Source organism: Streptomyces sp. NPDC002779 (genome assembly GCF_042888685.1).
Classification (GTDB): Bacteria; Actinomycetota; Actinomycetes; order Streptomycetales; family Streptomycetaceae; genus Streptomyces.
Genome location: NZ_JBIAQC010000017.1, coordinates 1 through 56,689 on the forward strand (window position 1 = coordinate 1; position 56,689 = coordinate 56,689).

Below are 56,689 nucleotides of genomic sequence, written 5' to 3' on the forward strand. Positions count from 1 at the left end.
GCCACGAGCTGGCAGCAGCCTGATAGCCACACCCGGCACCCCTGGGCGATCCAACCCTACGAATGGCTCGATCAACCCGATCAAGAAGGTAGAGCGGCCTGAGCTTCTCGCGGTCACGTTCCGGCAGGGTGGGCGCACTCTGCGTTCCGCCGGAAAACTCCCCGTAGCCTCCCCGTAACACGACTGGTGTTGCCTACGGACCGGAGTGTTCCGGTCTGGCGGGAGTTCAGCATGGCTGTGGAACAACTCCCGGCTCAGGTGCGGGAGTTCGCGAACTACCTGAACGGTCTGATGGCGCGCCTCGATCAGGGCGGCGGCTGGTGCGGGGTGTTCTGGCAGCGCGATCCGGACGGCATGCGCGCCTGCCTCGACGGCCGTGAAATGCCGCCGTGGGACGTGGTGGAGGCGCTCCTCCAGGACCTCGCCTCGGAGTACGGCCCCGAAGCCGCCCGCGCCGAGGCAGACGGAGCGCGCACGCGGCACGCCGCCGCGCTCCTCGCCCACGACGCCCGCCCCGGCGGCCGGGACGCCCTCGGTGACCGGCTCGACGTGATGCTCCGCGAGCAGCGGTACGCCGCGGAACGGCAGGCGGAGCTGGGTCGTTCGCTGGCCGCGGCCACCACGCAGGATCACGCGGACGCACTGCGCCTCGACCTCGCCTGGGCCCGCGACGACCACGCACGAGCCACGGCCCGTTGCGCTGAACTCCGTTCGAGAATGGCCGAGTTGGACCGCCGCTCGGCGCACGCCCCCGCCCCCGGCTCTCAGGCACCCAACGCGCACGCCCCCGCCCCCGGCCCTCACGCGCCCAACACACACGCCCGCGCCCCCCGCCCCCAAGCCCCCGGCACGAATCCCGCGCAACCCCCTGGCCAGGCGTCCCCCTCCTGGGGCGCCGGCAGCTCGACCGGGGCTCCCGCCCCCGCCCCCGTCCCCAAGCAGCGCAAGCGGCGTCGGGGCGGTGCTCGTTTCGCCGGGATGGGGGAGGAGGCCGCCGCCCCCGTCGTCGTACCGCCCACCGCCGTACCGTCCCTCCCCGAGCCCTCCGACGCCCCGGGCCGTCGCACCCCCAGGGGTGCCCGCTTCGCCGGGGCCGCCGAGGTCGTGGAAGCAGCCGCGCAGCCGCTGGTCGAGCCGGTGGACGGCGCGGACCGGCGCGAGGTCGCGGGGGCCGTCGAGAGGCTGCTGCGGCTGCGGCGCGAGGGCCGTAGCGGTGAGGCGCACGCGCTGCTCGCCGAGATCACGTACTCGTCGCCCGGCCGGTACCCCCTGCTCGCCGTCGAGCTCCAGCGGGCCGGGCTCGGCGCGGACTGGGCCACCCTGCTGTGGGAGGCCGCCTCGCTGCCCGCCGACCGGCTGGTCGCGGCGGCGGACGCGCTGGTCGCCGCGGGCCGCGAGGGCGACGCGGAGCAGATCATGCGGCAGGGAGTCGTCCGGTCCGCCGACGAGATGGGACAGGTCGTGCTGGGGCTCGCCGGGGAGGGGCGCCGGCGCGAGATCGGCGCCCTGCTGGACGCCTACGTACGGGTCCGCACGCCCGCGGAGGCCGCCCGCAGCGTGGCCGCGGACCCGGGAACCCTCGTACCGTTGCTGCTGGAGGCCGCACGGGGTGTGTCGGACGAGCGGCACTGGGATCTCGTCCACGCGCTGCGGGTCGCCGGCTTCGCCGCCTGACGGGCCGCGGGACTCACCCACAGGAGTGTGAAACCGGATCGCCGCAGCGGGTTGCCGACGATGGTCTTGGCAAGCCCGTCCAGGAGGCTTACGTTCGTGCCTCTACGGCCTGCATCTACGGGCGTAGAGGCTCTGACGTCCCGTCGAAGGAGCAGCTCATGGCCAACGTCGTACGCGCCGCTCTGGTCCAGGCCACCTGGACCGGCGACACCGAGTCCATGGTGGCGAAACACGAGGAGCACGCACACGAGGCGACCCGCCGGGGCGCCCAGGTGATCGGGTTCCAGGAAGTCTTCAACGCCCCCTACTTCTGCCAGGTGCAGGATCCGGAGCACTACCGCTGGGCCGAGCCCGTCCCCGACGGGCCGACCGTGCGCCGGATGCGCGAACTCGCCCGCGAGACCGGCATGGTGATCGTCGTGCCGGTCTTCGAGATCGAGCAGTCCGGCTTCTACTACAACACCGCGGCCGTGATCGACGCCGACGGCTCCTACCTGGGCAAGTACCGCAAGCACCACATCCCGCAGGTCAAGGGCTTCTGGGAGAAGTACTACTTCAAACCCGGAAACGCCGGCTGGCCGGTTTTCGAGACCGCCGTCGGCAAGGTCGGCGTCTACATCTGCTACGACCGCCACTTCCCGGAGGGCTGGCGGCAACTGGGTCTGAACGGCGCCCAGTTGGTCTACAACCCGTCCGCCACCCACCGCGGGCTCTCCTCCCACCTGTGGCGTCTGGAGCAGCCCGCGGCGGCCGTCGCCAACGAGTACTTCGTCGCCGCGATCAACCGCGTCGGCGTCGAGGAGTACGGCGACAACGACTTCTACGGGACGAGCTACTTCGTCGATCCGCGCGGACAGTTCGTGGGGGAGGTCGCCAGCGACAGCAAGGAGGAACTCCTCGTCCGCGACCTCGACTTCGACGTCATCGAACAGGTGCGGCAGCAGTGGGCGTTCTACCGTGACCGCCGCCCCGACGCCTACGAAGGGCTGGTGCAGCCGTGACGGCCGACGATCTGCTGGGACGCCACCGCCGGGTGCTGCCCGACTGGCTCGCCCTCTACTACGAGGAGCCGCTGGAGATCACCCACGGCGAGGGCCGCCATGTCTGGGACGCCGAGGGCAACAAGTACCTCGACTTCTTCGGCGGCATCCTCACCACGATGACCGCGCACGCGCTGCCCGAGGTGACCAAGGCGGTGAGCGAACAGGCCGGGCGGATCATCCACTCCTCGACCCTGTACCTGAACCGCCCGATGGTCGAACTCGCGGAGCGGGTGGCCCAGTTGTCGGGCATCCCGGACGCCCGGGTCTTCTTCACCACCTCCGGCACCGAGGCCAACGACACCGCCCTGCTGCTCGCCACCGCCCACCGGCGCAGCAACACGCTCCTGGCGATGCGCAACAGCTATCACGGCCGCTCCTTCAGCGCGGTCGGCATCACCGGCAACCGCGGCTGGTCCCCGACCTCCCTGTCCCCGCTGCAGACGCTGTACGTCCACGGCGGGGTCCGCACGCGCGGCCCGTACGCCTCGCTGAGCGACGAGGACTTCATCGCGGCCTGCGTCGAGGACCTGAGGGACCTGCTCGGCCACACCCGGGCGCCCGCCGCCCTGATCGCCGAGCCCGTCCAGGGCGTCGGCGGCTTCACCTCCCCGCCGGACGGCCTGTACGCGGCCTTCCGCGAGGTGCTCGCCGAGCGCGGCATCCTCTGGATCGCCGACGAGGTGCAGACCGGCTGGGGCCGCACCGGCGACCACTTCTGGGGCTGGCAGGCGCACGGCAGGAACGGTCCGCCGGACATCGTCACCTTCGCCAAGGGCATCGGCAACGGGATGTCCATCGGCGGGGTGATCGCCCGCGCCGAGATCATGAACTGCCTGGACGCCAACAGTATCTCGACGTTCGGCGGCACCCAGATCACCATGGCGGCCGGGCTCGCCAACCTGACGTACCTCCTGGAGCACGACCTCCAGGGCAACGCCCGGCGGGTCGGCGGACTGCTCATCGAGCGGCTGCGGGCGGTCGGCGCGCAGGTGCCGTACGTACGAGAGGTGCGCGGGCGCGGCCTGATGATCGGCATCGAGCTGGCCGAGCCCGGGACGGACCGGGCGGCTCCCGAGGCGGCCGCCGCCGTCCTGGAGGCGGCCCGCGCGGACGGGCTCCTGATCGGCAAGGGCGGCGGTCATGACACCAGTGCGCTGCGAATCGCCCCGCCGCTGTCGCTGTCCGTCGCGGAGGCCGAGGAGGGTGCCGCGATCCTCGAACGCGCTCTGCGGAGCCTTCAGTAACGCGCTCCGCGGAGCCTTCAGCAAGGGACACCGCCATGACCACCACCCTGGAACCCGCCCTGTCGGTCCGTCAGGTCCTCGCCCTGGAGCGGGTGCTGGCCGGGGAACCCGAGGTGGTGGCCGGCGCCGGCCAGCTCGACCGGCCGGTGCGCTGGGTGCACGTGGCCGAGGCCGCCGACGTCGGCGTGATGCTCAGGGGCGGCGAGATGGTGCTGACCACCGGGGTGCTGCTGGCCGGTGACGACGGCGCCCAGGCCGAGTACATCCGGTCCCTGCACCGCGCGGAGGCCGCGGCCGTGGTCCTCGGACTCGGCCGCGCCTTCCCTGCCGCCCCGGACGCGATGCGCCGGGCGGCCGAGCGGTGCGGGCTGCCGATGGTGGTCCTGCACCGGCCCTTCCCCTTCGCCGAGCTGACCGAGGAGGTCCAGTCCCGGCTGGTGCGGCGGAAGTTCGCCGCCGTCAGCCTCTCGGAGTCGGTACGGACCGCGCTCACCGCCCTGATCACCTCGGGCGCCCCGCTCCAGCGGCTGCTCGACGAGATCGCCCTGCACAGCGCCTGCCCGGTCGTCGTCACCAACCTCGCCCACCGGGTGCTGGCCACCGCGGGCGAGCGGTCGGCTGTGGACGACGTGCTGCGCGACTGGGACCGCATCGCCCGGCAGGCATGGGGGCACCACCCAGGCCTTTCAGGCACTGGGGGAGGCAGTGCGGGCGACGGCTGGATCCGGGCCGAACTCGGCGGCCGGGGCGAACGCTGGGGCCGGATCGTGCTGTGCGGCCACCGCGGCGACACCGCCACCGGACGGCTGCTCGCCGACCGCGCCGCCGAGGCCCTGGTGCTGCACCGCATGCTCGGCGGCACCTCCGCCCGCACCTGGGAGGAGCAGTCCGCGCAGGGCCTGCTCACCGACCTGGTCAGCGGGATCGTACCGGCCAGGCAGCTGCTGCCGCGGGCGCGGGCGGCCGGACTGCCCGTCAACCGGCGCACCTTCGTGCCGCTGGTCGTCCGGGGCGGCGACCCCGTCCACCTCGACCGGGTGCTGCGGACGCTGGGACTCCCCGGCATCGTCGCGGAGCTGGCCGACCCGGTCACCGCCGTCCTGCTGAGCCTCGCCCGGGACCAGGACGCGGGCGTGCTCACCGCCAACTTCGCGACCCGGCTGCGCGCGGAGGCACCCGGCACCGTCGTGGCCGCCGCCGACCCCCGCGCCGCCTGGGACGACGTGCCCGCGGGACTGCGCGAGGCGCGGCATGTCGCCGACGCCGTGACCGACGTCCTCGACGTCCCCGCGGTGGTGCGCCTCAGGGACGTCCATCTGCGCGGCCTGATCCGGCTGTTGAGGGACGACCCGCAGGTGCAGTCCTTCGCGGAACGGGAGCTGGACGGACTGCTCGGCGGCCCGGAGGAGGACCTGCTGGCGGTGCTGCGCACCTACCTCGCCACCGGCCGCAACAAGTCCCGCACCGCCCAGCTCCACCATGTCTCCCGGCCCGCGCTCTACCGCCGGCTGGAAGCCATACAGGGCCGCCTCGGAGTGGACCTCGACGACTTCGAGCAGGCCGCCTCGGTGCACATCGCCCTGCTCGCCCACGATGCGCAACAGAGCTGAAACATGCCACGACCTGGGAAAACGGCGGTGAAACATGGGCCTGAGACAGGGTGACACCGTGGCACGCCGGATGCCCGCAGACGTGACACCGTGCCAATCGAAGCACGCGCCCGGACTTCCTAGTCTCGCTGCACACCGAGCGACCGGAGGTCCCGATGAGCCGAGTGATCCGTGCCGCCCTCTTCCAGACCGCGTGGACGGGCGACAAGGAGTCGATGATCCAGGTGCACGAGCAGGCGGCCCGCGACGCCGCCGCCCAGGGCGCACAGGTGCTGTGCTTCCAGGAACTGTTCTACGGACCGTACTTCTGCCAGGTGCAGGACAAGGCGTTCTACGAGTACGCCGAACAGATCCCCGAGGGCCCGATCGTCCGGCGGTTCCAGGCGCTCGCCAGGGAGCTGGGCATCGTGCTGATCCTGCCGATGTACGAGGAGGAGCAGCCCGGCGTGCTGTACAACACCGCCGCCGTGCTCGACGCGGACGGCTCGTACCTCGGCAAGTACCGCAAGCACCACATCCCCCAAGTGCCCGGGTTCTGGGAGAAGTTCTACTTCCGGCCCGGCAACCTCGGCTGGCCCGTCTTCGACACCCGGGTCGGCCGGATCGGCGTCTACATCTGCTACGACCGCCACTTCCCCGAGGGCTGGCGGGCACTGGGCCTCGCGGGCGCCGAGATCGTCTTCAACCCCTCGGCCACCTCGCGCGGCCTGTCCGCCTACCTGTGGCAGCTGGAGCAGCCGGCGGCGGCCGTCGCCAACGAGTACTTCGTCGGGGCGATCAACCGGGTCGGCGTCGAGGAGCTGGGCGACAACGACTTCTACGGGACGACGTACTTCGTCGACCCCGAGGCCCGGTTCGTGGGCGAGGTGGCCTCCGACAAGGAGACCGAACTCGTGGTCCGCGACCTGGACATGGCCAAGCTGCGCGAGGTCCGCGACCGCTGGCAGTTCTACCGGGACCGCCGCCCCGACGCCTACCCCCCGCTGACCGCACCCTGAGCACACCGCCCACCCCGGGAGGAGAGGGACCATGAGCAGCCGTACCGTCATCCGTGGCGGTCTCGTCATCACCGCGTCCGACGAGGTCCACGCCGACGTCCTGATCGAGGACGGCCGCGTCGCCGCCCTCGCCGTGCCCGGTACGCAGAGCTGGAGCGCGGACCGCACGATCGACGCCACCGGGAAGTACGTCATCCCGGGCGGCGTCGACGCCCACACCCACATGGAGCTGCCCTTCGGCGGCACCTTCGCCTCCGACACCTTCGAGACCGGCACCCGGGCCGCCGCCTGGGGCGGTACGACCACCATCGTGGACTTCGCCGTGCAGAGCGTCGGACACAGCCTGCGCGAGGGCCTGGACGCCTGGCACGCCAAGGCCGAGGGCAACTGCGCGATCGACTACGGCTTCCACATGATCGTCTCCGACGTGAACCAGGACACGCTCAAGGAGATGGACCTGCTGGTGGAGGAGGGCGTCACCTCCTTCAAGCAGTTCATGGCCTACCCGGGCGTCTTCTACAGCGACGACGGCCAGATCCTGCGCGCCATGCAGCGCTCCGCCGAGAACGGCGGCCTGATCATGATGCACGCCGAGAACGGCATCGCCATCGACGTGCTGGTGGAGCAGGCCCTGGCGCGCGGGGAGACCGATCCTCGCTACCACGGGGAGGTGCGCAAGGCGCTGCTGGAAGCCGAGGCCACGCACCGCGCCATCCGGCTCGCGCAGGTCGCGGGCGCGCCGCTGTACGTCGTGCACGTCTCGGCGATGGAGGCGGTCGCCGAGCTGGCGCGAGCGCGCGACGACGGGCTCAACGTCTTCGGCGAGACCTGCCCGCAGTACCTGTTCCTGTCCACCGACAACCTCGCCGAGCCGGGCTTCGAGGGCGCCAAGTACGTCTGCTCCACTCCGCTGCGCCCCAAGGAGCACCAGTCCAGGCTCTGGCAGGGGCTGCGCACCAATGACCTCCAGGTCGTCTCCACCGACCACTGCCCGTTCTGCTTCGTGGGCCAGAAGGAGCTCGGCCGGGGCGACTTCTCCAAGATCCCCAACGGTCTGCCGGGCGTGGAGAACCGTATGGACCTCCTCCACCAGGCCGTCGTCGACGGGCACATCTCGCGCCGCCGGTGGATCGAGATCGCCTGCGCCACCCCGGCCCGGATGTTCGGCATGTACCCGAAGAAGGGCACCCTGGCGCCCGGCTCCGACGCCGACGTCGTCATCTACGACCCGGGCGCCGAGCAGGTCATCTCGGCGCAGACCCACCACATGAACGTCGACTACTCGGCCTACGAGGGCAGGCGCGTCACCGGCCGGGTGGAGACGGTCCTCTCGCGCGGCGAAGTCGTCATCAGCGAGCGGGAGTACACCGGCCGCGCCGGGCACGGGGTCTACACGCCCCGCTCCACCTGTCAGTACCTCATCTAGGAGTGGCGCACATGGACTTCGGACTCGTCCTGCAGACCGACCCGCCCGCCTCGAAGGTCGTCAGCCTGATGAAGCGGGCCGAGCGCAACGGCTTCACCCACGGCTGGACCTTCGACTCCGCCGTGCTGTGGCAGGAACCGTTCGTGATCTACAGCCAGATCCTCGCCCACACCACCAAGCTGACGGTCGGGCCGATGGTCACCAACCCGGGCACCCGCACCTGGGAGGTCACCGCCTCCACCTTCGCCACCCTCAACGACATGTTCGGCAACCGCACGATCTGCGGCATCGGCCGCGGCGATTCCGCGATGCGGGTGGCCGGCCGCAAGCCCAACACCCTCGCCCGGATCAGCGAGGCCATGAAGGTCATCCGCGCCCTCGGCAGCGGCGAGGAGGCCGACCTCGGCGGCACCGTGATCAGGTTCCCGTGGATCAAACCGGGCGCCGAACTCCCCGTCTGGATGGCCGCGTACGGCCCGAAGGCGCTGAAGATGACCGGCGAGGAGGCGGACGGCTTCATCCTCCAACTAGCCGACCTGTACCTCACCGAGTACATGGTCAAAGCGGTCAAGGACGCGGCCGTCGCCGCTGGACGTCCGGCCGACGACGTCAAGATCTGCGTCGCCGCCCCCGCCTACGTCACCGAGGACGACTCGCCCGCGGCCCTCGCCCACGCGCGCGAGCAGTGCCGCTGGTTCGGCGGGATGGTCGGCAACCATGTGGCCGACCTGGTGTCCAAGTACGGCGAGCACTCCGCCGCCGTACCCGATGAACTCACCGACTACATCAAGGCCCGCGAGGGGTACGACTACTCCCACCACGGACGGGCCGACAACCCCGACACCGCCTTCGTGCCGGACGAGATCGTCGACCGGTTCTGTCTCATCGGACCCGTCGACAAGCACATCGAGAAGCTGACCGCCCTGCGCGAGCTGGGCGTCGACCAGTTCGCCGTCTACGACATGCACGACGCCCAGGAAGCCGTCATCGACGCGTACGGGGCCCACGTCATCCCCGCCCTCCGCGGCTGACCTTCCTCCCCCGAGACCCCCCTCCCCGCCGTCCCGGGGAGGGGGCCCAGGGCGCATTCCCTCAGCGCACCCCCATCGGCGCCACCCGCACGGCCTTTCCCGTCCCACCGTCCCTGATTGGCCTGCCCATGACCGACACCGCTCCCACGGCGATACCGCCGTCCTCCCAAGTCACCCTGGCCGACGGCCGGGTGGAGCTCGCCCCGGGGTCCCCGCCGCCCAGCGGCCGTTACGCCAACGACGACCTGCTCCCGGTTCCGGTGGAGAAGCGGACCTGGACCACGTACAACTTCTCCGCCCTGTGGGTCGGCATGGCCCACAACACCGCCTCCTGGACCCTGGCCTCCGGGCTCATCGCCGTCGGCATGGACTGGAAGCAGGCGGTGTTCACCATCGCGCTGGCCAATGTGATCGTGCTGGTGCCGATGCTGCTCACCGGGCACGCCGGACCCAAGTACGGCATCCCCTTCCCGGTGTTCGCGCGCGCCTCCTTCGGCATCCGCGGCGCCAACCTGCCCGCCGTCGTACGGGCGTTGGTGGCCTGCGGCTGGTTCGGCATCCAGACCTGGATCGGTGGCGAGGCGATCTTCTTCCTGGCCGGGAAGCTGATCGGGGACGGCTGGGCCGACGCGGGGAGGATCGGCGGGTACGCCTGGACCATGTGGCTGTCCTTCGCGATCTTCTGGGCGATCCAGGTCGCGATCATCTACCGGGGCATGGAGACGATCCGCCGGTTCGAGAACTGGGCGGCGCCCTTCGTGCTGGTCGGCGCCTTCGTGATGCTGTGGTGGATGAGCGAGAAGGCCGGCGGCTTCGGTCCGCTGCTGGACCAGCCCTCCAAGCTCGGCTGGGGCGGTGACTTCTGGAAGCTGTTCTGGCCCTCCCTCATGGGCATGATCGGCTTCTGGTCCACGCTCTCCCTGAACATCCCGGACTTCACCCGGTACGGGAAGAGCCAGAAGGCCCAGACCTGGGGACAGGCTCTCGGACTCCCTACGACCATGACGCTGTTCGCGTTCCTGTCGGTGATGGTCACCTCCGGCTCGGCGGCGGTCTACGGCGAACCGATCTGGGACCCGGTGCAGTTGGCCGCCAAGACCGACAACGTGGTCGGACTGCTCTTCGCCCTGGTGACCGTGCTGGTGGCGACCCTGTCGGTGAACATCGCCGCCAACCTGGTCTCCCCGGCCTTCGACTTCTCCAACATCGCGCCCCGGAAGATCAGTTTCCGCGCCGGCGCGCTCGCCACCTGTGTCCTCGGCGTGCTGATCTTTCCCTGGAAGCTGTACTCCGACCCGCAGGGCTACATCTTCACCTGGCTCGGCCTGGTCGGCGGACTGCTCGGCACGGTCGCCGGCATCCTCATCGCCGACTACTGGATCCTGCGCCGCGCCCGGCTCGACCTGGCCGACCTGTACCGCACCGGCGGGCGCTACTGGTACGAGGGCGGCTGGAACTGGCGGGCCGTCGTGGCCTTCCTGGCCGGGGGTGTGCTGGCCATCGGCGGCGCGGACTTCGACCCGCTGATCGACGGCACGCCCGTCCCGGCGCTCTCCCCGCTCGCCGACTACGGCTGGGCGGTGGGTCTGGGCACCTCGATGGTGCTGTATCTCGCGCTGATGCTGCCGCGCCGGCGCAGCGCCTAGCGGACCCGCGGGAGGACGGTCACCCCTTCCGACCGTCCTCCAGCGCCGCCACCGCCTCCTTGGCGGCCTTGATGGCACCCTTGTTGATCTCGTCCGAGCCGGGCGCCTGCTTCGTCTCGAAGTCGCTGCCGTTGTAGGTGACGACGACCAGCGCGTTGGACACCTGGGCCAGCACCACGCCCTCGCGGGTCTGCTGCTTGTCCTCGGTGGTCAGGTTCACCACCGAATACCCCGCGTCCCCGAGGCCCGGAACATCCCCTCCGCCGCTCTTGTCCTCGACTCGCTGCTGGTACGACTTCTGTGCCGCTTCGTCCGAGTCCATGATCTCGAAGGAGACGTCGAGCCAGCGGTAGTCGTACCCCTGGAGCGCGTTCCAGGAGCAGGTGCGGCGCAGCTCGGTGTCCGTGGACGGGATCTCCTTGCCGGCGGCCTTGGCGCCCGGAACCAGCGACTTGACCGTGGCCGAGGAGACGCTGTCGCAGGGCGCGGGGGCCCCGGTGTACGTCTTCGACGCGGCCGAGGCCGAGGGTGCCGAGGCCGACTTGTGCTCCGTCCTCTCCTGCGCCTGCGGCGCGGCGGCCTCCGGTTCCGCGGCGAACGGGCCGGACGTCAGCGCCCAGCCCGCCACGGCGAGCACCACGACGGGGGACAGACGGGCGGTGAGGGCGAGCGGGAGGGGGTAGGAACGCACGGCGCACTTTTCGTGGGGGACGGTGCGGAGGGGGTCCGCACTGCGGACGGGACGGCAGTTTCGCACGGCTGACTGTGGGGCGGAAGTGTCAACTCGCTCCGTGCACGGGCGGTGACGCAGGCCCACCGCCCGTGCGCCGTCTGCCCTGTTATGTCCGTGCGATGGATCGGCTCAGCGCGGACGCGATCCGGTCCACCGCCGTGAACGCCCCGTAGGCCACGAGGTGCACCAGACAGTGGTCGGTGTGCTCGGGCCGCCGCCAGGCCGCCACGTCCTCGTCGGTGATCCGGTACGGCGCGAGGGCCGCCAGCAGCGCCAGCCGCGCCCCCGGCCGCTCCCGGCGGTCCGGGAACCCCTCGAGCACCGGTCCCGGATGCCGCCCGTCCCAGTGCCACAGCCGCTCCCGTACGACGGCCTGCTCGTCGGCGCCGAGCAGCTCGGCGCCCGCCATGGCCGCCCGCAGCAGCGCCGCGTAGGCCGGTCCCACGGCACGGTCGCCCGCCCACGCGGGAGCCTCGCCGGGCTCGGGGCCGTCCAGCAGCGCGAGCGACGCGCCGGGCACGGCCGTGCGGCGCACGGTCCGGGAGAGCGAACGGCCGGCCAGGCTGCGCACCACCCTCAGCCGCTGGGCGTTCGCCGGCATCAGGCCCCCGCTCACCAGGGCCGACACCATCCGGTTGATGAAGTGGAAGGCGAGCGCCGTGCCGACGTACCCGGGAGCGTGCTCACGGGGGAAGGGGTACGGCTGCGACGCGGGGCTCGGCACTCGGGTCCGCCTGCCCCACTCCAGCACGCGCGCGTGCTCCTCGTTCGCCGGGCGCTCTCCCCGCACCAGGCGCTCGGCGAGGGCGTGGTCGCCGGTGGCGTGCAGCAGCACGGTGTGGGCGTCCACGCAGAACGGGCACTGGTTGGCCTGGGACACCCCGAGCGCCGCGAGCTCCTTGCCGGTCCGGCTGCCGGGGCCCGCGATCAGCGACTCGCGCAGCAACGCCCAGGTGCCGGTGAGGATGTCCGGTGCCGAGGAGAGCACCACGAAGGTGGCCGGTTCGTCGATGCCGAAGTCATGGGAGAGCTGCCGGTAGACCTCGGCGACACGACCGGTGGCCGCCTTGGGCGGCACGGGCCGGGTGTAACGGAAGGGTGTGGTCATGGGCAGCAGCGTGCTCCGGGCGGGGGCCCGCGGTCGTCGTACGGCCGAAGGGAGTTGACGCTGCTCCGGCCGGGCCGCCGGGGAGCGGGAACTACTGCGGGGGGAGTAGTGCCGGAGTTGTCCACAGGGCTGACGCCGGTGTCGGCGCGGGCGTCTACTGTGCCGTCATGAGCGGGATCACGGTCACACGCGCGCAGCTCGCCGACGCGGCCCTGGCGGTCGTCGTCGGCGCCCTGGTGCTGGCCACCGCCGCCGGTGCGGCCCTCGTGGACTACGCGCTCGCCGCCGCGGGCTGTGCGGCGCTCGCGTTCCACCGGGCGGCGCCCCGGGCCGTGCTGGCGGTCGCCACCGTGAGCGGCGCCGCCTACGTGCTGCACGCCCAGCCCGGAACCCTGGCCGCCCTGCCCGTCATCGGCGCCGTGCACACGGCGGCCCGGGTCGGGCACCGGGCCCTCGCGGGGGCGGCGGCCGGGGGCTTCCTCGCCGCGCACCTCGCCACCGGACCCGGCACCCAGGAGGTGCTGGAGAAGTCCGCGCTGCTCGCGGGCTGGTTCCTGTGCGCGGTGGTGACCGGGCTCGCCGACCGCAACTGGCAGGCCTACCTGCGCCAGACCGAACAGCGCGCCGTGGAGGCCGAGCGCACCCGAGAGGAGGCCGCCCTGCGCCGGGCCGGTGAGGAACGCCTGCGGATAGCGAGAGAGTTGCACGACTCGCTCACCCACAGCATCTCCATCGTGAAGCTGCAGGCCGGCGTCGCCGTGCACCTCGCCCGCAAGCGCGGCGAGGAGGTGCCGCCCGCGCTGCTCGCCATCCAGGAGGCGAGCGGGGAGGCCATGCGCGAACTGCGGGCCACCCTGGAGGTGCTGCGCACCGACGAGCCGGGCGGCGACCCGGCGCTGCTGGTGGAACGGGCCCGGGCGGCGGGCCTCGCGGCCGAGCTGGCGGTGACCGGGGACGCCCGCCCGCTGCCCGCGACCGTGGACCGGGCCGTCTACCGCATCGTCCAGGAGGCGCTCACCAACGCCGCACGGCACGCGGGACAGGCACAGGTCAGCGTGGAACTCGCCTACGGCCGGCAGGACGTGACGATCCGGGTGGACGACGACGGCAACGCCGTCCCGGACCGCCCGCCGGTGCCCGGCATCGGGCTCACCGGCATGCGGGAGCGCGTCACCGCCCTCGGCGGCACGCTGCACGCGGGCCCGCGCGCGGAGGGCGGCTTCTCGGTGCGGGCGCAGCTGCCGCTGGGGGAGGCGGGATGATCAGGGTGGCGCTGGTCGACGACCAGGCGCTGATGCGGGCCGGGTTCCGGGCCCTGCTGGACGCCGAGGACGGCATCGAGGTGGTCGGCGAGGCGGCCGACGGGGAGCGGGGCGTGGCCCTCGTCCGCGCGCAAGCCCCCGACATCGCCCTGATCGACGTACAGATGCCGGTGATGACGGGTATCGAGGCGACCCGCCTGATCGCCGCCGACCCCGCCCTCGCGGACGTCCGCGTGGTGATGCTCACCAACTACGGCCACGACGAGTACGTCTTCGAGGCGCTGCGCGCGGGCGCGAGCGGCTTTCTGCTGAAGGACACCGAACCGGCCGACCTGCTCCAGGCGATCGCGGTCGTGGCGCGCGGCGAGGCACTGCTGTCCCCGTCGGTGACCCGCACGTTGATCGGCGAGTTCGTCGCCCGCCCCCCGGACCGGGCCACCGCTCCCGGCCTGGAGGGCCTCACCCGCCGCGAACGCGAGGTGACGGCGCTGGCCGCCCGCGGCCTGAGCAACGAGGAGATCGCCGAGCACATGGTCATCAGCCCCTTCACGGCCAAGACCCACGTCAGCCGCGCCATGACCAAACTGGGCGCCCGCGACCGCGCCCAACTGGTCGTATTCGCCTACGAGTCGGGACTGGTGACGGCGCGTGGCGGGAACTGAGTCGGGGCCGGCGACAGCGCGCGGCGAGACATGAGTCAGGGGCCGGCGGCAGCGCGCGCCGGGAAGTGACCCGCGTACGATCGCCCGACCGGCAGCCGCGCAGTGAGGAGCCCGCCCGTGTTCACCTCCCGCCCCACGCTCCAGGGCACCTTCGGCATGGTGTCCACCACCCACTGGCTGGCCTCCCAGTCGGCGATGGCGGTGCTGGAGGACGACGGCAACGCCTACGACGCCGCCGTGGCGGGGGCGTTCGTCCTGCACGTCGTCGAGCCGCACCTGAACGGCCCGGCCGGCGAGGTCCCGATCCTGCTCGCCCCGGCGGGCGGCGAGGTGCGGGTGCTGTGCGGCCAGGGCGTCACCCCGGCCGGCGCGACCGTCGCGCACTACCGGGGACTCGGCCTGGACCTGGTCCCGGGCACCGGCCCGCTCGCCGCCGCGGTGCCCGGCGCCTTCGACGCCTGGATGCTCCTGCTGCGGGACCACGGCACCAAGTCCCTCGCCGACGTGCTCAAGTACGCCGTCGGATACGCCGAACACGGACACGCGCCCGTGGAGAACGTCGGCGCCACCGTCGAGGCCGTACGGGAACTGTTCGAGACGGAGTGGACGTCGTCGGCCCGCGTGTACCTGCCGGACGGCACGCCGCCGCGCCCCGGAAGGCTGTTCCGCAACCCCGCCCTCGCCGCCACCTGGAAGCGGCTGCTCGCCGAGGTGGAAGGGGCCGGCGACCGGGAGGCGCGGATCGAGGCGGCCCGCCAGGTGTGGCGCACCGGATTCATCGCCGAGGCGCTCGTCCGGCAGGCCCGGCGGCCCACCCTGGACACCAGCGGCGAGCGCCACACCGGCACCCTCACCGCCGACGACCTGGCCGCCTGGTCCGCGACATACGAGGCGCCGGTGACGTACGACTGGAACGGCTGGACGCTGTGCAAGGCCGGCCCCTGGAGCCAGGGCCCGGTGCTGCTCCAGCAGCTCGCGCTGCTCCCCGCCGAGCTGCCGCCCTACGGCTCCGCCGACTACGTCCACCTGCTGATCGAGGGCTGCAAGCTCGCCATGGCCGACCGGGAGGCCTGGTACGGGGACGCGGGCGAGGTACCGGTCGGGGAGCTGCTGTCCGCGCGGTACAACGCGCACCGGCGGGCGCTCGTGGGCGCCGGCGCCTCCCACGAACTGCGGCCCGGCAGTCCCGGCGGTCGGGAGCCCAGGCTGGCGGCGCACGCGCGCGTGGTGCTCGACGACGCCTCCCTCCCGGCACCCGGCGCAGGTGAGCCCACGGTCGCCCGGCACTCGGCCTCACCCGTACCCGGCGAGCCCCAGGTGGGCGGGGACGGGGCCACCCGGGGCGACACCTGCCACCTGGACGTCGTCGACCGCTGGGGCAACATGGTCTCGGCCACGCCCAGCGGCGGCTGGCTCCAGTCCAACCCCGTCGTGCCCGAACTGGGTTTCCCGCTCGGCAGCCGGCTCCAGATGACCTGGCTGGAGGAGGGACTGCCCGCCTCGCTGACCCCGGGGCGTCGCCCGCGCACCACGCTCTCGCCCTCGCTCGCCCTGCGCGACGGGGAGGCGGTCCTGGCCTTCGGTACGCCCGGCGGCGATCAGCAGGACCAGTGGCAGCTGCACTTCTTCCTGGCGGTGGCGCTGCGCGGGCCGGTGCGCGGCGGCCTCGACCTCCAGGGCGCGATCGACGCCCCGAACTGGCACAACGACAGCTTCCCCGGCTCCTTCTTCCCGCGCGGGATGCGGCCGGGCAGCGTGACCGTCGAGTCGCGCATGGCTGCGGACGTGATCGAGGACCTGATCGGGCGGGGACACCGGGTGACGGTCGGCGAGCCCTGGTCGGAGGGGCGGCTGTGCGCGGTCGCACGGGATCCGCATACGGGGGTGCTGTCGGCGGCGGCCAATCCGCGGGGGATGCAGGGGTACGCCGTGGGACGGTGACGGCCGGGGGAGGCCCGTCATCAACCGACGTATTCACGCCGATTCGGGATGCCCCGTGCGAATCTGCCTGTTCACGCTGATTCCACCCGGTTTTTACTGGCGGGGCGGGGATTGTCAGTGGGGCGTGCTCTCATGGAGACATGATCGTAGACACGGAAACCATCGACGAGTTTCTCGCTCGGCACGCCTCTGACGTGGAGGAAGCAGTCCGCCAGGCCGCCGCTCGGGAGATAGTGCCGCGCTGGCGGAAGCTCGCCGCGCACGAAGTCGACCAGAAGAGCGGACCGCACGACCTGGTGACGGACGCCGACCGCAGGGCCGAGCAGTACCTCACCGAGGCGCTCGGCACGCTGCTGCCCGGCTCCGTCGTGGTCGGCGAGGAGGCGGTGCACGCCAACCCCGCGACCTACGAGGCGATACAGGGCGAGGCGCCCGTCTGGATCGTCGACCCCGTCGACGGCACCCGCCAGTTCGTCCACGGCGACCCCGGATTCTGCACCCTCGTCGCGCTGGCCCAGGGCGGCGAGCTGCTCGCCTCCTGGACCTACGCGCCGGCCCGCGACCAGCTGGCCACCGCGATACGCGGCCGGGGCGCCTGGCTCGACGGCGAGCGGCTGCACTCCGGTGCGCCGGATGCGGGCCGCGATCTGCGGGTGGCGACATCCCACCCGGACTACACCACCGACGAGCAGAAGCACGCCCTGCTCGGCCTGTGGAGCGAGGGTGTGGCGCCGCGTGCCTGCGGCTCGGCGGGCCTGGAGTACCTGGCCGTCGCGCGGGGCGAGTCGGACGCGGTCGCGTTCAGCTGGGAAGCGGCCTGGGACCACGCGGCGGGCCTGCTGCTCGTGGAGGAGGCGGGTGGCGCCCATCTCACCCTGACCGGCGAGCCGTTCCGCATCACCGGCGGCAACGCCCTGCCGTTCACGGCGGCGCGGGACGCGGCCACGGCGAGGCAGGTGCGGGAGCTTCTGGGGCGAGCGGCGCCCTGACCACCGAGCGGCGCGATCCGGTGGGCCCGGCCCTGCCCGTGGGCGGGCCCGGCATATCCTGACCTCGCATGGCCATCGGCTGACAAAGGAGTCCGAAGGTGCCGTCGATGCTCGACGCGGTAGTGGTGGGTGCGGGGCCGAACGGACTGACCGCTGCCGTGGAGCTGGCCCGCCGCGGCTTCTCCGTCGCCCTGTTCGAGGCGCGTGACACCGTCGGCGGGGGAGCCCGCACCGAGGAGCTCACCCTCCCCGGGTTCCGCCACGACCCGTGCTCGGCGGTGCATCCGCTCGGCGCCAACTCCCCGGCGTTCCGGGCCCTTCCCCTGGAGCGGTACGGCCTGCGGTGGCTGGACGCCGACCTGCCCATGGCGCACCCGTTCCCCGACGGCACCGCCGCCGTGCTCTCCCGCTCGGTCGGGGAGACGGCCGCCTCGTTCGGCGCGCGGGACGCGGGGGCGTACCGCAGGCTGGTCCAGCCGTTCCTGCCGCGCTGGGACACCCTGCTCCGGGACTTCATGTCCCTGCCGCTGACCGCGCTGCCCCGCGATCCGGTCACGCTCGCCCGCTTCGGCCTCGCGGGCCTGCCGCCGTCGACCTGGCAGACCCGCCGCTTCCAGGGGGAGCGCGCCAAGACCCTGTTCGCCGGTCTGGTCGCCCATGTGATGGCCCCGCTGAACGGCTTCGCCACCAGCGCCGTGGGCCTGGTCTTCGCCCTGGCCGCGCACGCCCGCGGCTGGCCGGTGGCCCGGGGCGGCTCCCAGTCGATCTCGGACGCGCTGGCCGCGTATCTGCGGGACCTCGGCGGCGCGATCCACACCGACTACGAGGTCAAGCGGCTCGACGACCTGCCGCCCGCGCGCGCGTACGTCTTCGACACCTCGCCCACCGCCCTGGCCCGGATCGCGGGGCTCGGCCGCTACTACGACACCTACCGGTACGGCGCGGGCGTCTTCAAGATCGACTATGCGCTGGACGGACCGGTCCCATGGACCGCGCCGGAGGCCCGCCGCGCGGGGACCGTGCAGATCGGCGCCGACAGCGCGGAGATCGGCGCCGCGCTGCGCGCCGCCTCCCGGGAGGGCCGGGCGCCCGAGCGGCCGTTCATGATCACGGCCCAGCCGAGTCTCGTGGACCCGAGCCGGGCCCCGGAGGGCAAGCAGGTGTTCTGGGCGTACGCCCATGTGCCCAACGGCTGGACCGGCGACCTCACGGACGTGATGGAACGCCAACTGGAGCGCTACGCCCCGGGTTTCCGCGACCGTGTCCTCGCCCGCGCCACGGCAGGACCCCCCGAGCTCGCCGCGCGCAACGCCAACTACGTGGGCGGCGACATCGGTTCCGGCGCGGCCTCCGGACTCCAACTCGTGCTGCGGCCCAAGATCTCCCTGTTCCCCTACGGCACTCCGCATCCGGCGGTCTTCATCTGTTCCTCCGCCACCCCGCCCGGACCCGGGGTGCACGGGATGTCGGGACACAACGCGGCGAAGGCCGTGTGGAGGAGGCTGAGGCAGACATGACCACCCTCACGCTGGTCCAGGGCGACATCACCCGCCAGAGCGCCGACGCGATCGTCAACGCCGCCAACTCCTCCCTGCTCGGCGGGGGCGGAGTGGACGGCGCGATCCACCGCCGGGGCGGACCCGCGATCCTGGAGGAGTGCCGCAAGCTGCGCGCCTCCCGGTACGGCAGGGGCCTGCCCACGGGCCGGGCGGTCGCCACCACGGCCGGGGACCTGGACGCCCGCTGGGTGATCCACACCGTCGGCCCCGTCTTCAGCGCCACGGAGGACCGCTCCGGCCTCCTCGCCTCCTGCTACCGCGCATCCCTGGCCGTGGCCGACGAACTGGGCGCCCGCACCGTCGCCTTCCCGGCCATCTCCACCGGCGTCTACCGCTGGCCCATGGCGGACGCGGCCCGGATCGCGGTCGAGACGGTCCGGACGACGCCGACGGAGGTCGAGGAGGTGACGTTCGTCCTGTTCGACGAACGGGCCTACGAGGCGTTCACCGCCCAACTCCCCTGACCACCTGGCCCTCCCGGAGCACGGCGCCCACCCTCCCGGAACACCTCTACCGGCCTGACACCCCTGACCCTCCGGGCGCACCGCGCGATCAACGCCCACCCGGAACAGGCAGCCCGAGTCCAGCCGGTATCACCGGCCCGCCCCTCCCGCCTCACCCGGACGGCGTGCCACGGTCGCCGCCCTCCCGCCCCCCGGGGTCTGCTGACCCCAGGGCAGAGGAGGGAGACCGGTATGGCGGGCGACGGGGAGCTGCCGCTGGAGCCTGAGGCGGAGCTGGAGCGGCTGCGGGCGCGAGTCGAGGCGCTGGAGGCCGAGCGCGCCGTGCGTCCGCGACGGCACCGCGTCAAGTCGCTGCTCGCCGCCCTGCTCGTCGTCCTGGGCTGCATCCTCACCCCGCTGGGCGCCCTCGCGGCGTGGACCGCCGACATCACGCGGGACAGCGACCGCTACGTCGACACGGTCGAACCCCTCGCGCGTGACCGGGACGTCCAGAACGCCGTGGCGGGGCGGGTCAGCGATGCCGTGATGGCCCACCTCGACCTGAAGGCGCTGCTGTCGCAGACCCCGGTCGCGGACCGGCCGCTGGTGGAGAAGGCCCTGGGAAAGCTGGGCGGTTCGCTGGAGGACGCGGTCCGCAGCTTTGTGCACGACAAGGCACAGGCGGTCATCGCCTCGGACACCTTCGACCGCATCTGGGCCGAGTCCAACCGCCGGGTCCACAAGGCCGTCGTCAAGGCGCTGACCGGCGAGGGCGGCGGCGCGGTGAAGGTGGAGGGCGACGCGGTGACCATCGACCTCGGTCCGGTCGTCGAAGAGGTCAAGAAGCGACTCGTCGACGACGGCCTGACGGTCGCGGGGAAGATCCCCGAGATCCACACCGACTTCACGGTCATCACGTCGGAGGACATCGGCCAGGCCCGTACCGGGTTCCGGCTGCTGCAGCTCACCGGATTCTGGCTCCCGATCGTCTCCGCGCTGCTGATCGCGGGCGGGGTCCTGTTGGCCACGCACCGCCGCCGGGCCCTGATCGCGGGCGCGCTCGGCTTCGCCGTCGCGGCGGGCCTGCTCGGCATCGCCCTGACCGTCTTCCGCATCGTGTACCTCGACGCCCTGCCCTCCGGCATCTCGCAGCCCGCCGCCGAGGCCGTGTACAACACCATGGTCCGCTACCTGCGCACCGCCATCCGCGTGGCGCTCGCCCTCGGCGTGGTCGTCGCCCTCGCCGCCTGGCTCACCGGCCCCGGCCGCCGCGCCCGGTTCCTGCGGCAGATGTGGCACGCGGGCATCGGCGCCGCCCGCGCCACCGCCGACCGGGCGGGTCTGCGCACCGGCCGGGCGGGCCGTTACGTCCACCGGCACCGCGCCTGGATCTCCTGGCTGCTGGTGGCCGCGGCGGTGCTGGCGTTCGTGCTGTGGCCCTATCCGACCGGCTGGGTCGTCGTCGGCCTGGCGCTCACCCTGCTCTTCGCGCTCGCGATCGTCGACTTCGTGGCCGAGGACATCGTCGACGTCGTGGCCGAGGACGAGGCCACGACGTGACCCTCACTCCGTGGCGTCACTGATCCCCAGCCGCAGATGCTCCACGTGATAGACGGCCTGGTCGAGGAGTTCGGCGACATGGTGGTCGTGCAGCGCGTACACGACCGACCGGCCGCGCCGCTCACCCACCACCAGGCCCAGATTGCGCAACAGCCGCAGCTGGTGCGAGCAGGCGGACTGCTCCATGCCCACCTCCGCGGCCAACTCGGTGGCCGGCAGCGGTCCTTCGCGCAGCCGCGCCAGGATCAGCAGGCGGGAGGGGGTGGACAGGGCCTGGAGGGTGGTCGCCACCTTCGCGACATTGTCCGCGTCCAGGCGTACGCGCTCATCCGCGGTGGTGGTGACGGCTCCATGACCCATGGGCGTATCCTACTCACCACACATGAACAGATGAATGAGTCTTCATGTGTTCCTGTATGGTGGCCCGCGTGTCCACCGCACTCGCCCCCGCCCACGCCCCCGCATCCGCCCCGGCGGCCCCCCGCCGCCGTACCCGGATCCTCGCCCTGCCCGAGGCCCGCTGGGCGCTCGCCGCGACCGTCGCCTTCCTGCTCGGCCTCGCCCTCGACCTGACCGGCGCCCCCGCCTGGGCCTACGGCCCGCTGTACTCCGTCGCCTACGTCACCGGCGGCTGGGAGCCCGCGCTCGAAGGGCTCCGAGCGCTGCGCGAGAAGACCCTCGACGTCGATCTGCTGATGATCGTCGCGGCCCTCGGCGCCGCCGCGATCGGGCAGGTCCTCGACGGCGCCCTGCTGATCGTCATCTTCGCCACCTCCGGCGCCCTGGAGGCCCTGGCCACCGCCCGCACCGCCGACTCCGTGCGCGGCCTGCTCGACCTCGCGCCGACCACCGCGACCCGGGTCACCGAGGCGGGCGAGGAGACCGTACCGACCGCCGAACTCGGCGTCGGTGACGTGCTGTTGATCCGCCCCGGCGAACGCATCGGCGCCGACGGCCGGGTCCTCGACGGCACCAGCGAGGCCGACGAGGCCACCATCACCGGCGAGCCCCTCCCGGTCCTCAAGCGCCCCGGCGACGACGTCTTCGCGGGCACCCTCAACGGCGCCGGCGCCCTGCGCGTCCGGGTCGAGCGTGACCCCGCCGACTCGGTGATCGCCCGGATCGTCACCCTCGTCGAGGAGGCGTCCCGCACCAAGGCGCCGACCCAGCTGTTCATCGAGAAGATCGAGCAGCGCTATGCCGTGGGCATGGTGCTCGCCACCCTCGCGGTCTTCGGCGTCCCCCTCGCCTTCGGGGCCGAACTCACCGACGCCCTGCTGCGCGCGATGACCTTCATGATCGTCGCCTCGCCGTGCGCGGTGGTCCTGGCGACCATGCCGCCGCTGCTGTCCGCCATCGCCAACGCGGGCCGGCACGGCGTCCTGGTCAAGTCGGCCGTCGCGATGGAACGCCTCGGCGAGATCGACACCACCGCCCTCGACAAGACCGGCACCCTCACCGAAGGCGCCCCCGAGGTGACCGGGGTCCGTCCGCTGCCGGAGTCCGGCCTGGACGAGGACGCCCTGCTCGCGCTCGCCGCCTCCGCCGAGCACCCCAGCGAGCATCCGCTGGCCCGCGCGATCGTCGCCGCCGCCCGCGGCCGGGGCCTCTCCCTCGCGCCCGCCGAGGACTTCACCGCGATCCCCGGACAGGGCGTCACCGCCACCGTCGACGGGCGCCAGGTGAGCGTGGGCCGCGCCGAGGCCGACAGCGACGCGACCGTCGTCCAGGTGCACCGCGACGGTCAGCCGGTCGGCACCCTCGCGCTCACCGACCGCCTGCGCGCCGAGGCCCCCGCCACCACGGCCGCCCTCACCGCCCTGACCGGCACCGCCCCCGTCCTGCTCACCGGCGACCACGCCGGTGCCGCCGCCCGGGTCGCCGAGGCCACCGGCCTCACCGACGTCCGTGCGGGACTGCTCCCCGAGGACAAGGTCGACGCCGTACGCGAGCTGCAGCGGAAGGGCCGCAAGGTGCTCTTCGTCGGCGACGGCGTCAACGACGCCCCCGCCCTCGCCGCCGCCCACTCCGGCATCGCCATGGGCCGCGCGGGCTCCGACCTGGCCCTGGAGACCGCGGACGCGGTGATCGTGCGCGACGAGCTGACGACCGTGCCCGCGGTGGTACGGCTGTCCCGGGCCGCCCGGCGGCTGGTGGTGCAGAATCTGGTCATCGCGGGGGTCTTCATCACCGGCCTGGTCCTGTGGGACCTGATCGGACACCTTCCGCTGCCGCTCGGCGTGGCCGGCCACGAGGGCTCGACCGTGCTGGTCGGCCTCAACGGACTGCGGCTCCTGCGTGAATCGGCATGGACCCAGGACCGCCGAGGTTGATGTCGGATTCTCGCCAGCCTTCCCCCGGCGCGTGCTCGATGCTGGACGCATGCAGAAGGGGATGCACACCGAGACCGAGCACTGCGTACGGGCCGTCCAGGCCAAGGACGCGCGCTTCGACGGATGGTTCTACACCGCGGTCCTGACCACCGGGATCTACTGCCGGCCCAGCTGTCCGGTGGTCGCGCCCAAGCCGGAGAACATGGTGTTCCACCCGAGCGCGGCCGCCTGTCAGCAGGCCGGCTTCCGGGCCTGCAAGCGGTGCCGCCCGGACGCCAGCCCCGGCTCCCCGGAGTGGAACCGGCGCGCCGACCTGGTGGCCCGCGCCATGCGGCTGATCGCCGACGGCGTGGTGGACCGTGAGGGCGTGCCTGGCCTCGCCGCCCGGCTCGGCTACAGCACCCGGCAGGTCGAACGCCAGCTCCTCGCCGAACTGGGCGCGGGCCCCCTCGCCCTGGCCCGCGCCCAACGCGCCCAGACCGCCCGCCTGTTGATCGAGACGACGCCGCTGCCGATGGCGCAGATCGCCTTCGCCGCCGGGTTCTCCTCGATCCGTACCTTCAACGACACCGTGCGCGAGGTCTTCGCCCTCGCCCCGGGCGACCTGCGCGCCCGCGCACCCCGCAGCACCCCGGGGCACACCCCGGGCGTCCTCGGCCTCCGGCTGCCGTTCCGCGCGCCCCTCAACCCCGACAACCTCTTCGGCCACCTCGCCGCGACCGCCGTACCGGGCGTGGAGGAGTGGCGTGACGGCGCCTACCGGCGCACCCTGCGCCTGCCCTACGGCCACGGCATCGTCTCCCTCACCCCGAAGCCCGACCACATCGGCTGCCGGCTCACCCTCAGCGATCTGCGCGACCTGCCCGTCGCCATCAGCCGCTGCCGCCGCCTGCTCGACCTGGACGCCGATCCGGTCGCCGTCGACGAGCAGCTCGGCAGGGACGACCTGCTCGCGCCGCTGGTCGCCAAGGCCCCCGGACGGCGTGTCCCGCGCACGGTCGACGAGGCGGAGTTCGCCGTACGGGCGGTCCTCGGCCAGCAGGTCTCCACCGCCGCGGCCCGCACCCACGCGGCCCGGCTGGTCACCGCGCACGGCGAACCGGTCGACGACCCCGAGGGCGGCCTCACCCACCTCTTCCCGGCGCCCGAGGCGCTGGCGGCGGTGGACCCGGAGTCCCTGGCGATGCCGCGCACCCGCCGCACGACGCTCACCGCCCTGGTGGGCCGACTCGCCGACGGATCACTCCACCTGGGAGTGGAGAGCGACTGGGGTCAGGCCCGCGCCCGGCTGCTCGCCCTGCCCGGCTTCGGCCCCTGGACGGCCGACGTCATCGCGATGCGCGCCCTCGGCGACCCCGACGCCTTCCTCCCCACCGACCTCGGAATCCGCCGCGCGGCAGGCGGGTTGGGCCTGCCCTCCACCCCCGCCGCGCTCACCGCACGCGCCGCCGCCTGGCGGCCCTGGCGGGCGTACGCCGTCCAGTACCTGTGGGCGACCGACAGCCACCCGATCAACTTCCTCCCGGTCTAAGGACGTTCCATGTACCAGCACACCGTGATCGACAGCCCCTACGGCCTGCTCACCCTGGTCGCCGACGACGGTGTCCTGTGCGGCCTCTACATGACCGAGCAGCGCCACCGACCACCCGAGGAGACCTTCGGCCACCGCGACGACACCGCGTTCCGCGCCGCGCAGGAGCAGCTGGCGGCCTATTTCGCGGGCGAGTTGAAGGAGTTCACCCTCGAACTGCGCCTGAAGGGAACCCCGTTCCAGCGCCGAGTCTGGGACCAACTCCGCACGATCCCCTACGGCGAGACCCGCTCCTACGGCCAACTGGCCGACGCCCTCGGCAACCCCGCCGCCTCCCGCGCGGTCGGACTCGCCAACGGCAGGAACCCGATCGGCATCATCATCCCCTGCCACCGTGTCGTGGGAGCCAACGGCAGCCTCACCGGCTACGGCGGCGGTCTGGCCCGCAAGGAACAACTGCTCGGCTTCGAAAGCGGCGCGGCCCTGTTCTAGGCCCCGGCCTCGCCCGCCCGCTCCGCGGCGCCGCGCTCCACGCAGAACTCGTTGCCCTCCGGATCGGCGAGGACCACCCAGCCCTTGCCGTCCGGGGTGCGGCGGTCGTCGACCAGGGTGGCGCCGAGGGCGAGGACCCGCTCGACCTCCTCGTCCCGGGTACGGTCCGTGGGCCGCAGGTCCAGATGCACCCGGTTCTTCACCGTCTTGGGGTCCGGCACCGTGACGAACAGCAGCCCCGCCCCCTCGATCAGCGCGTCCTCGTCGCCCGGCTTGTCGTCCTCGTGCACGGGCAGCCCGAGCACCCGGGACCAGAAGGAGGCGAGCCGATAGGCGTCGGCGGAGTCGACCGTCACATGTCGGATGGCAGAGGTCATGATCGCATTCTGGGCTACCGGCCGAGCCCGCGCAGCAGTTCCGGCAGCGCGGTGCCGATCGGCTCCCGGATCACCTCGTCGGCGCGTGCGTCGTACGGGGTCGGCTCGGCGTTCACGATGACGAGCCGTGCCCCGTGGTCGGCGGCGACCCCGGCGAGGCCCGCCGCGGGCTGCACCTGGAGGCTGCTGCCGACCGCGATGAACACCTGGCAGGCCTTGGCGATCGAGACCGCCTCCCCCAGCACCACCGGGTCGAGCCGCTCGCCGAACATCACCGTGGCCGACTTCAGGATCCCCCCGCACGTCAGGCACGGCGGATCCTCCTCACCGGCCTCGACCCGGGCCAGGGCGTCCTCCATCGGCCCGCGGGCATGGCACCCGGTGCACACCACACCGCGCGCGGAACCGTGCAGTTCGAGCACCTTGCGCGCCGGCATCCCGGCGAGCTGGTGCAGCCCGTCCACGTTCTGCGTGATCACCCTGACCGGCACCCCGGACCGCTCCAGCTCGGCGACCGCGTGGTGCGCGGCGTTCGGCTCCGCCCGCAGCGTGCGGTTCTCGCGCCGCATCTCCCAGGAGCGCCGACGGATCTCCGGGTCGCCCATGTAATAGGCGTACGTCACGAGCTTCTCGGCGTCCGGATCGCGCCGCCACAGTCCGTTCGGCCCGCGGTAGTCCGGGATCCCGGAGTCCGTGCTGATACCGGCGCCGGTGAGGAGGGCGACGAGGGGCTTGGCCATGGCACCGAGGGTAGGCCGGGGGCCGGAGCCCGGCGAACGGATATTCGGGCCACCGGGCCGCCGACAGTGGTAGCGTCCGCGCATGGCCAAGGTCACCGTCTCGCTCGACGCCGAACTCGTCGTCGAAGCCATGGTCCTGGCGGGCGTAGGCAGCCCCCAGGACGCCGTCGAACTCGTCGTCCGCGACTACATCGCGCGCGGTCACCGCACCGAGGCCCGCCTCGCCGAACGCGACGACGCGCTGCGCGAGGTCGACGCCCGGCCCCGGGACGTCGAGGGCTGACCCGGGCCCGGCTCAGCCGGCCCGGTGCCCGTTCTCCAGCTCCGCCGTGCCCCCGCCGTCCGCGAGGACGTCCAGCGCGGCCAGCACCCGGCGGCCCAGGGCGCCCGGCAGATACCCGGTGAGCTCCTCGCGCGGGACCAGACGCCAGGACAGCAGCTCCTCCTCCTGGAGCCGGATCGCCTTGAAGTCGTCCTCGCCGAGGACACCACCGTCGTACAGATAGGCGACCAGCGGCGGCCGGGCCGTGCCGTGCACCCAGTCCACCGCGAGCAGCGGGCCGAGCGGCACATCGAGGCCGATCTCCTCGGCCGTCTCCCGGCGGGCGCCCTGGCGCGGGGTCTCACCGTCGTCGGACTCGACCGTACCGCCCGGAAGCGCCCAGCCCTCACGGTAGTTGGGCTCGACGAGCAGCACCCGCCCCGCCGCGTCCCGGAACAGGGCGGCGGCACCGGCGAGGACGCGGGGCAGCCCCGCGATGTACGTGGCGAAGTCCTGAGTGGTCACCCAGGAAGGGTAACCACCGCCTCACTCGCTCCCGGCCAGCCGCAGGGTCCGCTCCGCCAGCTCGCTGATCCGCACGCCGTCGAAGCCGAACACCGCGCTGCGCACCGTGTCCTCCAGCGGGTCCCGCCACTGCGCCGGGATCGCCTCCGCCCCCGTCAGCACCCCGGCCACCGAGCCCGCGGTCGCCCCGTTGGAGTCGGTGTCCAGACCGCCCCGGACCGTCAGCGTGATGGTGCGGGTGAAGTCGCCGTCGCCGTACAGGAGCCCGGCGGTGAGGACGGCGGCGTTCGGGACGGTGTGGATCCAGCCGAGCCCCGCGGTCTCCTCGGCCACCGTGGTGAGCGTGTCCTCCCAGGTCATCCGGGTGTCGTGCAGGGAGATCACCCGGCGCACGGTGCGCGCGAGGCGGCTGCTCGCCGGGATCACGGTGAGGGCCTCGGCCAGCGCGTGCCGGACGGTGGGCGCGGCGAACGCCGCCGAGACCAGCGCCGCCGCCCACATCGCGCCGTACACGCCGTTGCCGGTGTGCGACAGCACCGCGTCCCGGCGGGCCAGGCCGGCGGCCCGGCGCGGGGCCGCGGGGCAGGTCCAGCCGTAGATGTCGGCCCGGATCAGGGCGCCGATCCACTCCTGGTAGGGGTTGTCGTAGGTGGCGGTCAGCGGCGGCTTGAGCCCGTTGGCGAGGTTCCGGTACGCCGCCCGCTCGGCGGTGAAGGTCTGCAGGTACGGCAGCCGCAGCAGCCACAGGTCGCCGACCTGCTCGGTGCTGAAGCCGAAGCCGTGGGTCTCCAGCAGGTCCAGGCCGAGGATGGCGTAGTCGACGTCGTCGTCCCGGCAGCTGCCGTGGATCCGGCCGCGCACGCACTGGCGCCACTCCGGGCGCAGCTCGAAGGCGTCGTCCTCGTCGGGCGGCGGCTCGGGCAGGTAGTCGGTGAGCGGCAGGGCGTCGGCCCGCCGCAGGTAGCGGTCGATACGGTCCCGCGTCCACAGGTCGCCGTGCTCCACCGGTTTGCCCAGCATGTTGCCGGCGATCCGGCCCAGCCAGCCCCCGAGCACACGGTCGGCGAGCTCCGGCTCGATACCCACAGGGGTCATACGACCGGTCTACCCGATTCCGGGGGACACGGACAGCCGGGCGCGGTGTGGGCCTGTGGTTCCTGGGCACCTCGTCCAGGGACCGGGCGGTGCATGACGGGGAGGGCGTCCTGCGGTTAAGGTCGCAGCGGCGCGACTGGCCTTGACATGCGCGAGGCCCGGAGAGCAAGGGGATCACAGGTGACACAGCGCGTGCTCATCGCCGCGGACAAGTTCAAGGGCTCGCTGACGGCCGTGCAGGTCGCCGAGCGGGTGACGGCCGGGCTGCGGCAGGTCGTGCCCGACGTCGAGGTCGAGGCGCTGCCCGTGGCCGACGGCGGCGACGGCACGGTGGACGCCGCGGTCGCGGCCGGTTTCGAGCGGCACGAGGTACGGGTCGCGGGGCCGCTCGGCGACGAGGTCACGGCGGCGTTCGCGCTGCGCGGTGACACGGCCGTCGTCGAGATGGCGGAGGCCAGCGGCCTCCAGCGGCTCCCGGCGGGCGTCTTCGCGCCGCTGACGGCGTCCACGTACGGCTCCGGGGAACTGCTGCGGGCCGCCCTGGACGCGGGCGCCCGGACCCTCGTCTTCGGCGTCGGCGGCAGCGCCACGACCGACGGCGGCGCCGGGATGCTCGCCGCGCTCGGCGCGCGGTTCCTGGACGCGGACGGCGAGCCGGTGAGTCCCGGCGGTGGCGGGCTCGGTGAGCTGGCCTCGGCCGACCTGTCCGGCCTGGACCCGCGGCTTGCCTCGGTCGAGCTGGTGCTCGCGAGCGACGTCGACAACCCGCTGACCGGCCCCACGGGCGCCCCGGCGGTCTACGGCCCGCAGAAGGGCGCCTCACCGGACGACGTGGCCACGCTGGACGCGGCGCTCGCGCACTTCGCGAAGGTGCTGGAGGGCGCGATCGGCGCCGAGGCCGCCGAGCACGCCGCCGCCCCCGGCGCGGGCGCGGCCGGCGGCATCGGTTACGGCGCGCTGCTCCTCGGCGCCCGGTTCCGCCCCGGCATCGAGGTCATGCTCGATGTCCTCGGCTTCGCGCCGGCGCTGGAGCGCGCGGAGCTGGTGATCACCGGGGAGGGCTCCCTGGACGAGCAGACGCTGCACGGCAAGGCCCCGGCCGGCGTCGCCGCGGCGGCCCGGGCGGCAGGCAAGGAGGTCGTCGCGGTGTGCGGACGGCTGGCCCTGCCCCCGGAGGCGCTGGGGCGGGCCGGGATCCGGCGCGTGTACCCGCTGACCGACCTGGAGCCGGACGTCGAGAAGTGCATCGCGGAGGCCGGGCCGATCCTGGAGCGCTCTGCCGCGCGTATCGCCGAGGACTTCCTGCGCTGACCTCCCCGCCTGAGCGGGGAAACGCGAAGGGCCCCGGACCGTATCGGTCCGGGGCCCTTCGCGTGCCGGCGTTACGGCAGCTGTGCCGCCCGCGCCTCGCGGCGGTTGTCGCGGAAGTTGTTCACCCGGCGGGCCGTGGCGAACAGCGGGATCACCGCGCCCATGACCAGCTGCAGCGCGCAGCCCGTCTGGAGCAGCAGCTGACCGCTCGGGGCCTCGAACGCCCACGCCGCCAGCAGCCCCATCGAGAGCACGATCCACGCCAGCATCGCCACCGCCAGCCGCCCCCGCGGCTTCGGGTACTCCACCCGGCTCACCATCAGCCACGCCGTACCCAGGACCGCCAGCAGCGTCGCCACGAAGGGCAGCTCCAGCAGCACGATCGAGACGACGGTCAGCGCCCCGAACGGCGAGGGCATGCCCTGGAACATGCCGTTCGGCGGGGTCACGCACGAGAAGCGCGCAAGCCGCAGCACCACCGCCAGCAGCACCACGATCGCGCCGACCGCGGCCACCTTCTGGTGGGCCCCGTCGGTCACCATGCCGTAGACGAGCACGAAGTACGCCGGCGCGAGGCCGAAGCTGATCAGGTCCGAGAGGTTGTCCAGCTCGGCGCCCATCGGCGAGGAGCGCAGCTTGCGCGCAACCAGGCCGTCGAACAGGTCGAAGATGGCCGCGCACAGCATCAGGATCACGGCCGTGGCCGCGCTGTGCCGCGCCATCCCGACCTCTTCACTCCCCGTGAAGTGGGGGATGAGGATGCCGGTGGTGGTGAAGTACACGGCCATGAAGCCGCATGTGGCGTTGCCGAGGGTGAGGGTGTCCGCTATCGAGAGGCGGAGAGAGAGGGGCATCTCCTCCTCTTCGTCCACCTCGTCCGCCTCGGGCACCCAGCCCGTCTGTGTCTCCGGATCAATCACGGTCAATGCGAGTCACCCCAGCCACGGTCTTCTGCCCGACCTCGACCGCGACCTCCACGCCCTCGGGAAGATAGATGTCGACCCGCGAGCCGAAGCGGATCAGACCGATCCGGTCACCCTGCTCGACCTTCGTCCCCTGAGGGATGTAGGGCACGATGCGACGGGCGACCGCGCCTGCGATCTGGATCATCTCGATGTCGCCGAGTTCGGTGTCGAAATGCCAGACTACGCGCTCGTTGTTCTCGCTCTCCTTGTTGAACGCCGGAACGAACCCGCCCGGGATGTGCTCGACCGAGGTCACCGTGCCGGAGAGGGGCGCGCGGTTGACGTGGACGTTGAGCGGGCTCATGAAGATCGCGACGCGGGTGCGCCCGTCCTTCCACGGCATGATGCTCTGCACCACACCGTCGGCGGGCGAGATGACCCGGCCCTGGGCGATCTCGCGCTCGGGGTCGCGGAAGAACCACAGCATGCCCGCCGCGAGGGCGGTGGCGGGCACGGCCACGGCCTTGGCGGCGCCGGAGCGGCGCGCCTTGACCAGGCTGAGGGCTGCGGTGGCGACGGTCGGGAGAAGCCACGGCGATGCTCCGCGCGCGAGGCGTACGCCGGCCCGGCTGTCGCGAGGTGCAGAGGTTTGGCTGTGGGGCATGGATGACCTTCGTAGCGGATGATGCCGCGCACTGAGGGGGGACGGCGGCTTTCCCGGGATCGTACCGGTCGCGGGCCACAACTGGGCAAGCCAGGAAGCCGAGTCGGCGGCTGAAGAGTGTTGACGGGGTGTGATCTTCTTCTCGAATAAAACACCCCGAACCAGGACATCTAGCCCTGGAGTCGATACTCTTCGAGCAACCTGCGCCCGATGATCATTTTCTGGATCTCGGCGGTACCTTCACCGATCAGCAGCATCGGGGCCTCACGGTAGAGGCGCTCGATCTCGTACTCCTTGGAGAAGCCGTAGCCGCCGTGGATCCGGAAGGCATCCTCCACGACCTCCTTGCAGTACTCGGAGGCGAGGTACTTCGCCATCCCAGCCTCAAGGTCGTTTCGCTCCCCGGAGTCCTTTTTGCGTGCCGCGTTCACCATCATGGCATGGGCGGCCTCGACCTTGGTAGCCATCTCGGCGAGCTTGAACTGGATCGCCTGGTGCTGGGCGATCGGTTTGCCGAAAGTGTGGCGCTGCTGGGCGTAATGGACACCCAGTTCGAAGGCACGCTGAGCGACGCCGCAACCACGCGCCGCCACGTTGACGCGGCCGACTTCCACGCCGTCCATCATTTGGTAAAAACCTCTGCCGGTGACCCCGCCGAGCACCCGGTCGGCGGGAATCCGCAGGCCATCCATGATGAGCTCGGTGGTGTCGACCCCCTTGTACCCCATCTTGTCGATCTTGCCCGGAATGGTCAGGCCGGGGCGGACCTCACCGAAGCCGGGCTCCTTCTCGACGAGGAAGGTGGTCATCGACTTGTGCGGCTTGGCGGCCGCTTCCTCGGGGGAGAGACCTTCGTCACTTCGGACCAGAACGGCCACCAGAGACGACGTTCCGCCGTTCGTCAGCCACATCTTCTGACCGTTCAGGACGTATTCGTCGCCGTCCTTGACCGCCTTGGAGGTGATCGCCGACACGTCCGAGCCGAGCGCCGGCTCCGACATGGAGAAGGCGCCGCGGATGTCGCCGGCGGCCATCCTCGGCAGGAAGTGGTCCTTCTGCTCCTGCGTGCCGTGCTGCTTGAGCATGTACGCCACGATGAAGTGGGTGTTGATGATGCCGGACACCGACATCCAGCCCCGCGCGATCTCCTCGACACACAGGGCGTACGTCAGGAGGGACTCGCCCAGGCCGCCGTACTCCTCCGGGATCATCAGGCCGAACAGGCCCAACTCCCTGAGCCCGTCGACGATCTGCTGGGGGTATTCGTCGCGGTGCTCCAGCTGGGTCGCGACCGGAATGATCTCCTTGTCCACGAAGTCCCGGACGGTGGACAGGATCTCCTGCTGGATGTCGGTCAGACCGGCGGTCTGGGCGAGTCGCGCCATGGCTACTTCTCCTGCTCCTTGAGCTCGGGGCGGCCCGGCTGCTCGCCGCCGCGCTCCTTGATGTACGTCTCGGTCGGCACCATCACCTTGCGGCGGAACACACAGACCAGCGTGCCGTCCTGCTTGTAGCCCTTGGTCTCGACGTAGACGATGCCGCGGTCGTTCTTCGACTTCGACGGCCACTTGTCGAGCACGGTCGTCTGGCCGTAGACCGTGTCGCCGTGGAAGGTCGGCGCCACGTGCTTGAGCGACTCGATCTCCAGGTTGGCGATGGCCTTCCCGGAGATGTCCGGGACGGACATGCCGAGCAGCAGCGAGTAGATGTAGTTCCCGACGACGACGTTCTTGCCGAAGTCCGTCGTCTTCTCCGCATAGTTGGTGTCCATGTGGAGGGGGTGGTGGTTCATGGTGAGCAGACAGAACAGGTGGTCGTCGTACTCGGTGACCGTCTTGCCCGGCCAGTGCTTGTACGTCGCCCCGACCTCGAACTCCTCGTAGGTGCGTCCGAACTGCATCGCGCTCAGGCCTCCGGGATCTCGAACTTCGACGTGCGCTGCATGCCGGCGGCGCGTCCCTTGCCCGAGATGACCAGGGCCATCTTGCGGCTGGCCTCGTCGATCATCTCGTCGCCGAGCATCGCCGAGCCCTTCTTGCCGCCCGCCTCGGACGTGTAGTAGTCGTACGCGTCCAGGATCAGCTCGGCGTGGTCGAAGTCCTCCTGCGACGGCGAGAAGATCTCGTTGGACGCCTCCACCTGGCCCGGGTGCAGCACCCACTTGCCGTCGAAGCCGAGCGCGGCGGCGCGCTGAGCGACCTCGCGGTAGCCGTCGATGTTGCGGATCTGCAGGTAGGGGCCGTCGATCGCCTGGAGGTTGTTGGCGCGGGCGGCCATCAGGATCTTCATCAGGATGTAGTGGTAGGCGTCCGCCGGGTAGCCGGGCGGCTGCTCGCCCACGACCAGCGACTTCATGTTGATCGACGCCATGAAGTCGGCCGGGCCGAAGATGATGGTCTCCACGCGCTGGGAGGCCGTCGCGATCTCGTTGACGTGGTTGAGGCCCTGCGCGTTCTCGATCTGCGCCTCGATGCCGATCTTGCCGACCTCGAAGCCCATCGTCTTCTCGATCTGCGTCAGCAGCAGGTCCAGCGCCACGATCTGCTGGGGCGTCTGCACCTTCGGCAGCATGATGCAGTCGAGGTTGTGGCCCGCGCCCTCGACGACGGTCACGACGTCGCGGTAGGTCCACTCGGTCGTCCAGTCGTTGACGCGCACGACCCGCGTCTTGCCCGTCCAGTCACCCTCGTTGAGGAACTTGACGATGGTGTGCCGCGCCTCGGGCTTGGCGAGCGGCGCGCACGCGTCCTCCAGGTCCAGGAAGACCTGGTCGGCCGGGAGACCCTGGGCCTTCTCCAGGAAGCGCGGGTTCGAGCCCGGCACCGCCAGACAGGAACGCCGGGGGCGAAGGCGGTCAAAAGGAGGGTGCGCGGCGGAGCCGCCCGTTGAAAGGGTGGTGGCGGGCGACGGGTGGGCGGTCATGCGGGGACCTCCAGGGGGTCGAGCTTGTTCGCTGTGCGGATCTCATCGACGATGCGGCCGATGATCCCGGTGATGTCGAAGTCCTTCGGGGTGAAGACCGCGGCCACTCCGGCGGCCCGGAGCTGTTCGGCGTCACCCTTCGGGATGATGCCACCGGCGATCACCGGGATATCTGTGGCACCGGCCACACGCAGCCGTTCCAGGACGTCCGGCACCAACTGGGCGTGCGAGCCGGACAGGATGGACAGCCCCACCGCGTGCACGTCCTCGGCGAGGGCCGCGTCCACGATCTGCTCCGGGGTGAGCCGGATGCCCTGGTAGACCACCTCGAACCCGGCGTCCCGGGCCCGCACGGCGATCTGCTCGGCGCCGTTGGAATGCCCGTCCAGGCCCGGCTTGCCGACCAGGAAGCGCAACTTGCCGACGCCGAGGTCGCGGGCCGTCTCCGCCACCCGGTGGCGGACGAGCGCCATCGCGGTGCCCTCCTCGGCGGTCACCGCGACCGGCGCGGAGGACACGCCCGTCGGCGCCCGGAACTCGCCGAACACCTCGCGCAGCGCCCCGGCCCACTCGCCGGTCGTGACGCCGGCCCGGGCGCACTCCAGGGTGGCCTCCATGAGGTTGGCGGTGCCCTGGGCGGCCTCCTTCAGCTTCTCCAGCGCCTTGCAGGGGCGCGGGTGGTTGAAGGGGGGCTGGTAGCGGGTGCCGCGCCAGTGCTCCAGGGCGGCGATCACCCGGGCCTCGACCGCGGGGTCGACCGTCTGGATCGCCGCGTCCAGGTCGGCCGTGAGCGGGTTCGGCTCGGTCGACTCGTAGATGTTGACGCCGACGATCTTCTCCTGGCCGGACTCGATCCGCGCCCGGCGCTCGGCGTGGGACGCCACCAGCTGCGACTTGAGGTACCCGGACTCGACGGCGGCCATCGCGCCGCCCATCCCCTGGATCCGCTCGATCTCCGCGAGCGACTCCTCGACCAGCGCCTCGACCTTGGTCTCGATCACCTTCGAGCCCTCGAAGATGTCCTCGTACTCCAGCAGATCGCTCTCATGGGCGAGGACCTGCTGGATCCGCAGCGACCACTGCTGGTCCCAGGGCCGGGGCAGGCCCAGAGCTTCGTTCCAGGCCGGGAGCTGGACGGCACGCGCGCGGGCGTCCTTGGAGAGGGTGACGGCCAGCATCTCCAGCACGATCCGCTGGACGTTGTTCTCCGGCTGCGCCTCCGTCAGGCCCAGGGAGTTGACCTGGACGCCGTAGCGGAAGCGGCGCTGCTTGGGGTCCTGGATGCCGTAGCGCTCGCGGGTGATCTTGTCCCAGATGCGGCCGAAGGCGCGCATCTTGCACATCTCCTCGACGAAGCGGACGCCCGCGTTCACGAAGAAGGAGATACGGGCGACGACGTCGCCCATGCGCTCCTCGGGGACCTGGCCGCCGGCGCGCACGGCGTCCAGGACCGCGATCGCCGTGGACATCGCGTACGCGATCTCCTGGACCGGGGTGGCGCCCGCCTCCTGCAGGTGGTAGCTGCAAATGTTGATCGGGTTCCACTTGGGCAGGTGGGAGACCGTGTACGCGATCATGTCCGTCGTCAGCCGGAGCGACGGCCCGGGCGGGAAGACGTGCGTGCCCCGGGACAGGTACTCCTTGACGATGTCGTTCTGGGTCGTGCCCTGGAGCCTGGTGATGTCCGCACCCTGCTCCTCCGCGACGACCTGATAGAGCGCCAGCAGCCACATGGCGGTGGCGTTGATGGTCATCGAGGTGTTCATCTGCTCCAGGGGGATGTCCTGGAACAGCCGGCGCATGTCACCGAGGTGCGAGACGGGCACCCCGACCCGGCCGACCTCGCCGCGGGCGAGGATGTGGTCCGGGTCGTAGCCGGTCTGGGTCGGCAGGTCGAAGGCGACGGACAGACCCGTCTGGCCCTTGGCGAGGTTGCGCCGGTACAGCTCGTTGGACGCCTCGGCCGTGGAGTGACCGGCGTAGGTTCGCATGAGCCACGGCCGGTCCTTCTGACGCTCAGTCATGCGGCTGTCCTCAGATGTCGCGGAAGCGGTTGATGGCGTCGAGGTGCTTGGCGCGCATCTCCTGGTCGCGCACGCCCAGGCCCTCCTCGGGGGCCAGGCACAGCACGCCGACCTTGCCCTGGTGGAGGTTGCGGTGCACGTCGAACGCGGCCTGGCCGGTGTCCTCCAGGGAGTAGACCTTCGACAGCGTCGGGTGGATCTTGCCCTTCGCGATCAGCCGGTTGGCCTCCCAGGCCTCCCGGTAGTTGGCGAAGTGCGAGCCGATGATCCGCTTCAGCGACATCCACAGGTAGCGGTTGTCGTACTCGTGCATGTACCCCGAGGTCGAGGCACAGGTGGTGATGGTGCCGCCCTTGCGGGTGACGTAGACGGAGGCGCCGAAGGTCTCGCGGCCGGGGTGCTCGAAGACGATGTCGATGTCCTCCCCGCCGGTGAGCTCGCGGATGCGCTTGCCGAAGCGCTTCCACTCCTTCGGGTCCTGGGTGTTCTCGTCCTTCCAGAACTTGTAGCCCTCGGCGTTGCGGTCGATGATCGCCTCGGCGCCCATCGCGCGGCAGATCTCCGCCTTCTGCGGGCTGCTCACCACACAGATCGGGTTGGCGCCGCCGGCCAGCGCGAACTGCGTGGCGTAGCTGCCGAGTCCGCCGCTGGCGCCCCAGATCAGGACGTTGTCGCCCTGCTTCATGCCGGCGCCGTTGCGGGAGACCAGCTGGCGGTAGGCGGTGGAGTTGACCAGGCCCGGGGCCGCGGCCTCCTCCCAGCTGAGGTGCTTGGGCTTCGGCATCAGCTGGTTGGACTTCACGAGCGCGATCTCGGCGAGGCCGCCGAAGTTGGTCTCGAAGCCCCAGATGCGCTGCTCGGGGTCGAGCATGGTGTCGTTGTGGCCGTCGGACGACTCCAGCTCGACGGAGAGGCAGTGCGCGACGACCTCGTCACCGGGCGTCCAGGCGTTGACGCCGGGTCCGGTGCGCAGGACGACGCCCGCGAGGTCGGAGCCGATGATGTGGTACGGCAGGTCGTGGCGCTTGGTGAGCTCGCTGAGCCTGCCGTAGCGCTCCAGGAAGCTGAACGTCGACACCGGCTCGAAGATCGAGGTCCACACGGAGTTGTAGTTGACCGAGGAGGCCATCACGGCCACCAGGGCCTCGCCCGGGCCGAGTTCCGGCACCGGCACGTCGTCCAGGTGGATCGACTTGCGGGGGTCCTTGTCGCGGGTCGTGAGGCCCGCGAACATCTCCGTCTCGTCCTTGTGCACGGTGATCGCGCGGTACGACTCGGGGAGCGGCAGAGCGGCGAAGTCGGCCGGCGTCGATTCCGGCGACTGGATCGCGTCCAGGATGTCCTTCACGGTCACGGTGTTGCCTCCGGCGATACGCGTCCTGAGGGGGGACGCTGAGGGTTACGTCGGTACTGCTGAGGATGTGGGTGGGTGCCGTCGGTTCGGCGTGTGGTGCGGTGCGGCGGCGCTTTGTGGCGCGGGAGGGTGCCTGTGACGCAGGCGTCCGGCGCGCGAGCCGTTGGGCTCGTCGGGACAGGCCGGACACCTCGAACGTATGACACCGCGTGTCAGGCCGCAAGGCACTGAGTGCCAGAAGTTGCTCTCAGGTGAAATCTTTACGTAACAGATGAGCGATGATCGATCGAACGGGGGCTGAAAGAAGCCGAAAAACCTGCTCTGACATGCCAAAACGGCCACCCCGGGGGGTGGCCGTCATCACAGTGGCGAAGGGTCCTCGCGGCGGGCCTCAGCGCTCCTTGAGCGCCTCTTCGATGGTCCGCATCACCTGGTCCAGCGGGGCGTCGGTCCGGGCGACGGTCACCAGGACCTCGCCCTGCGCGGAGACCGTCGCCGCGGCCGGCTGGGGGGTGGTGGCCGTCCGGCCGGCCCCGATGCCGCTGCCGAAGGTCTTGCGGACGATCGCGAAGGCATGGTCCAGCTGGGCCTCCACATCGCCCTGGCCGCCCGCCCGCAGCCAGCGCCGCAGCACATGGTTGTGGGCGGTGACCACGGCGGACGCGGCGACCTCCGCCAGCAGCGGGTCGTCGTTGGCGTCGTCGTCGTGCGCGTGCTCGTCGAAGTGGCCGAGGAGGTAGCGGGTGAAGAGACGCTCGTAGCGCGCCACCGAGGCGATCTCCGCCTCGCGCAGGGTGGGCACCTCACGCGTGAGCTTGTACCGGGCGACCGAGATCTCCGGGCGGGCCGCGTACATCCGCATGACTTCCTTGATGCCGCGGCACACCGTGTCGAGCGGATGCTCGTGCGCGGGGGCGGCGTTGAGGACCGCCTCGGCACGGATCAGGGTGTCGTCGTGATCCGGGAAGATCGCCTCTTCCTTGGAGCGGAAGTGGCGGAAGAAGGTGCGGCGCGCGACCCCGGCCGCGGCCGCGATCTCGTCGACGGTGGTCGCCTCGTACCCCTTGGTGGAGAACAGCTCCATCGCCGCGGCCGCCAGTTCTCGGCGCATCTTGAGCCGCTGGGCGGCCGCGCGACTGCCTGCGGCACTTTCCGGTGCATCGGGCGTGGCTGGTGTACGTGAAGACCTGGCGGGCTGGGGCATGACCCGAACGTACTGCATCTGCGCAGGACGGTGCGCAGGTCCCGGGCTTCCCCCGCCCTGGGCGGGCGGGGGAGCGGCCGCGGGGTCGAGCAGTCCGCCCCAGTCCTCGCCTACGCGGAACCAGTCGCCGGGACGGTCACCGGCGGGCATATTCGCGGAAGCCGCGGCCCGTCTTGCGGCCGAGGCAGCCCGCGGCCACCAGATGCTCCAGCAGCGGCGCCGGAGCCAGGCCCGGGTCACGGAACTCGCGGTGCAGAACCTTCTCGATGGCCAGCGACACATCGAGCCCGACCACGTCCAGGAGCTCGAACGGGCCCATCGGGTAGCCGCCGCCCAGCTTCATCGCCGCGTCGATGTCGTCGAGCGTGGCGTAGTGCTCCTGCACCATCTTGATCGCGTTGTTCAGGTACGGGAACAGCAGCGCGTTGACGATGAATCCGGCCCGGTCGCCGCAGTCCACCGCGTGCTTCCTGATCCGGCCGCACACCTCGCGGACCGTGGCGTGCACGTCGTCGGCGGTCAGGACGGTACGGACGACCTCGACCAGCTTCATCGCCGGGGCCGGGTTGAAGAAGTGCATGCCGATCACGTCCTGCGGGCGCGAGGTGGCGCGGGCGCAGGCGACGACGGGCAGCGAGGAGGTGGTGGTGGCCAGCACCGCGCCGGGCTTGCAGACCTTGTCCAGGGTGGCGAACAGCTGCTGCTTGATCTCCAGGTCCTCGGCGACCGCCTCGACGGCCAGGTCGACCTCGGCGAAGGAGTCGTAGGAGCCCGCCGGGGTGATCCGGTCCAGGGTCTGGGCCGCGGCCTCCGCGGTCATCCGGCCCTTGTCGACCGAGCGGGACAGGGACTTGCCGATGCGGGCCTTGGCGGTCTGCGCCTTCTCCTCGCTGCGGGCGGCGAGGACGACGTCGTAGCCCGCCTTGGCGAAGACCTCGGCGATTCCGGAGGCCATGGTGCCGGAACCGGCGACGCCGACGGAGCGGACCTCGCGGCCCGGCACCGGGACCGAGTCCTCCAGCGGGGTCAGGGCGTCCCGCACGACGGTCGCGCTGCCCGGCGCCTCGTAGGTGTAGAAGCCGCGGCCCGTCTTACGGCCCGTCAGGCCCGCCTCGCTGAGCTGCTTGAGGATCGGCGCGGGGGCGTGCAGCCGGTCGTGGGACTCGGCGTACATGGCGTCCAGGACGGTGCGCGCGGTGTCGATGCCGATGAGGTCGAGCAGGGCGAGGGGGCCCATGGGCAGGCCGCAGCCGAGCCGCATGGCGGCGTCGATGTCCTCGCGGGAGGCGTACTTGGCCTCGTACATCGCGGCGGCCTGGTTGAGGTAGCCGAACAGCAGTCCGTCGGCGACGAATCCGGGCCGGTCGCCCACCGCGACCGGCTCCTTGCCGAGGTCGAGGGCGAGGTCGGTGACGGCGGTGACGGCCGCGGGCGCGGTCAGCACCGAGGAGACGACCTCGACCAGCTTCATCGCCGGGGCCGGGTTGAAGAAGTGCAGCCCGAGCACCCGCTCGGGACGCGCCGAGTCGGCGGCGAGCCGGGTGACGGACAGCGCGTTGGTCCCGGTGGCCAGGATCGTCTCGGGGCGCACGATCCCGTCCAGCGCGCGGAAGATCTGCTGCTTGATCTCGTACGACTCCGGCACGACCTCGATCACCAGGTCGGCGTCGGCCGCCGCGGCCAGGTCGGTGGAGGTGCGCACTCGGGCCAGGGCGTCGGCGCGCTCCTGCCCGGTGAGCCTGCCGCGCTCCACGGCGCGGGCGGTGGAGGCCTCCAGGGCGGCCACCGACCGGGCTGCCGCGGCCTCGCTGATGTCGATGCCGACGACCTCGCGGCCGGCCTTGGCGAGGACCTCGGTGATACCGGTGCCCATGGTGCCGAGGCCGATGACGGCGACGGTCCGGATCGGGGACAGAGGGGTGTCGGACAGGGGAGTGGCCATCGCGGGACTCCAGGAATGAGGGTGACGACTGGGAGCGCGGCCCGGGTGCGCCGAAGCGGCGCACCGGGTGCGTGAGAGATGCGGGTGTGGTCCGGGCTACCTGCGCACACGCCCGGTGCCGTCGACGCGGACGTGCACACGTCCGGTGAACGGTCCTGCCCGACCGGCCCTGTCCCGTGGCCGAGTCGTACTGCGGTATCCGAGATACCGAACCGACAGCTTCCGCGGCGGCTGCGTCACCAGGCCACCGCGGGTGGAACGCGAGGGGGTTACCTCGCTCGTCTGAGCCTAACCGGCCGGTAACGAGCGCGCCAGTCCCCGTCCTTCACCGTCTTTGTGATGTAGGTCCCGACGCGACGGACGCGCCCATAGGCTCGATGCCATGGACGAAGAGTTGCGATCACTCACGGAGCGCTTACGGCGGGAGTCGGGCGGCGGCCCGCGTTTCGAGCGGCTGGCGGGCATCGCGGACCGGGACGAACTGGCCGAGGTCCTCACCGCACCGGGGCAGTCGCTGTGGGCCCGGGAGCTGGCCGCGTTCCGGCTCGGACTCGCGGGGGACCGGCGGGCGTTCGAAGCCCTGGTCCTGCTCCTGAACCACCGTGACCCGCAACGCTGCTCGTCCGCCGCGTACGCCCTGGCCCGGCTCGGCGATCCGCGGACGGCCCGGGCGGCGGCGGCGCTCGCCACGAACGAACTGCGCGTCGCCTACGCGCTGCACCCGGTCCGGCTGCTGGTCGAACTGCGCGCCCCCGAGGCCGTTCCCGCGCTGATCACCACCCTGGAGCGACGGCTGCGCCCGCACGACCCGTACCGGCGGGTGGCGCTCGCCTGCGTCGAAGGTCTCGGCGCGCTCGGCGACACCCGGGCCCGGACCGTGCTGAGCGAGGCGCTGGCCCATCCGGCGCTCGCGGAGGCGGCGGTGCGGGCGCTGGCACGGATCCCCAGACAGCGGTGACGCGGAGGCTCAGGCAGCGGTGACGCGGAGGTGCAGGCAGCGGTGACGCGGAGGTGCAGGCAGTGATGGGCGCGGAGGCTCACGCTGCGGTGAGTTCTCTGGCGTACCGCACCTCCGGGACCAGCACGCCGTCCACCTCGAAGGGTTCCTCGGCGCCGTCGGGGAGGAACCCGGCCCGTTCGTAGAAGCGGCGGGCGCCGGTGTTCTCCTTCAGGACCCAGAGCAGCATGCGCGGGTACCCGGCGGCCGCGCACCGGCGTATCGACTCCTGGAGGAGGGCCTGACCGATCCCGGCGCCGTACCGGCCGGGGTCGACGTAGATCGCGTACAGCTCGGCGTCTTCACCGGGGAGGTCTTCGGCTCGGTAGGGGCCGTGGCAGGCCCAGCCGACGGTGCCGCCGTGCCGCTCGGCGATGAGGTTCACCGCGCCGCCGTAGCCCTGGGTGAAGCGGGCACGATGCCGCTCGGCGTCCTCCGCGACGCTGAGACCGTCGAGGTAGCCCTGCGGCAGCAGCCCCCGGTAGGCGGTGCGCCAGCCGCCGACGCGGATCTCGGCGACGCGGTCGCAGTCGGCGTACACCATGTCCCGCAGATGGATGTCCGTCACTCGGCCACCACCGCGAACGCCTCGATCTCCATCCGGAACTCCGGCCGCACCAGAGCCGCCACCTGCACCGCCGACGCCGCCGGCAGACGGTCGTCCGGTATGTGCTCGGCGCGGGCCGCGCGGATCGCGGGCAGGTCCGCCAGGTCCGTGACGAAGAAGGTGAGTTTGACGACGTCGTCGAAGGTCGCCCCGGCGGCGGCCAGGCAGCGCCGCAGGTTCTCGAAGACCTGACGGGCCTGCGCGGCCGGGTCGCCCGCGCCGACCAGCTCGCCCGACTCGTCGAGCGGCAGCTGGCCGGCGACGGCCACGAAGCGGCCGGTGCCCATGACCACATGGCTGTACTGCGGCGCGGCGGCCACGCCGTCGGGGGCGGGAATCCTGGTCAGCTCACTCATGCGTCCATGGTGGACCATGGGTCTGACAACGCCCGCCCCCGAGCGGGGAGTCAGCCGCGGAAGCCGAGCAGGCCGTGCAGGGTCGCGCCCCGCGAGGACGAGGACGACGCCGGGGTCAGCGGCTTCGGGTCGGGCAGCGCGTCGCACACCGCGTCCACCTCACCGCCGCTGCGCGGCACCGTGCCGTCGGTCAGATACGCCGCCAAGTGCTGGTCCAGGCAGGCGTTCCCGCTCAGTGAGATGCCGTGGTTCTGACCGCCCTGTTCGACCACCAGGCTGGAGCCGTGCAGCATCCGGTGCACCGTCACGGCGCCGTGGTACGGCGTCGCCGCGTCCCCGGTCGCCTGGAACAGCAGCACCGGCGGCAGCTTGCCGTTGGCGACGTTCACCGGCTCCAGTGAGTCGGTGGGCCAGAACGCGCAGGGCGCGTTGTACCAGGCGTTGCTCCAGGTCATGAACGGCGCCTTCGCGTACACCGCCCAGTTGTCGGCACGCCACTGCTCCCAGTCGCGCGGCCACTGGGCGTCCCGGCACTGGACGGAGGTGTAGACGCTGTAGCCGTTGTCGCCCGCCGCGTCCACGGCGGCGAAGTTCTCGTACGCCTCCACCAGCGGATCGGTGTTCTTGTCGCCCACGTACGCCGCGAACGCCTCGGCGAGATGCGGCCAGTAGCCGTTGTAGTAACCGCCGGGCAGGAAGGTCTCCTCCAGCTCGGCGGGGCCCACCGTGCCGCCGGCCGGCTTCCTCGCCAGCGCGGCCCGCATCGCGTACCACTTGGCCTCGATCCTCGCCGGGTCGGTGCCCAGCTTGTAGGTCGCGTGGTGCTTGGCGACCCACGCCATGAAGGCGAGGTGACGGTCGTTGAAGGCGTGGTCCTGCGCGAGGTTGTTCTCGTACCAGACACCCGTGGGATCCACCACGGAGTCCAGGACCAGCCGCCGCACGCGCTCCGGGAAGAGCTTGGCGTAGACCGCGCCGAGATACGTGCCGTACGAGTAACCGAAGTAGTTGATCCGCTCGGCGCCGACCGCGTGCCGGATCCGGTCCATGTCCCGTACGGCGCTTAGCGTGTTGATGTACGGCAGCAGATGCCCGTACTTGTCGCCGCACGCCTTCGCGAAGGACTGCGCGCGGCTGAGGTTGGCCTTCTCGAGCGCCGGGGTGCTCGGCACCGAGTCCGGACGCACCGGGTTGAAGTGGCCGGGCTTGCAGTCGAGGGCGGGCTTGCTTTTGCCGACCCCGCGTGGGTCGAAGCCGATCACGTCGTACTGCGCCGCCACCGACTTCGGCAGCGTCTTCGCCACGAACCCGGCGAGGGTCAGGCCGCTGCCGCCGGGGCCGCCGGGGTTGACCAGCAGCGGGCCCTGGTACTTCTTCGCGGTGTGCGGCACGCGCGACAGGGCGAGCGTGATCTGCTCCCCGTGCGGATTCGCGTGGTCGAGCGGCACCTTCAGGGAGGCGCACTGGAGCGTCGGATAGGTGGTGGTGCCGCAGCTCTTCCAGGCGAGCTTCGGAGCCGGCTTCGGCACGCCGGCCTCGGCGGGGACGGCCGTGAACGTCCCGGCCACGACGACGGCCGCACCGCACAGCACGGCTGCGCGTTTTCTCATCGAGTCCTCCCAGGACGGAGGTGTGCGGACCGCGAGGGTCACGGTCCACGCCGCATCGTCCCGGAAAGGCCGCCCGGAAGAACGTGTTCTGGCGATACTTGACCCAATTGGGTCGGTTGTTGCGCTCGGATGCTCTCAGATCAGGGAGAGCTGCACCGGCTCGGCCGGCTGGGGCCCGGCCGGTTCGGGCTCGCGGATCCGGCGCGGCATGCCCGCGCGCGTGGGGCCGATGCCGTACTCCTCGGCCAGCTCGTGCACCTGACGGGTGATCCGGCGCTGGTACCACTTCGGGGCGTAGGCGCCGTCCGCGTACAGCCGCTCGTACCGGCGCACCAGACAGGGATGGTGGCGTTCGAGCCAGGCCATGAACCACTCCCGGGCGCCGGGCCGCAGATGCAGCACCAGCGGGGTCACCGAGGTCGCCCCGGCGGCGGCTGTCTCCCGCACGGTGGCCCGCAGCTGGGCCGGCGAGTCGCTCAGGAACGGGATGACCGGCGCCATCAGCACCCCGCACCCGATGCCGTGCTCGCCCAGCGTGCGGACGACCTCCAGGCGCCGCTCGGGGGCGGGCGTGCCCGGCTCGACGGTGCGCCACAGCTCGGCGTCGGTGAAGCCGACCGAGACGGAGATGCCGACGTCGGTGACCGCCGCCGCCTGCTTCAGCAGCTCCAGGTCGCGCAGGATGAGCGTGCCCTTGGTCAGGATCGAGAAGGGGTTGGCGTGGTCGCGCAGGGCGCCGATGATGCCCGGCATCAGGCGGTAGCGGCCCTCCGCCCGCTGATAGCAGTCGACGTTCGTGCCCATCGCGATGTGCTCGCCCAGCCAGCGCCGGGAGCCGAGCTGGCGGCGCACCAGCTCGGGGGCGTTCACCTTGACCACGATCTGGGAGTCGAAGCCGAGCCCGGTGTCGAGGTCCAGATAGCTGTGCGTCTTGCGCGCGAAGCAGTACACACACGCATGCGAACAACCCCGGTAGGGGTTGACCGTCCACTCGAAGGGCATGCGGGAGGCCCCCGGCACCCGGTTGATGATCGAGCGGGCGCGGATCTCGTGGAACGTGATCCCGCGGAACTCGGGGGTGTCGAAGGTACGGGTGGTCACCGCGTCGGCGCCGAACAGCGCGGCGTCGGCCCGGCTGTGGTCGGACTCCAGGGCGAGGTTCTCCCAGCGCATGAGGCCTCCTCGGTAGCACTGACCACAGAATAGAACACATGTTCCCTTGATCGTGCGACCTCGATTTGGGCGGCCGGGTCGCGGAGTGGTTGGCTTGCCCCCGATCCCCGAGCAATTCACCTCACGGAGGAACTCAATGGCGCAGGTCGAGGCCACTACGGAGCGGGTCGTCGCGGCGGACGCGGAGAAGGTGTTCGACGCCCTCGCCGACTACAGCGGCACCCGCGAGAAGCTGCTGCCCGAGCACTTCAGCGAGTACGAGGTGCGCGAGGGCGGCGACGGCGAGGGCACCCTCGTGCACTGGAAGCTGCAGGCCACCAGCAAGCGGGTGCGCGACTGTCTGCTGGAGGTCACCGAGCCCACCGACGGCGAGCTGGTCGAGAAGGACCGCAACTCCTCCATGGTCACCACCTGGCGCGTCACCCCGGCCGGCGAGGACAGGTCCCGGGTGGTCGTCACCACCACCTGGCAGGGCGCCGGCGGTATCGGCGGCTTCTTCGAGAAGACCTTCGCCCCCAAGGGCCTCGGCCGGATCTACGACGCCCTGCTCGACAAGCTCGCTGCCGAGGTCGAGAAGTAAGTCCCCGGTGTCCGGGGGGCGTTGACACCGCTCACCGGATCGAGTGGATCCACCCCCGTCGTACCGTTCTGCCGTAACTCGTCGCGCTTGCTCGCAGTTGTCGCCATAAGCGGGAATTGCGTGGCAGGTGCGGCGAGGGGAGCGGGACGTGGGCGGGACGACTCTGGTGCAGGACCGAGCGGTCGAGGCACCCCCCAAGACCCCCGCACCGGCCCCGTCGGCGCTCGTCGAACTCGGCCCGCGCCGGGTGCGGTTGGTTTTCGTCGGGCTGATGCTCGCGCTGCTGCTGGCCGCGCTGGAGCAGATGATCGTCGCCACCGCGCTGCCGAAGATCGTCGGCGAGCTGCACGGCCTGGACCGGATGTCCTGGACGATCACCGCCTATCTGCTCACCTCCACCATCGGCCTGCCGGTCTACGGCAAGCTCGGCGACCTCCTCGGCCGCAAGGGCGTCTTCCAGTTCGCGATCGTCGTCTTCGTCATCGGCTCCGCGCTCGCCGGACGGGCCCAGACCATGGACCAGCTGATCGCCTACCGGGCCGTCCAGGGCGTCGGCGCGGGCGGGCTCATGATCGGGGTGCAGGCGATCATCGCCGACATCGTGCCGCCCCGGCAGCGCGGCCGCTACATGGGCCTGATCGGCGCCGTCTTCGGGCTGGCCTCCGTCGCGGGCCCCCTGCTCGGCGGCTACTTCACCGACCATCTCTCCTGGCGCTGGTGCTTCTACATCAACGTCCCCTTCGGGCTCGTCACCCTCGCCGTCATCGCCGTCGTGCTGAAGCTGCCGAAGCCCACCGCCAAACCCCGCCTCGACATCCTCGGCGCGCTGCTGCTGGCCGCCACCTCCACCTGCCTGGTCCTGCTGACCAGTTGGGGCGGCACCGAGCACGCTTGGGACTCGCGCGTCATCCTCGGGCTGGGCGCGGGCGCGGTGGCATCCGCCGTCCTCTTCCTCGTCGCCGAGCACTTCGCCCCCGAACCCCTCATCCCGCTGCGGCTGTTCAGGGACTCCGTCTTCGTCGTCACCGGCCTGGTGGGCCTGGTGATCGGCGTCGCCCTGTTCGGCGCCGCCAGCTATCTGCCGACGTTCCTGCAGATGGTCGACGGGGCGTCCGCCACCGAGTCGGGGCTGCTGATGCTGCCCATGATGGGCGGCATCGTCGGTGCCTCCATCCTCTCCGGACAGCTCATCAGCCACACCGGCCGCTACAAGCTCCACCCCGTCCTCGGCGGCGCCCTCTCCGTCGTCGGCATGTGGCTGCTGTCCCGGCTCGACGCCGACACGCCCCGGCTGCACTACAGCGTCTGGATGGCCGTCCTCGGCGCGGGCATCGGCATGGTGATGCCGGTGCTGATCCTCGCCGTGCAGAACTCCGTGCGCCCCACCGACCTCGGCACCGCCACCAGCGCCAGCAACTACTTCCGGCAGATCGGCGGCTCGGTCGGCGCCGCGATCTTCGGCACCCTCTTCGCCCACCGGCTCACCGACGCGCTCGCCGACCGGCTGCCCACGTCCGCGGGCGCCGGGCTGCCCGACCCCGAGTCCATCACCCCGCAGGTGGTCCACGCGCTGCCCCCGGCCCTGCGCGAGGACTACATCCAGGCCTACGCCGACGCCATGCCGAGGATCTTCCTCTACCTCGTGCCGGTGCTCGCCCTCGGCCTGCTCCTCGCCTTCTTCCTCAAGGAGAAACCCCTGGTGTCCCACCCCACCGCCGAAACCGGGCCCGCGTCCGTCGACGCCGTCGTTCCGGGCGCCCGTTCACCGCACGCGGCCGGTATCCCCGTGTGCGGCACGGTTCAGCACCCCGACGGCACCGCCGTCCCGCGCGCGGCGCTCACCCTCATCGACGCCGTCGGACAGCAGATCGGCCGGGGCGCCAGCGGCGAGGACGGGCGGTACGCGCTGTCCACGGCCGGACCGGGGGCGTACGTCCTGATCGCCGCGGCGGGCGGACACCAGCCGCAGGCCGTCTCCGTCACCGTCGGCGAACGCCCGGTCGAGGTCGACGTGGTGCTCGGTGGCGCCGGGCGCCTGACGGGCACCGTGGTGACCGCCGACGGCAGCCGCGTACGGGAGGCGACCGTCACGCTCACCGACGTCCACGGCGAGGTCGTCGCCAGCACCCGCACCGGACGCGAGGGCGGCTACGTCATCACCGAGCTGGTGGCCGGTGAGTACACCCTCGCCGCGAGCGCGCCCGCCTTCCGGCCCGCCGCGCTCCCCGTCACCGTGCAGGCGGCCCGGGAGACCCGGCAGGACATCGAACTCGCCGGGGGCGCCGTGCTGCGCGGGACGGTCCGGGCGAGCGGCGGCAGGCCCGTGGAGGACGCACGTGTGACGCTGCTGGACGCGGCCGGGAATGTCGTCGACACGCTCATCACGGGACCGGACGGCACGTTCCGGTTCGTCGACCTGTCCTCCGGCGAGTACACGGTGATCGCCGCGGGGTATCCGCCGGTCGCCACCGTGCTCCAGGTGGCCGGCGGCGGCCGCACGGAACGCGACCTTCAGCTGGGGCACGAGGACTGAGGAGCGCGGGGGCGCGCGCCGGGGCGTGGGAGGTCGCCAATTCCGGTATTGCCGCACATCACCCTCAGCTCCCGCCGTACCGTGGAGTCGGCGGCATGAGATCTTGCCAAGCCGTGGGGAGAGAGGCCTTGGCCATGGACCGTGGCATCGAGAGGGACGGACCTCCCAGCCGCGGAGCTGGGAACGGCGTGAGCGAAGGTATCGCGACCGGCCGCGTCCCGCTGGCGGTCGTCGTGGTGGACCGCGAGGGCATGGTGTCCCACTGGAGCACCGGCGCCAGGCGGCTGTTCGGCGCCGGCAAGGACGAGGCGATCGGACGCCCCGCCGCCGACCTGCTGCCCGTCTCCGGGGCGCTGCCCGAAGCGGCCGACGCCGGCCCGTACGGGGCGTACGCCGCCTACGACGGGCTCGGACCCGGCCTGGAGTCCTCCCTCGACGGACGGCTCGACTACCCCGCCGCGGGCCGCGCCCGGCTCACCGTGCCGGGCGAGAGCCGCTCCGACGTCCTGTGGTGGGCCTACCCCCTCGTCGGACCGGGGAGCGAGCGGCTGCTGGTACTGGCGGCCGACGCGGACGCACTCCAGCAGCACGATCCCGACGGCCTCGGCTTCGAACGCATCGCGCCCGGGTTCGCCCTGCACACGGACTTCCCCGGCGCCGAGGAGCTGGCCCGCCGGCTGCCCGAGATCCTGCCCAGCATGAGCGTGGGCGAGAGCTCCCGCATCGTGGCGCAGATCCTCGAACTCGGTTACCCGGTCCTGGAGTTCAGCCAGAACGACCGGGTGCCCGTCACCCCCGACTGGGGTGTGCCGCGGCGCGCCGAGCGCAGGGCCCGCCGGGAGCGGGCCGCCCGCGCCGCGATGCTGGGGCTGCCGCTGCCGCTGCCGCCGGAGAGCGCCGAGGAGAGCGAGGACCTGGAGTACGCCGCGGTCCGCGAACGCCTGGAGTTCCTCAACGAGGTCAGCGGCCGCATCGGCACCTCCCTCGATCTGTCCCGGACCATCGTCGAGGTCAGCAAGGCCGTCGTGCCCCGCTTCACCGACGTCGCCGGCACCTATCTGCGCGAACAGGTCGTCGCGGGCGAGGAGTTCCCGGACGGTGTGCCGGACACCACCACCCTCTGGCACCGGGTCGCGGTCGAGCACACCGACGAACCCGGCCGCTGGGACGACGTCGTGCCGGTCGGCGAGGCGATGGCGTTCCCGGCGCACACGCCGTTCTTCCAGTGCATGACCACCGGTGAGCCCGTGCTGGTGCCGCGGATCAGCGAGGAGATGGGCCACGCCATCGCCTCCCAGTTCGAGAAGCGTGACATCCGGCCGCTGATCACGGGCCGCTCCATGCTGGTCGTACCGCTCAAGGCCCGCCATGTGGTCCTCGGCTTCATGATCCTGCTGCGCCACCCCGAGCGGCCCGTCTTCAACGACATGGACCGGGTCACCGGCGCCGAACTCGCCGCCCGCGCGGGCCTGGTGCTCGACAACGCGCGCATGTACACCTTCCAGGAGAGCGTCGCCGAGACCCTCCAGGACAGCATGCTGCCGCACATCCCGCCGCGCATGGCGGGCTGCGACATCGCCACCCGCTACCTGCCCGGCACCCTGCTCGGCCGAGTCGGCGGCGACTGGTTCGACTCCGTCAAGGTGCCCGGCGCGCGCACCGCCCTGGTCGTCGGCGACGTCATGGGCCACGGCCTCAACTCGGCCGCGATGATGGGCCAGTTGCGTACGGCCGTCCAGACCATGGCCGCGCTCGACCTGCCGCCCGCCCAGCTCCTGCGCAACCTCGACGACCTCGCCCAGCGCCTCGGCGACACCTACCTCGCGACCTGTCTCTACGCCGTCTACGACCCGATCGCCGGGGAGCTGCACCTCGCCAACGCGGGCCATATCCCGCCGGTGCTGGTGCGCGCCGAGGACGGGCGCAGCGAGCTGCTCGACCTGCCGACGGGCGCGCCCCTAGGAGTCGGCGGCGTGCCATTCGAGGCGGTCCGGGTCCGGGTCGAGCCCGGCGACCGGCTGGTGATGTGCACCGACGGTCTGGTCGAGGTGCGCGGGGAGGACATCGGGGTGGGGCTGGCGACGCTGTGCGAGTCCGCCGCGCATCCCGCCGCGTCCATGGACGACGCCTGCGACATGATCATCCGGGCCCTCAACACCTGCGGCGGCCGCAAGGACGACGTCGCCCTGCTGATGGCGCGGCTCAACGGCATCGGGCCGGAGGACGTCGCCGAGTGGCGGCTCGCCCTCGACCCCGTCGAGGTCGGCCGGGCCCGCGCGGTGGTCCGTGAGCAGCTGCACGACTGGGGTCTGGCGCGGCTTGCCGACCTCACCGAGCTGCTCGTCAGCGAGCTGGTCACGAACGCCCTGCGGCACTCGCACGGCCGTCCCGTCGCTCTGCGGCTGGTGCGCGGTGACACCCTGCTGTGCGAGGTGGACGACGACGACCACGAGCTGCCGACCCTGATGAACGCCGGGGCGGGCGACGAACTCGGGCGGGGGCTGCGGGTGGTGAGCACCCTCGCGCGGGAGTGGGGCACCAGCCGGACGGGTGCCGGAAAGACCGTCTGGTTCGAACTGACGCTGCCGCGACGCTGACCGGTCCCGCTGTGCCGGGAGCGCGCGGGGCGCACGGGGGCGTGCGCGGACCGAACGCGGCGTGAGGGTATGCGCGGCGTGCTTGTCGTGCCGCTCGGGGAGCGATAGACCGTACTCGCCCGTCACTTCGTGACTTCGTGGCGGGATGTCCGTCGGTCGCATCCTGGGGAGTTGGGCATGAGCGTGACGAGTCGGTACCGGGAGGCATGGGAGGGCTTCTGGCGGGAGGCGCCCGGGGAACAGGGGGCGGTGTTCTGGGACGCGGAGCCGGCGCTCACGGTCGGTCTCCATCTGGCGCTGTTCGAACCGCACTTGACGGCGCCGACGCTGCCGCTGGTGGATCTCGGCTGCGGCAACGGCACCCAGACCCGTTTCCTGGCCGGGCGGTTCCCGCAGGTCGTCGGGGCCGACCTGTCCGGCGCGGCGATCGACCACGCCCGCCAGGCCGACCCGGCGGGCCTGGCCACCTACCGCGTCCTGGACGCGGGCGAGAAGGACGAGGCGCAGACGCTGCACGCGGAGCTCGGCGACGCCAACGTCTACATGCGGGGCGTGCTGCACCAGGCGGAGCCCGACGACCGGCAGGCGCTGGTCGACGGCATCGCCACCCTCGTCGGCTCCCGCGGCCGGGCCTTTCTGGTCGAGCTGGCCGAGGCCGCCAAGTCCGTCCTGCTGGGCCTCGCGCAGGGCCCCGCCGGCCCGCCCCCGAAACTCGCCCCCGTCTTCCGGCACGGCATCGCACCCGGCGAGGTCGCCGACGACGCGGTACCGGCGTACCTGCGGGCGGCCGGACTCGAGGTAGTGGCCTCCGGCGAACTGCCCCTCGCCACCACGGAGTACACCCCGGACGGCACCCGGATCGAGCTGCCGTCGAAGTGGGTCGTCGTCTCCCGCGTCTAGCCGGGACCGCGCCGCGGGCAGCCGGGGTTTCGGCGGCGTGGCGGGGGCGCGCGCCTGGGCTGGGTGCGGATAGAGCTGTCGTCGGAGTGGGGCGTCGTGTTCTGGGGCTGGTCGGCGGCCGGGCCGTGGTGCGGTGGCTCGCGGTCGGCGACGACCATGCGTTGTCGGTGGGCAGGCCCCGAGCGAGGTGCCTCGTAGTGGGGCGTCGTGTTCCGCAGTTGCCGGTGCCCGGGGCGTGGAGCGGTGGCTCGCGGATGGTGGTGGCCGAGTGGCGCCGCGTCGCGTGGACGCGGCGCACGGCGGACCGCTCCGATGTCCGCCGCCAGGTGGTGGTGGCCGGGGGCGGGTTCGGCGCGTAACGTGACCGGGCATGAAGATCCTCATCAGCGCCGACATGGAGGGCGCCACGGGGGTGACCTGGCCGGCCGACGTGCTGCCGGGCACCCCGCAGTGGGAGCGCTGCCGCTCGATGTTCACCTCGGACGTCAACGCCGCCGTCCTCGGGTTCTACGACGGCGGCGCGGACGAGGTCCTGATCAACGAGGCGCACTGGACCATGCGCAACCTCCTGCTGGAGAAGCTCGACGAGCGGGCCGAGATGCTCACCGGACGGCACAAGTCGCTGTCCATGGTGGAGGGCGTGCAGCACGGCGACGTGGACGGCATCGCCTTCGTCGGCTACCACGCGGGCGCCGGCATGGAGGGCGTCCTCGCCCACACCTACCTCGCCAACTCCATCACCGGGGTGTGGCTGAACGACGTACGGGCCAGCGAGGGGCTGCTCAACGCCCATGTCGTCGCCGAGTACGGCGTGCCCGTCGTGCTGGTCACCGGTGACGACGTGGCCTGCGAGGACGCCCTCGGCTACGCCCCCGAGGCCCTCAAGGTCGCGGTCAAGGACCACGTCTCGCGGTACGCCGCGGTCTGCCGTACGCCGAACCGGACCTTCGCCGACATCCGCGCCGCCGCCAAGGAGGCCGCGGCGCTGGCGGTGCGGCACGAGCCGGTCAGGGGCGGGCCGTTCACCGTCGCCGTGGAGTTCGACGCCGAGCACCTGGCGGCGGCCGCGACCGTCGTGCCCGGTGTGGAGCGGATCGGCGAGCGCAAGGCGGGGTACGCCAGCGGGACCATGTACGAGGCGATCCGGACCTTCAAGGCGGTCACCACGATCGCCTCGGCGGCGGTGGAGGAGCAGTATGGCTGACCGGCAGGCACTGGAGGAGGTCGTGACGTTCACGTCGGACCTCATCCGGATCGACACCACCAACCGGGGTGGCGGTGACTGCCAGGAGCGGCCCGCCGCCGAGTACGCCGCCGCCCGGCTCGCGGAGGCGGGGCTCACCCCCACCCTGCTGGAGCGCACCAAGGGCCGCACCAATGTCGTCGCCCGCGTCGAGGGCAGCGACCCCTCCGCGGACGCGCTGCTGCTGCACGGTCATCTCGACGTGGTGCCCGCCGAGGCCCGGGACTGGAGCGTGCACCCCTTCTCCGGGGAGATCCGCGACGGGGTCGTGTGGGGGCGCGGGGCCGTCGACATGAAGAACATGGACGCGATGATCCTCGCCGTCGCCCGCTTCTGGGCCCGCCAGGGCGTGCGCCCCCGGCGGGACATCGTGATCGCGTTCACCGCGGACGAGGAGGCGAGCGCCGAGGACGGATCCGGCTTCCTCGCCGACCGGCACGCCGCGCTGTTCGAGGGCTGCACCGAGGGCGTCAGCGAGTCCGGGGCGTTCACCTTCCACGACGGCTCCGGACGGGAGCTGTACCCGATCGCCGCCGGTGAGCGGGGCACCGGCTGGTTGAAACTCACCGCGCGGGGGCGCGCCGGGCACGGCTCCAAGGTCAACCGGGACAACGCGGTGACCCGGCTGGCCGCCGCCGTGGCCCGGATCGGCGACCACGAGTGGCCGCTCCGGCTCACCCCCACCGTGCGCGCGGCCCTGACCGAACTCGCCGCCGTGTACCGGCTCGCGCCCGACCTGGACGACGTGGACGGCCTGCTGAAGAAGCTCGGCCCGGCCGCGGCCCTGGTGGAGGCCACCGTCCGCAACAGCACCAACCCGACGATGCTGGACGCCGGTTACAAGGTGAACGTCATCCCGGGGGAGGCCGTCGCCCATGTCGACGGGCGGTATCTGCCGGGCACCGAGGACGAGTTCCGCACGACCCTTGACCTGCTCACCGGACCTGACGTGGAGTGGGAGTTCGACCATCGGGAGGTGGCCCTCCAGGCGCCGGTCGACTCGCCGACGTTCGCGAAGATGCGGGCCGCCGTCGAGGAGTTCGCGCCGCAGGGACACGTCGTGCCGTACTGCATGTCCGGCGGCACCGACGCCAAGCAGTTCTCGCGCCTCGGGATCACGGGGTACGGGTTCGCGCCGCTGAAGCTGCCGGAGGGCTTCGACTACCAGGCCCTGTTCCACGGCGTCGACGAACGCGTGCCCGTCGAGGCGCTGCACTTCGGTGTACGGGTCCTGGACCGCTTCCTGCGCACGGCCTAGGCGAGTTGGGGGAGAACGTGCAGACGCTGCCGTACGGTTCCTGGCCCTCGCCCATCGACGCGGCCCTCGCGGCCGCGCACGACGGGCACCCCGAGTACGTCGGGTTCGTCGGCGACGAGGTGTGGTGGACCGAGCCACGGCCCACCGAGGGCGGCCGGCGCACCCTCGTCCGCCGCCGCGCCGACGGCACCCAGGAGCCGGTGCTGCCGGCGCCCTGGAACGTGCGCAGCAGGGTCATCGAGTACGGCGGCCGGCCCTGGGCCGGAGCCATCGTGGACGGCCGGCCGCTCGTGGTCTTCGTCGACTGCGCCGACCAGCGGCTGTACCGCTACGAGCCCGGCGGTGCGCCGCGCCCGCTCACCCCGCTGTCACCCGTGGGCGGCGGACTGCGCTGGGCCGACCCGCAGTTGCTGCTCGACCGGGGCGAAGTGTGGTGCGTGCTGGAGGAGTTCACCGGTGACGGTCCGACCGACGTACGGCGCGTCCTGGCCGCCGTACCGCTGGACGGGTCGGCCGCGCGGGACCGGGACGCCGTGCGCGAACTCAGCGACGGCTCCCACCGGTTCGTCACCGGGCCGCGGCTCTCGCCCGACGGGCGGCGGGCGGCCTGGCTCGGCTGGGACCATCCGCGGATGCCGTGGGACGGGACGGAGCTGGTCGTCGCGGACGTCGGCACCGCCCTGACCGGCGCGCGGACCGTCGCGGGCGGGCCCGAGGAGTCGATCGCCCAGGCCGACTGGGCGCCCGACGGATCCCTGCTGTACGCGAGCGACCGCTCCGGCTGGTGGAACCTCTACCGCGACGGCCAACCCCTGTGCCCGCGCGAGGAGGAGTTCGGCGGGCCGCTGTGGAAGCTCGGCCACCGCTGGTTCGCCCCGCTGGACAGCGGCCTGATCGCGGTGGTGCACGGCCGGGGCGCCACCGCTCTCGGGATACTCGACCCCGAGAGCGGCGAGGTCGTCGACGCGGCCGGGCCCTGGACCGAGTTCGCGCCCACCCTGGCCGTGCACGGCGAGCGGATCGTCGCCGTCGGGGCCAGCCCGCGCAGCGCCTACGAGGTGGTCGAGCTGGACACCCGCACCGGCCGGGCCCGGGTGATCGGCGCCGAGCACGACGACCCGGTGGACCCGGCGTACTACCCCGAGCCGCAGATCCGCACGTTCACCGGACCGGCCGGACGCGAGATCCACGCGCACGTCTACCCGCCGCACAACCCCGGCTGCGTCGCCCCCGGGGACCGGCCAGCGCCGTACGTGGTGTGGGCGCACGGCGGCCCCACCGGGCGGGCGCCGCTCGTCCTGGACCTGGAGATCGCCTACTTCACCTCGCGCGGCATCGGCGTCGCCGAGGTCAACTACGGCGGCTCCACCGGATACGGCCGGGAGTACCGCGACCGGCTGCGCGAGCAGTGGGGCCTGGTCGACGTCGAGGACTGCGCGGCCGTCGCGCTGGCCCTCGCCGGCGAGGGCACCGCCGACCGCGACCGGCTCGCGGTGCGCGGCGGCAGCGCGGGCGGCTGGACCGCGGCGGTCTCGCTCGCCACCACCGGCGTCTACGCCTGCGGCACCATCATCTACCCCATCCTCGACCTCGCCGCGTGGGCCGACGGCGAGACCCACGACTTCGAGTCGCGGTATCTGGAGAGCCTGGTCGGGCCGCGCGAGGAGGTGCCCGGACGGTACGCGGAGCGCTCGCCCACCGAGCGCGCCGAGCGGATCACCGCGCCGTTCCTGCTGCTGCAGGGCCTGGACGACGTGATCTGCCCGCCGGTGCAGTGCGAACGGTTCCTGGCCCGGATGGCGGGGCGGCGGGTGCCGCACGCCTACATCGCCTTCGAGGGGGAGGGGCACGGCTTCCGCCGGGCGGAGACCATGGTGCGGGCCCTGGAGGCCGAACTGTCCCTGTACGCGCAGGTCTTCGGGCTGAACCCGCCCGGCATCCCCAAGCTGGAGCTCGCCAAGTGAAGCCACTCCTGCGCCCGCCCCGGCTCGCCCCCGGCGCCCGCGTCGCCGTCGTCGCCACCAGCGGGCCGGTGCCCGAGGAGCGGCTCCAGGCCGGGCTCGACGTGCTGCGCGGCTGGGACCTGGACCCGGTTGTGGCACCCCATGTGCTGGACCGGCACCCGCAGTTCGGCTACCTCGCGGGGACGGACGCCGACCGGGCCGCCGACCTGCAGAACGCCTGGTGCGATCCGTCCGTGGCCGCCGTGCTCTGCGCCCGCGGCG

The 56,689-nt window shown here is 72.1% G+C and carries 50 protein-coding genes (1 of these 50 cut by a window edge); 30 read left to right on the plus strand and 20 right to left on the minus strand.

Going from position 1 to position 56,689, the window contains the following annotated elements; genetic code table 11:
- Positions 1 to 231: 231 nt before the first annotated feature.
- The 8 genes from ACFYW5_RS32450 to ACFYW5_RS32485 all read left to right on the plus strand — a co-directional run bounded on the left by ACFYW5_RS32450 (position 232) and on the right by ACFYW5_RS32485 (position 10,672).
- A complete protein-coding gene (locus ACFYW5_RS32450) occupies positions 232 to 1,674 on the plus strand; it encodes a hypothetical protein (protein WP_389420704.1) in 1,443 nt (480 codons plus the stop codon).
- Between the two features lie 158 nt (positions 1,675 to 1,832).
- Complete coding sequence (locus ACFYW5_RS32455; RefSeq protein ID WP_389420705.1) at positions 1,833 to 2,675, plus strand: nitrilase-related carbon-nitrogen hydrolase; 843 nt, start codon at positions 1,833 to 1,835, stop codon at positions 2,673 to 2,675.
- The gene (locus tag ACFYW5_RS32460; protein WP_389420706.1) at positions 2,672 to 3,961 is read left to right on the plus strand and encodes an aspartate aminotransferase family protein; all 1,290 of its coding nucleotides are present in this window, start codon (positions 2,672 to 2,674) and stop codon (positions 3,959 to 3,961) included. The genes ACFYW5_RS32455 and ACFYW5_RS32460 overlap by 4 nt, the downstream gene beginning before the upstream one ends.
- Positions 3,962 to 3,996: 35 nt before the next feature.
- On the plus strand, positions 3,997 to 5,571 hold the full coding sequence (locus ACFYW5_RS32465; protein WP_389420707.1) for a PucR family transcriptional regulator: 1,575 nt from the start codon (positions 3,997 to 3,999) through the stop codon (positions 5,569 to 5,571).
- A 155-nt stretch (positions 5,572 to 5,726) separates the two neighbouring features.
- Positions 5,727 to 6,569 carry a nitrilase-related carbon-nitrogen hydrolase gene (locus ACFYW5_RS32470; protein WP_389420708.1) on the plus strand — a complete coding sequence of 281 codons (843 nt, stop codon included), beginning with the start codon at positions 5,727 to 5,729 and terminating at the stop codon, positions 6,567 to 6,569.
- Between the two features lie 31 nt (positions 6,570 to 6,600).
- Positions 6,601 to 7,995 carry a dihydropyrimidinase gene (gene hydA, locus ACFYW5_RS32475; RefSeq protein WP_389420709.1) on the plus strand — a complete coding sequence of 465 codons (1,395 nt, stop codon included), beginning with the start codon at positions 6,601 to 6,603 and terminating at the stop codon, positions 7,993 to 7,995.
- An 11-nt stretch (positions 7,996 to 8,006) separates the two neighbouring features.
- The gene (locus ACFYW5_RS32480) at positions 8,007 to 9,026 is read left to right on the plus strand and encodes a TIGR03842 family LLM class F420-dependent oxidoreductase (protein WP_389420710.1); all 1,020 of its coding nucleotides are present in this window, start codon (positions 8,007 to 8,009) and stop codon (positions 9,024 to 9,026) included.
- A gap of 128 nt (positions 9,027 to 9,154) precedes the next feature.
- A complete protein-coding gene (locus tag ACFYW5_RS32485; protein WP_389420711.1) occupies positions 9,155 to 10,672 on the plus strand; it encodes an NCS1 family nucleobase:cation symporter-1 in 1,518 nt (505 codons plus the stop codon).
- Between the two features lie 19 nt (positions 10,673 to 10,691).
- Here the strand turns inward: ACFYW5_RS32485 and ACFYW5_RS32490 are convergent, their stop codons facing one another.
- The gene (locus tag ACFYW5_RS32490) at positions 10,692 to 11,363 is read right to left on the minus strand and encodes a hypothetical protein (RefSeq protein ID WP_389420712.1); all 672 of its coding nucleotides are present in this window, start codon (positions 11,361 to 11,363) and stop codon (positions 10,692 to 10,694) included.
- A gap of 148 nt (positions 11,364 to 11,511) precedes the next feature.
- Positions 11,512 to 12,513, minus strand: a complete 1,002-nt coding sequence (locus tag ACFYW5_RS32495) for a carboxymuconolactone decarboxylase family protein (RefSeq protein WP_389420713.1) — start codon at positions 12,511 to 12,513, stop codon at positions 11,512 to 11,514.
- 167 nt (positions 12,514 to 12,680) lie between these two features.
- Between ACFYW5_RS32495 and ACFYW5_RS32500 the strand changes: the two genes are divergently transcribed.
- The 7 genes from ACFYW5_RS32500 (at position 12,681) to ACFYW5_RS32530 (ending at position 20,929) form a co-directional block, all read left to right on the plus strand.
- Entirely contained in the window at positions 12,681 to 13,775 is a 1,095-nt protein-coding gene (locus ACFYW5_RS32500; RefSeq protein WP_389420714.1) for a sensor histidine kinase, read from the plus strand.
- Positions 13,772 to 14,437 (plus strand): response regulator, encoded by a 666-nt coding sequence (locus ACFYW5_RS32505; RefSeq protein WP_389420715.1) that lies wholly within the window; start codon positions 13,772 to 13,774, stop codon positions 14,435 to 14,437. Before ACFYW5_RS32500 ends, ACFYW5_RS32505 begins: the two co-directional genes overlap by 4 nt.
- A gap of 117 nt (positions 14,438 to 14,554) precedes the next feature.
- Positions 14,555 to 16,378, plus strand: coding sequence for a gamma-glutamyltransferase family protein (locus ACFYW5_RS32510; protein ID WP_389420716.1), 1,824 nt, complete (start codon positions 14,555 to 14,557; stop codon positions 16,376 to 16,378).
- Between the two features lie 140 nt (positions 16,379 to 16,518).
- Entirely contained in the window at positions 16,519 to 17,367 is an 849-nt protein-coding gene (locus tag ACFYW5_RS32515) for an inositol monophosphatase family protein (protein WP_389420717.1), read from the plus strand.
- Positions 17,368 to 17,474: 107 nt separating this feature from the next.
- The gene (locus ACFYW5_RS32520) at positions 17,475 to 18,884 is read left to right on the plus strand and encodes a phytoene desaturase family protein (RefSeq protein ID WP_389420718.1); all 1,410 of its coding nucleotides are present in this window, start codon (positions 17,475 to 17,477) and stop codon (positions 18,882 to 18,884) included.
- The gene (locus ACFYW5_RS32525; RefSeq protein WP_389420719.1) at positions 18,881 to 19,390 is read left to right on the plus strand and encodes an O-acetyl-ADP-ribose deacetylase; all 510 of its coding nucleotides are present in this window, start codon (positions 18,881 to 18,883) and stop codon (positions 19,388 to 19,390) included. The genes ACFYW5_RS32520 and ACFYW5_RS32525 overlap by 4 nt, the downstream gene beginning before the upstream one ends.
- A 231-nt stretch (positions 19,391 to 19,621) precedes the next feature.
- Positions 19,622 to 20,929, plus strand: a complete 1,308-nt coding sequence (locus ACFYW5_RS32530) for a hypothetical protein (protein WP_389420720.1) — start codon at positions 19,622 to 19,624, stop codon at positions 20,927 to 20,929.
- Positions 20,930 to 20,932: 3 nt separating this feature from the next.
- Here the strand turns inward: ACFYW5_RS32530 and ACFYW5_RS32535 are convergent, their stop codons facing one another.
- A complete protein-coding gene (locus ACFYW5_RS32535; protein ID WP_389420721.1) occupies positions 20,933 to 21,289 on the minus strand; it encodes an ArsR/SmtB family transcription factor in 357 nt (118 codons plus the stop codon).
- 56 nt (positions 21,290 to 21,345) lie between these two features.
- Here ACFYW5_RS32535 and ACFYW5_RS32540 point away from each other — a divergent pair, with 56 nt between their 5' ends.
- The 3 genes from ACFYW5_RS32540 to ACFYW5_RS32550 are packed head-to-tail and all read left to right on the plus strand — an operon-like array spanning position 21,346 to position 25,285.
- Positions 21,346 to 23,262, plus strand: coding sequence for a heavy metal translocating P-type ATPase (locus tag ACFYW5_RS32540; protein ID WP_389420722.1), 1,917 nt, complete (start codon positions 21,346 to 21,348; stop codon positions 23,260 to 23,262).
- A 49-nt stretch (positions 23,263 to 23,311) separates the two neighbouring features.
- Positions 23,312 to 24,793 carry an AlkA N-terminal domain-containing protein gene (locus ACFYW5_RS32545; RefSeq protein ID WP_389420723.1) on the plus strand — a complete coding sequence of 494 codons (1,482 nt, stop codon included), beginning with the start codon at positions 23,312 to 23,314 and terminating at the stop codon, positions 24,791 to 24,793.
- Positions 24,794 to 24,802: 9 nt separating this feature from the next.
- A complete protein-coding gene (locus tag ACFYW5_RS32550) occupies positions 24,803 to 25,285 on the plus strand; it encodes a methylated-DNA--[protein]-cysteine S-methyltransferase (RefSeq protein WP_389420724.1) in 483 nt (160 codons plus the stop codon).
- Here ACFYW5_RS32550 and ACFYW5_RS32555 read toward each other — a convergent pair.
- Both ACFYW5_RS32555 and ACFYW5_RS32560 read right to left on the minus strand, forming a co-directional pair.
- Entirely contained in the window at positions 25,282 to 25,662 is a 381-nt protein-coding gene (locus ACFYW5_RS32555; protein WP_389420725.1) for a VOC family protein, read from the minus strand. The genes ACFYW5_RS32550 and ACFYW5_RS32555 overlap by 4 nt on opposite strands.
- A 14-nt stretch (positions 25,663 to 25,676) precedes the next feature.
- On the minus strand, positions 25,677 to 26,402 hold the full coding sequence (locus tag ACFYW5_RS32560; protein ID WP_389420726.1) for an NAD-dependent deacetylase: 726 nt from the start codon (positions 26,400 to 26,402) through the stop codon (positions 25,677 to 25,679).
- 82 nt (positions 26,403 to 26,484) lie between these two features.
- Here ACFYW5_RS32560 and ACFYW5_RS32565 point away from each other — a divergent pair, with 82 nt between their 5' ends.
- Complete coding sequence (locus ACFYW5_RS32565; protein WP_389420727.1) at positions 26,485 to 26,685, plus strand: type II toxin-antitoxin system VapB family antitoxin; 201 nt, start codon at positions 26,485 to 26,487, stop codon at positions 26,683 to 26,685.
- A gap of 12 nt (positions 26,686 to 26,697) precedes the next feature.
- Here the strand turns inward: ACFYW5_RS32565 and ACFYW5_RS32570 are convergent, their stop codons facing one another.
- Both ACFYW5_RS32570 and ACFYW5_RS32575 read right to left on the minus strand, forming a co-directional pair.
- On the minus strand, positions 26,698 to 27,189 hold the full coding sequence (locus ACFYW5_RS32570) for an NUDIX domain-containing protein (protein ID WP_389420728.1): 492 nt from the start codon (positions 27,187 to 27,189) through the stop codon (positions 26,698 to 26,700).
- A gap of 21 nt (positions 27,190 to 27,210) precedes the next feature.
- A complete protein-coding gene (locus ACFYW5_RS32575) occupies positions 27,211 to 28,284 on the minus strand; it encodes an ADP-ribosylglycohydrolase family protein (protein WP_389420729.1) in 1,074 nt (357 codons plus the stop codon).
- A gap of 192 nt (positions 28,285 to 28,476) precedes the next feature.
- Here ACFYW5_RS32575 and ACFYW5_RS32580 point away from each other — a divergent pair, with 192 nt between their 5' ends.
- A complete protein-coding gene (locus ACFYW5_RS32580; protein ID WP_389420809.1) occupies positions 28,477 to 29,595 on the plus strand; it encodes a glycerate kinase in 1,119 nt (372 codons plus the stop codon).
- Between the two features lie 71 nt (positions 29,596 to 29,666).
- Here the strand turns inward: ACFYW5_RS32580 and pssA are convergent, their stop codons facing one another.
- The 9 genes from pssA to ACFYW5_RS32625 form a co-directional block, all read right to left on the minus strand.
- A complete protein-coding gene (gene pssA, locus ACFYW5_RS32585) occupies positions 29,667 to 30,485 on the minus strand; it encodes a CDP-diacylglycerol--serine O-phosphatidyltransferase (RefSeq protein ID WP_389420810.1) in 819 nt (272 codons plus the stop codon).
- Positions 30,486 to 30,507: 22 nt separating this feature from the next.
- On the minus strand, positions 30,508 to 31,164 hold the full coding sequence (locus ACFYW5_RS32590) for a phosphatidylserine decarboxylase (protein WP_389420730.1): 657 nt from the start codon (positions 31,162 to 31,164) through the stop codon (positions 30,508 to 30,510).
- Between the two features lie 170 nt (positions 31,165 to 31,334).
- Positions 31,335 to 32,549 carry an acyl-CoA dehydrogenase family protein gene (locus ACFYW5_RS32595; RefSeq protein ID WP_389420731.1) on the minus strand — a complete coding sequence of 405 codons (1,215 nt, stop codon included), beginning with the start codon at positions 32,547 to 32,549 and terminating at the stop codon, positions 31,335 to 31,337.
- 2 nt (positions 32,550 to 32,551) lie between these two features.
- On the minus strand, positions 32,552 to 33,064 hold the full coding sequence (locus tag ACFYW5_RS32600; protein WP_031136470.1) for a MaoC family dehydratase: 513 nt from the start codon (positions 33,062 to 33,064) through the stop codon (positions 32,552 to 32,554).
- A 5-nt stretch (positions 33,065 to 33,069) separates the two neighbouring features.
- Complete coding sequence (locus ACFYW5_RS32605) at positions 33,070 to 34,086, minus strand: HpcH/HpaI aldolase/citrate lyase family protein (RefSeq protein WP_389420732.1); 1,017 nt, start codon at positions 34,084 to 34,086, stop codon at positions 33,070 to 33,072.
- On the minus strand, positions 34,083 to 36,110 hold the full coding sequence (locus ACFYW5_RS32610; RefSeq protein ID WP_389420733.1) for a protein meaA: 2,028 nt from the start codon (positions 36,108 to 36,110) through the stop codon (positions 34,083 to 34,085). The genes ACFYW5_RS32605 and ACFYW5_RS32610 overlap by 4 nt, the downstream gene beginning before the upstream one ends.
- A 10-nt stretch (positions 36,111 to 36,120) precedes the next feature.
- Positions 36,121 to 37,458: a crotonyl-CoA carboxylase/reductase gene (gene ccrA, locus ACFYW5_RS32615; protein ID WP_389420811.1), complete on the minus strand. Its 1,338-nt coding sequence runs from the start codon at positions 37,456 to 37,458 to the stop codon at positions 36,121 to 36,123.
- A 397-nt stretch (positions 37,459 to 37,855) separates the two neighbouring features.
- Positions 37,856 to 38,686 carry a TetR family transcriptional regulator gene (locus ACFYW5_RS32620; protein WP_389420734.1) on the minus strand — a complete coding sequence of 277 codons (831 nt, stop codon included), beginning with the start codon at positions 38,684 to 38,686 and terminating at the stop codon, positions 37,856 to 37,858.
- A gap of 118 nt (positions 38,687 to 38,804) precedes the next feature.
- Positions 38,805 to 40,610, minus strand: a complete 1,806-nt coding sequence (locus ACFYW5_RS32625) for a 3-hydroxyacyl-CoA dehydrogenase family protein (RefSeq protein WP_389420735.1) — start codon at positions 40,608 to 40,610, stop codon at positions 38,805 to 38,807.
- Positions 40,611 to 40,992: 382 nt separating this feature from the next.
- Here ACFYW5_RS32625 and ACFYW5_RS32630 point away from each other — a divergent pair, with 382 nt between their 5' ends.
- Positions 40,993 to 41,568 (plus strand): adenylosuccinate lyase, encoded by a 576-nt coding sequence (locus tag ACFYW5_RS32630; RefSeq protein ID WP_389420736.1) that lies wholly within the window; start codon positions 40,993 to 40,995, stop codon positions 41,566 to 41,568.
- 79 nt (positions 41,569 to 41,647) lie between these two features.
- Here ACFYW5_RS32630 and ACFYW5_RS32635 read toward each other — a convergent pair whose 3' ends face one another.
- The 4 genes from ACFYW5_RS32635 to ACFYW5_RS32650 all read right to left on the minus strand — a co-directional run bounded on the left by ACFYW5_RS32635 (position 41,648) and on the right by ACFYW5_RS32650 (position 45,353).
- Entirely contained in the window at positions 41,648 to 42,151 is a 504-nt protein-coding gene (locus tag ACFYW5_RS32635; protein ID WP_389420812.1) for a GNAT family N-acetyltransferase, read from the minus strand.
- Between the two features lie 20 nt (positions 42,152 to 42,171).
- Positions 42,172 to 42,570 carry a RidA family protein gene (locus ACFYW5_RS32640; RefSeq protein ID WP_389420737.1) on the minus strand — a complete coding sequence of 133 codons (399 nt, stop codon included), beginning with the start codon at positions 42,568 to 42,570 and terminating at the stop codon, positions 42,172 to 42,174.
- Between the two features lie 50 nt (positions 42,571 to 42,620).
- A complete protein-coding gene (locus ACFYW5_RS32645; protein ID WP_389420738.1) occupies positions 42,621 to 44,180 on the minus strand; it encodes an alpha/beta hydrolase in 1,560 nt (519 codons plus the stop codon).
- Positions 44,181 to 44,315: 135 nt separating this feature from the next.
- Complete coding sequence (locus ACFYW5_RS32650) at positions 44,316 to 45,353, minus strand: Rv2578c family radical SAM protein (protein WP_389420739.1); 1,038 nt, start codon at positions 45,351 to 45,353, stop codon at positions 44,316 to 44,318.
- A 136-nt stretch (positions 45,354 to 45,489) separates the two neighbouring features.
- Here ACFYW5_RS32650 and ACFYW5_RS32655 point away from each other — a divergent pair, with 136 nt between their 5' ends.
- From ACFYW5_RS32655 to ACFYW5_RS32695, 9 genes are all read left to right on the plus strand, one after another.
- Positions 45,490 to 45,933 (plus strand): SRPBCC family protein, encoded by a 444-nt coding sequence (locus ACFYW5_RS32655; protein WP_389420740.1) that lies wholly within the window; start codon positions 45,490 to 45,492, stop codon positions 45,931 to 45,933.
- 148 nt (positions 45,934 to 46,081) lie between these two features.
- A complete protein-coding gene (locus ACFYW5_RS32660; RefSeq protein WP_389420741.1) occupies positions 46,082 to 48,466 on the plus strand; it encodes an MFS transporter in 2,385 nt (794 codons plus the stop codon).
- A 134-nt stretch (positions 48,467 to 48,600) separates the two neighbouring features.
- Positions 48,601 to 51,063: a SpoIIE family protein phosphatase gene (locus tag ACFYW5_RS32665; protein ID WP_389420813.1), complete on the plus strand. Its 2,463-nt coding sequence runs from the start codon at positions 48,601 to 48,603 to the stop codon at positions 51,061 to 51,063.
- Between the two features lie 177 nt (positions 51,064 to 51,240).
- The gene (locus tag ACFYW5_RS32670) at positions 51,241 to 51,963 is read left to right on the plus strand and encodes a class I SAM-dependent methyltransferase (RefSeq protein ID WP_389420742.1); all 723 of its coding nucleotides are present in this window, start codon (positions 51,241 to 51,243) and stop codon (positions 51,961 to 51,963) included.
- A gap of 197 nt (positions 51,964 to 52,160) precedes the next feature.
- Entirely contained in the window at positions 52,161 to 52,322 is a 162-nt protein-coding gene (locus tag ACFYW5_RS32675) for a hypothetical protein (protein ID WP_389420743.1), read from the plus strand.
- 11 nt (positions 52,323 to 52,333) lie between these two features.
- Positions 52,334 to 53,167, plus strand: a complete 834-nt coding sequence (locus tag ACFYW5_RS32680) for a M55 family metallopeptidase (protein ID WP_389420744.1) — start codon at positions 52,334 to 52,336, stop codon at positions 53,165 to 53,167.
- Positions 53,160 to 54,464 (plus strand): M20/M25/M40 family metallo-hydrolase, encoded by a 1,305-nt coding sequence (locus ACFYW5_RS32685; protein ID WP_389420745.1) that lies wholly within the window; start codon positions 53,160 to 53,162, stop codon positions 54,462 to 54,464. Before ACFYW5_RS32680 ends, ACFYW5_RS32685 begins: the two co-directional genes overlap by 8 nt.
- 5 nt (positions 54,465 to 54,469) lie before the next feature.
- The gene (locus ACFYW5_RS32690; protein WP_389420746.1) at positions 54,470 to 56,428 is read left to right on the plus strand and encodes a prolyl oligopeptidase family serine peptidase; all 1,959 of its coding nucleotides are present in this window, start codon (positions 54,470 to 54,472) and stop codon (positions 56,426 to 56,428) included.
- Positions 56,425 to 56,689, plus strand: partial view of an LD-carboxypeptidase gene (locus tag ACFYW5_RS32695; RefSeq protein ID WP_389420747.1) — the start only. The gene runs 659 nt beyond the window's last position; 265 of the gene's 924 nt are visible here — the first part of the coding sequence; its start codon is at positions 56,425 to 56,427; its stop codon lies beyond the right edge, outside the window. The genes ACFYW5_RS32690 and ACFYW5_RS32695 overlap by 4 nt, the downstream gene beginning before the upstream one ends.

Coding starts and splice junctions, on each gene's coding strand:
- ACFYW5_RS32595 (WP_389420731.1), bottom strand. CDS start 32,549: ATGGCGCGACTCGCCCAGACCGCCGGTCTGACCGACATCCAGCAGGAG.
- ACFYW5_RS32610 (WP_389420733.1), bottom strand. CDS start 36,110: ATGACTGAGCGTCAGAAGGACCGGCCGTGGCTCATGCGAACCTACGCC.
- ACFYW5_RS32625 (WP_389420735.1), bottom strand. CDS start 40,610: ATGGCCACTCCCCTGTCCGACACCCCTCTGTCCCCGATCCGGACCGTC.
- ACFYW5_RS32575 (WP_389420729.1), bottom strand. CDS start 28,284: ATGACCCCTGTGGGTATCGAGCCGGAGCTCGCCGACCGTGTGCTCGGG.
- ACFYW5_RS32480 (WP_389420710.1), top strand. CDS start 8,007: ATGGACTTCGGACTCGTCCTGCAGACCGACCCGCCCGCCTCGAAGGTC.
- ACFYW5_RS32655 (WP_389420740.1), top strand. CDS start 45,490: ATGGCGCAGGTCGAGGCCACTACGGAGCGGGTCGTCGCGGCGGACGCG.
- ACFYW5_RS32565 (WP_389420727.1), top strand. CDS start 26,485: ATGGCCAAGGTCACCGTCTCGCTCGACGCCGAACTCGTCGTCGAAGCC.
- ACFYW5_RS32670 (WP_389420742.1), top strand. CDS start 51,241: ATGAGCGTGACGAGTCGGTACCGGGAGGCATGGGAGGGCTTCTGGCGG.
- ACFYW5_RS32650 (WP_389420739.1), bottom strand. CDS start 45,353: ATGCGCTGGGAGAACCTCGCCCTGGAGTCCGACCACAGCCGGGCCGAC.
- hydA (WP_389420709.1), top strand. CDS start 6,601: ATGAGCAGCCGTACCGTCATCCGTGGCGGTCTCGTCATCACCGCGTCC.
- ACFYW5_RS32465 (WP_389420707.1), top strand. CDS start 3,997: ATGACCACCACCCTGGAACCCGCCCTGTCGGTCCGTCAGGTCCTCGCC.
- ACFYW5_RS32485 (WP_389420711.1), top strand. CDS start 9,155: ATGACCGACACCGCTCCCACGGCGATACCGCCGTCCTCCCAAGTCACC.
- ACFYW5_RS32590 (WP_389420730.1), bottom strand. CDS start 31,164: ATGCCCCACAGCCAAACCTCTGCACCTCGCGACAGCCGGGCCGGCGTA.
- ACFYW5_RS32600 (WP_031136470.1), bottom strand. CDS start 33,064: ATGCAGTTCGGACGCACCTACGAGGAGTTCGAGGTCGGGGCGACGTAC.
- ACFYW5_RS32530 (WP_389420720.1), top strand. CDS start 19,622: ATGGCGGGCGACGGGGAGCTGCCGCTGGAGCCTGAGGCGGAGCTGGAG.
- ACFYW5_RS32685 (WP_389420745.1), top strand. CDS start 53,160: ATGGCTGACCGGCAGGCACTGGAGGAGGTCGTGACGTTCACGTCGGAC.
- ACFYW5_RS32680 (WP_389420744.1), top strand. CDS start 52,334: ATGAAGATCCTCATCAGCGCCGACATGGAGGGCGCCACGGGGGTGACC.
- ACFYW5_RS32470 (WP_389420708.1), top strand. CDS start 5,727: ATGAGCCGAGTGATCCGTGCCGCCCTCTTCCAGACCGCGTGGACGGGC.
- ACFYW5_RS32515 (WP_389420717.1), top strand. CDS start 16,519: ATGATCGTAGACACGGAAACCATCGACGAGTTTCTCGCTCGGCACGCC.
- ACFYW5_RS32540 (WP_389420722.1), top strand. CDS start 21,346: ATGGTGGCCCGCGTGTCCACCGCACTCGCCCCCGCCCACGCCCCCGCA.
- ACFYW5_RS32640 (WP_389420737.1), bottom strand. CDS start 42,570: ATGAGTGAGCTGACCAGGATTCCCGCCCCCGACGGCGTGGCCGCCGCG.
- ACFYW5_RS32555 (WP_389420725.1), bottom strand. CDS start 25,662: ATGACCTCTGCCATCCGACATGTGACGGTCGACTCCGCCGACGCCTAT.
- ACFYW5_RS32560 (WP_389420726.1), bottom strand. CDS start 26,402: ATGGCCAAGCCCCTCGTCGCCCTCCTCACCGGCGCCGGTATCAGCACG.
- ACFYW5_RS32635 (WP_389420812.1), bottom strand. CDS start 42,151: ATGGTGTACGCCGACTGCGACCGCGTCGCCGAGATCCGCGTCGGCGGC.
- ACFYW5_RS32495 (WP_389420713.1), bottom strand. CDS start 12,513: ATGACCACACCCTTCCGTTACACCCGGCCCGTGCCGCCCAAGGCGGCC.
- ACFYW5_RS32605 (WP_389420732.1), bottom strand. CDS start 34,086: ATGACCGCCCACCCGTCGCCCGCCACCACCCTTTCAACGGGCGGCTCC.
- ACFYW5_RS32525 (WP_389420719.1), top strand. CDS start 18,881: ATGACCACCCTCACGCTGGTCCAGGGCGACATCACCCGCCAGAGCGCC.
- ACFYW5_RS32505 (WP_389420715.1), top strand. CDS start 13,772: ATGATCAGGGTGGCGCTGGTCGACGACCAGGCGCTGATGCGGGCCGGG.
- ACFYW5_RS32535 (WP_389420721.1), bottom strand. CDS start 21,289: ATGGGTCATGGAGCCGTCACCACCACCGCGGATGAGCGCGTACGCCTG.
- ACFYW5_RS32520 (WP_389420718.1), top strand. CDS start 17,475: ATGCTCGACGCGGTAGTGGTGGGTGCGGGGCCGAACGGACTGACCGCT.
- ACFYW5_RS32645 (WP_389420738.1), bottom strand. CDS start 44,180: ATGAGAAAACGCGCAGCCGTGCTGTGCGGTGCGGCCGTCGTCGTGGCC.
- ACFYW5_RS32550 (WP_389420724.1), top strand. CDS start 24,803: ATGTACCAGCACACCGTGATCGACAGCCCCTACGGCCTGCTCACCCTG.
- ACFYW5_RS32545 (WP_389420723.1), top strand. CDS start 23,312: ATGCAGAAGGGGATGCACACCGAGACCGAGCACTGCGTACGGGCCGTC.
- ACFYW5_RS32500 (WP_389420714.1), top strand. CDS start 12,681: ATGAGCGGGATCACGGTCACACGCGCGCAGCTCGCCGACGCGGCCCTG.
- ACFYW5_RS32630 (WP_389420736.1), top strand. CDS start 40,993: ATGGACGAAGAGTTGCGATCACTCACGGAGCGCTTACGGCGGGAGTCG.
- ACFYW5_RS32665 (WP_389420813.1), top strand. CDS start 48,601: ATGGACCGTGGCATCGAGAGGGACGGACCTCCCAGCCGCGGAGCTGGG.
- ACFYW5_RS32455 (WP_389420705.1), top strand. CDS start 1,833: ATGGCCAACGTCGTACGCGCCGCTCTGGTCCAGGCCACCTGGACCGGC.
- ACFYW5_RS32450 (WP_389420704.1), top strand. CDS start 232: ATGGCTGTGGAACAACTCCCGGCTCAGGTGCGGGAGTTCGCGAACTAC.
- ACFYW5_RS32620 (WP_389420734.1), bottom strand. CDS start 38,686: ATGCAGTACGTTCGGGTCATGCCCCAGCCCGCCAGGTCTTCACGTACA.